The organism is Sphingomonas aerophila (assembly GCF_014199305.1).
GTDB lineage: Bacteria > Pseudomonadota > Alphaproteobacteria > Sphingomonadales > Sphingomonadaceae > Sphingomonas > Sphingomonas aerophila.
This window is the reverse complement of sequence record NZ_JACIJK010000004.1, coordinates 282,394-335,150: the sequence shown is the minus strand read 5'-3', so window position 1 is coordinate 335,150 and position 52,757 is coordinate 282,394. Positions and strand designations below refer to the sequence as shown.

General features: G+C 64.8%; 48 protein-coding genes and 1 pseudogene (1 of these 49 running past the window's edge). 33 read left to right on the top strand and 16 right to left on the bottom strand.

The window, feature by feature from the left end; all coding sequences use genetic code 11:
* Positions 1-824 precede the first annotated feature (824 nt).
* From FHS94_RS08260 to FHS94_RS08235, 6 genes are all read left to right on the top strand, one after another.
* On the top strand, positions 825-2,708 hold the full coding sequence (locus FHS94_RS08260) for a TadE/TadG family type IV pilus assembly protein (protein WP_184056542.1): 1,884 nt from the start codon (positions 825-827) through the stop codon (positions 2,706-2,708).
* Entirely contained in the window at positions 2,708-3,310 is a 603-nt protein-coding gene (locus FHS94_RS08255; protein ID WP_184056540.1) for a TadE/TadG family type IV pilus assembly protein, read from the top strand. Before FHS94_RS08260 ends, FHS94_RS08255 begins: the two co-directional genes overlap by 1 nt.
* Positions 3,307-4,071 (top strand): TadE/TadG family type IV pilus assembly protein, encoded by a 765-nt coding sequence (locus FHS94_RS08250; RefSeq protein WP_184056538.1) that lies wholly within the window; start codon positions 3,307-3,309, stop codon positions 4,069-4,071. The genes FHS94_RS08255 and FHS94_RS08250 overlap by 4 nt, the downstream gene beginning before the upstream one ends.
* A gap of 641 nt (positions 4,072-4,712) precedes the next feature.
* Complete coding sequence (locus FHS94_RS08245) at positions 4,713-6,848, top strand: FecR domain-containing protein (RefSeq protein ID WP_184056536.1); 2,136 nt, start codon at positions 4,713-4,715, stop codon at positions 6,846-6,848.
* 361 nt (positions 6,849-7,209) lie between these two features.
* Complete coding sequence (locus FHS94_RS08240) at positions 7,210-7,638, top strand: PilZ domain-containing protein (RefSeq protein WP_184056534.1); 429 nt, start codon at positions 7,210-7,212, stop codon at positions 7,636-7,638.
* Positions 7,639-7,712: 74 nt separating this feature from the next.
* Positions 7,713-8,855, top strand: a complete 1,143-nt coding sequence (locus FHS94_RS08235; protein ID WP_184056532.1) for an alpha/beta fold hydrolase — start codon at positions 7,713-7,715, stop codon at positions 8,853-8,855.
* 100 nt (positions 8,856-8,955) lie between these two features.
* Here FHS94_RS08235 and FHS94_RS08230 read toward each other — a convergent pair.
* Positions 8,956-9,279 (bottom strand): annotated as a pseudogene (locus FHS94_RS08230) (NADPH-dependent FMN reductase); the annotation flags it as partial.
* A 155-nt stretch (positions 9,280-9,434) separates the two neighbouring features.
* Here FHS94_RS08230 and FHS94_RS08225 point away from each other — a divergent pair.
* The 4 genes from FHS94_RS08225 to FHS94_RS08210 all read left to right on the top strand — a co-directional run bounded on the left by FHS94_RS08225 (position 9,435) and on the right by FHS94_RS08210 (position 12,185).
* Complete coding sequence (locus FHS94_RS08225) at positions 9,435-9,659, top strand: hypothetical protein (protein ID WP_221234632.1); 225 nt, start codon at positions 9,435-9,437, stop codon at positions 9,657-9,659.
* A gap of 252 nt (positions 9,660-9,911) precedes the next feature.
* Entirely contained in the window at positions 9,912-10,220 is a 309-nt protein-coding gene (locus FHS94_RS08220; protein ID WP_184056528.1) for a hypothetical protein, read from the top strand.
* 447 nt (positions 10,221-10,667) lie between these two features.
* Positions 10,668-10,889 carry a hypothetical protein gene (locus FHS94_RS08215; RefSeq protein WP_184056527.1) on the top strand — a complete coding sequence of 74 codons (222 nt, stop codon included), beginning with the start codon at positions 10,668-10,670 and terminating at the stop codon, positions 10,887-10,889.
* Positions 10,890-10,949: 60 nt separating this feature from the next.
* On the top strand, positions 10,950-12,185 hold the full coding sequence (locus tag FHS94_RS08210) for a DUF4238 domain-containing protein (protein WP_184056525.1): 1,236 nt from the start codon (positions 10,950-10,952) through the stop codon (positions 12,183-12,185).
* 12 nt (positions 12,186-12,197) lie between these two features.
* Here FHS94_RS08210 and FHS94_RS08205 read toward each other — a convergent pair whose 3' ends face one another.
* The 4 genes from FHS94_RS08205 to FHS94_RS08190 form a co-directional block, all read right to left on the bottom strand.
* On the bottom strand, positions 12,198-13,103 hold the full coding sequence (locus tag FHS94_RS08205; protein ID WP_184056523.1) for a DUF1259 domain-containing protein: 906 nt from the start codon (positions 13,101-13,103) through the stop codon (positions 12,198-12,200).
* 84 nt (positions 13,104-13,187) lie between these two features.
* The gene (locus FHS94_RS08200) at positions 13,188-14,528 is read right to left on the bottom strand and encodes an alginate export family protein (protein ID WP_184056521.1); all 1,341 of its coding nucleotides are present in this window, start codon (positions 14,526-14,528) and stop codon (positions 13,188-13,190) included.
* Positions 14,528-15,928: a chromate efflux transporter gene (gene chrA / locus FHS94_RS08195; protein WP_184056519.1), complete on the bottom strand. Its 1,401-nt coding sequence runs from the start codon at positions 15,926-15,928 to the stop codon at positions 14,528-14,530. Before chrA ends, FHS94_RS08200 begins: the two co-directional genes overlap by 1 nt.
* Positions 15,925-16,752, bottom strand: a complete 828-nt coding sequence (locus tag FHS94_RS08190; RefSeq protein ID WP_184056517.1) for a chromate resistance protein ChrB domain-containing protein — start codon at positions 16,750-16,752, stop codon at positions 15,925-15,927. Before FHS94_RS08190 ends, chrA begins: the two co-directional genes overlap by 4 nt.
* A gap of 158 nt (positions 16,753-16,910) precedes the next feature.
* On the opposite strand from FHS94_RS08190, the gene FHS94_RS08185 reads away from it, so the two are divergent.
* The 5 genes from FHS94_RS08185 (at position 16,911) to FHS94_RS08165 (ending at position 20,396) form a co-directional block, all read left to right on the top strand.
* Positions 16,911-17,186, top strand: a complete 276-nt coding sequence (locus FHS94_RS08185; RefSeq protein ID WP_184056515.1) for a metal/formaldehyde-sensitive transcriptional repressor — start codon at positions 16,911-16,913, stop codon at positions 17,184-17,186.
* An 8-nt stretch (positions 17,187-17,194) separates the two neighbouring features.
* Positions 17,195-18,151, top strand: coding sequence for a CDF family Co(II)/Ni(II) efflux transporter DmeF (dmeF, locus tag FHS94_RS08180; RefSeq protein ID WP_184056513.1), 957 nt, complete (start codon positions 17,195-17,197; stop codon positions 18,149-18,151).
* A 3-nt stretch (positions 18,152-18,154) separates the two neighbouring features.
* Complete coding sequence (locus tag FHS94_RS19655) at positions 18,155-18,313, top strand: DUF1289 domain-containing protein (protein ID WP_184056511.1); 159 nt, start codon at positions 18,155-18,157, stop codon at positions 18,311-18,313.
* 708 nt (positions 18,314-19,021) lie between these two features.
* Positions 19,022-19,354: a hypothetical protein gene (locus FHS94_RS08170; RefSeq protein ID WP_184056509.1), complete on the top strand. Its 333-nt coding sequence runs from the start codon at positions 19,022-19,024 to the stop codon at positions 19,352-19,354.
* Positions 19,320-20,396: a tyrosine-type recombinase/integrase gene (locus FHS94_RS08165; RefSeq protein ID WP_184056507.1), complete on the top strand. Its 1,077-nt coding sequence runs from the start codon at positions 19,320-19,322 to the stop codon at positions 20,394-20,396. The genes FHS94_RS08170 and FHS94_RS08165 overlap by 35 nt, the downstream gene beginning before the upstream one ends.
* Positions 20,397-20,846: 450 nt before the next feature.
* Here FHS94_RS08165 and FHS94_RS08160 read toward each other — a convergent pair whose 3' ends face one another.
* Together FHS94_RS08160 and FHS94_RS08155 are read right to left on the bottom strand one after the other, a co-directional pair.
* Positions 20,847-22,394 carry a sensor histidine kinase gene (locus FHS94_RS08160; protein ID WP_184056505.1) on the bottom strand — a complete coding sequence of 516 codons (1,548 nt, stop codon included), beginning with the start codon at positions 22,392-22,394 and terminating at the stop codon, positions 20,847-20,849.
* Complete coding sequence (locus FHS94_RS08155) at positions 22,385-23,257, bottom strand: response regulator transcription factor (protein WP_246348429.1); 873 nt, start codon at positions 23,255-23,257, stop codon at positions 22,385-22,387. The genes FHS94_RS08160 and FHS94_RS08155 overlap by 10 nt, the downstream gene beginning before the upstream one ends.
* Before the next feature lie 327 nt (positions 23,258-23,584).
* Here FHS94_RS08155 and FHS94_RS08150 point away from each other — a divergent pair, with 327 nt between their 5' ends.
* The 4 genes from FHS94_RS08150 (at position 23,585) to FHS94_RS08135 (ending at position 28,200) form a co-directional block, all read left to right on the top strand.
* Entirely contained in the window at positions 23,585-25,543 is a 1,959-nt protein-coding gene (locus FHS94_RS08150; RefSeq protein WP_184056503.1) for a CocE/NonD family hydrolase, read from the top strand.
* Positions 25,544-25,697: 154 nt separating this feature from the next.
* Positions 25,698-26,780 (top strand): L-glyceraldehyde 3-phosphate reductase, encoded by a 1,083-nt coding sequence (gene mgrA / locus FHS94_RS08145; RefSeq protein ID WP_184056501.1) that lies wholly within the window; start codon positions 25,698-25,700, stop codon positions 26,778-26,780.
* Entirely contained in the window at positions 26,777-27,814 is a 1,038-nt protein-coding gene (locus FHS94_RS08140) for an oxidoreductase (protein WP_184056499.1), read from the top strand. The genes mgrA and FHS94_RS08140 overlap by 4 nt, the downstream gene beginning before the upstream one ends.
* A 47-nt stretch (positions 27,815-27,861) precedes the next feature.
* Positions 27,862-28,200, top strand: coding sequence for a DUF6496 domain-containing protein (locus FHS94_RS08135; protein WP_184056498.1), 339 nt, complete (start codon positions 27,862-27,864; stop codon positions 28,198-28,200).
* A 306-nt stretch (positions 28,201-28,506) separates the two neighbouring features.
* Here FHS94_RS08135 and FHS94_RS08130 read toward each other — a convergent pair whose 3' ends face one another.
* The 5 genes from FHS94_RS08130 to FHS94_RS08110 form a co-directional block, all read right to left on the bottom strand.
* A complete protein-coding gene (locus tag FHS94_RS08130; RefSeq protein ID WP_184056496.1) occupies positions 28,507-29,439 on the bottom strand; it encodes an alpha/beta fold hydrolase in 933 nt (310 codons plus the stop codon).
* Positions 29,436-30,596 carry an alpha-hydroxy-acid oxidizing protein gene (locus FHS94_RS08125; protein WP_184056494.1) on the bottom strand — a complete coding sequence of 387 codons (1,161 nt, stop codon included), beginning with the start codon at positions 30,594-30,596 and terminating at the stop codon, positions 29,436-29,438. Before FHS94_RS08125 ends, FHS94_RS08130 begins: the two co-directional genes overlap by 4 nt.
* A gap of 43 nt (positions 30,597-30,639) precedes the next feature.
* Positions 30,640-31,035, bottom strand: coding sequence for a (R)-mandelonitrile lyase (locus FHS94_RS08120; protein ID WP_184056492.1), 396 nt, complete (start codon positions 31,033-31,035; stop codon positions 30,640-30,642).
* A gap of 25 nt (positions 31,036-31,060) precedes the next feature.
* Positions 31,061-32,050 carry a Gfo/Idh/MocA family protein gene (locus tag FHS94_RS08115; RefSeq protein ID WP_184056490.1) on the bottom strand — a complete coding sequence of 330 codons (990 nt, stop codon included), beginning with the start codon at positions 32,048-32,050 and terminating at the stop codon, positions 31,061-31,063.
* A gap of 89 nt (positions 32,051-32,139) precedes the next feature.
* Positions 32,140-33,102: an MDR/zinc-dependent alcohol dehydrogenase-like family protein gene (locus FHS94_RS08110; RefSeq protein WP_221234631.1), complete on the bottom strand. Its 963-nt coding sequence runs from the start codon at positions 33,100-33,102 to the stop codon at positions 32,140-32,142.
* A 108-nt stretch (positions 33,103-33,210) separates the two neighbouring features.
* Between FHS94_RS08110 and FHS94_RS08105 the strand changes: the two genes are divergently transcribed.
* Positions 33,211-35,094, top strand: coding sequence for an APC family permease (locus FHS94_RS08105; protein ID WP_184056488.1), 1,884 nt, complete (start codon positions 33,211-33,213; stop codon positions 35,092-35,094).
* A gap of 96 nt (positions 35,095-35,190) precedes the next feature.
* On the opposite strand, the gene FHS94_RS08100 is transcribed toward FHS94_RS08105, so the two are convergent.
* Genes FHS94_RS08100 through FHS94_RS19650 form a run of 3 tightly spaced genes read right to left on the bottom strand, consistent with a single transcriptional unit; the run spans position 35,191 to position 37,496 of the window.
* Positions 35,191-36,105, bottom strand: a complete 915-nt coding sequence (locus FHS94_RS08100) for a glycosyl hydrolase (protein ID WP_184056486.1) — start codon at positions 36,103-36,105, stop codon at positions 35,191-35,193.
* Positions 36,102-36,896: a TIGR04290 family methyltransferase gene (locus FHS94_RS08095; protein WP_184056484.1), complete on the bottom strand. Its 795-nt coding sequence runs from the start codon at positions 36,894-36,896 to the stop codon at positions 36,102-36,104. Before FHS94_RS08095 ends, FHS94_RS08100 begins: the two co-directional genes overlap by 4 nt.
* Positions 36,897-37,496: a histidine phosphatase family protein gene (locus FHS94_RS19650; RefSeq protein ID WP_221234630.1), complete on the bottom strand. Its 600-nt coding sequence runs from the start codon at positions 37,494-37,496 to the stop codon at positions 36,897-36,899.
* A gap of 208 nt (positions 37,497-37,704) precedes the next feature.
* Here FHS94_RS19650 and FHS94_RS08085 point away from each other — a divergent pair, with 208 nt between their 5' ends.
* The 13 genes from FHS94_RS08085 to FHS94_RS08025 all read left to right on the top strand — a co-directional run bounded on the left by FHS94_RS08085 (position 37,705) and on the right by FHS94_RS08025 (position 52,098).
* Positions 37,705-38,820 carry an SDR family NAD(P)-dependent oxidoreductase gene (locus tag FHS94_RS08085; RefSeq protein WP_184056480.1) on the top strand — a complete coding sequence of 372 codons (1,116 nt, stop codon included), beginning with the start codon at positions 37,705-37,707 and terminating at the stop codon, positions 38,818-38,820.
* Positions 38,817-39,926 (top strand): SDR family NAD(P)-dependent oxidoreductase, encoded by a 1,110-nt coding sequence (locus FHS94_RS08080; RefSeq protein ID WP_184056478.1) that lies wholly within the window; start codon positions 38,817-38,819, stop codon positions 39,924-39,926. The genes FHS94_RS08085 and FHS94_RS08080 overlap by 4 nt, the downstream gene beginning before the upstream one ends.
* Positions 39,923-40,996, top strand: coding sequence for a glycosyltransferase (locus FHS94_RS08075; protein WP_343055216.1), 1,074 nt, complete (start codon positions 39,923-39,925; stop codon positions 40,994-40,996). Before FHS94_RS08080 ends, FHS94_RS08075 begins: the two co-directional genes overlap by 4 nt.
* Complete coding sequence (locus FHS94_RS08070; RefSeq protein ID WP_184056476.1) at positions 40,993-42,099, top strand: CgeB family protein; 1,107 nt, start codon at positions 40,993-40,995, stop codon at positions 42,097-42,099. Before FHS94_RS08075 ends, FHS94_RS08070 begins: the two co-directional genes overlap by 4 nt.
* The gene (locus tag FHS94_RS08065) at positions 42,096-43,208 is read left to right on the top strand and encodes a CgeB family protein (protein ID WP_184056474.1); all 1,113 of its coding nucleotides are present in this window, start codon (positions 42,096-42,098) and stop codon (positions 43,206-43,208) included. Before FHS94_RS08070 ends, FHS94_RS08065 begins: the two co-directional genes overlap by 4 nt.
* Positions 43,205-44,275: a glycosyltransferase family protein gene (locus FHS94_RS19645; RefSeq protein WP_184056472.1), complete on the top strand. Its 1,071-nt coding sequence runs from the start codon at positions 43,205-43,207 to the stop codon at positions 44,273-44,275. The genes FHS94_RS08065 and FHS94_RS19645 overlap by 4 nt, the downstream gene beginning before the upstream one ends.
* Before the next feature lie 17 nt (positions 44,276-44,292).
* Entirely contained in the window at positions 44,293-45,282 is a 990-nt protein-coding gene (locus FHS94_RS08055; protein WP_184056470.1) for a UDP-glucuronic acid decarboxylase family protein, read from the top strand.
* A 66-nt stretch (positions 45,283-45,348) separates the two neighbouring features.
* Positions 45,349-46,518 (top strand): acyl-CoA dehydrogenase family protein, encoded by a 1,170-nt coding sequence (locus FHS94_RS08050; protein WP_184056468.1) that lies wholly within the window; start codon positions 45,349-45,351, stop codon positions 46,516-46,518.
* Positions 46,515-48,116: a carboxyl transferase domain-containing protein gene (locus FHS94_RS08045; RefSeq protein WP_184056466.1), complete on the top strand. Its 1,602-nt coding sequence runs from the start codon at positions 46,515-46,517 to the stop codon at positions 48,114-48,116. Before FHS94_RS08050 ends, FHS94_RS08045 begins: the two co-directional genes overlap by 4 nt.
* Positions 48,113-48,547 (top strand): hypothetical protein, encoded by a 435-nt coding sequence (locus tag FHS94_RS08040; protein WP_221234629.1) that lies wholly within the window; start codon positions 48,113-48,115, stop codon positions 48,545-48,547. The genes FHS94_RS08045 and FHS94_RS08040 overlap by 4 nt, the downstream gene beginning before the upstream one ends.
* Before the next feature lie 136 nt (positions 48,548-48,683).
* Positions 48,684-50,525, top strand: a complete 1,842-nt coding sequence (locus tag FHS94_RS08035) for an acetyl/propionyl/methylcrotonyl-CoA carboxylase subunit alpha (RefSeq protein ID WP_184056463.1) — start codon at positions 48,684-48,686, stop codon at positions 50,523-50,525.
* A complete protein-coding gene (locus FHS94_RS08030; RefSeq protein ID WP_184056461.1) occupies positions 50,525-50,986 on the top strand; it encodes a MaoC family dehydratase in 462 nt (153 codons plus the stop codon). The genes FHS94_RS08035 and FHS94_RS08030 overlap by 1 nt, the downstream gene beginning before the upstream one ends.
* Positions 50,983-52,098, top strand: coding sequence for a zinc-binding dehydrogenase (locus tag FHS94_RS08025; RefSeq protein ID WP_184056459.1), 1,116 nt, complete (start codon positions 50,983-50,985; stop codon positions 52,096-52,098). The genes FHS94_RS08030 and FHS94_RS08025 overlap by 4 nt, the downstream gene beginning before the upstream one ends.
* Here FHS94_RS08025 and FHS94_RS08020 read toward each other — a convergent pair.
* Positions 52,095-52,757 carry the 3' end of an NAD(+) synthase gene (locus tag FHS94_RS08020; RefSeq protein WP_184056457.1) on the bottom strand. It continues 1,392 nt past the right edge of the window, so only the last 663 of its 2,055 coding nucleotides appear in the window; its start codon lies beyond the right edge, outside the window; the stop codon is at positions 52,095-52,097. The two genes, FHS94_RS08025 and FHS94_RS08020, sit on opposite strands and share 4 nt — an antisense overlap.

Here is a 52,757-nt window from a genome sequence, read left to right as displayed (position 1 = left end):
TCGATAGATCCGGCGAGCATCGGTGGCCGAATGATGATTGACCGTGATCCCGTTTGTGGGACGCGGGATTTCACTCCGACGTCAAGCACAAAGGCCGCTTCTCTGCCCCTCACCGAGGTGTAACCAGGAAGCGGAACAGCGGCTGATGGTGGAACAGCCGTGGCGGGGGACTACGTTCCGAATCGACGACATCGGAAATCGGCTAGATGACTCGAGTTTCTGGCTCATGATGATGTGCGCAGGGAATGTCTGGAAATATGTTCCGATACGCGCGATCACGACGCATGCGGACATCGCAATTGCCGCGAGCGGGCTGGGCCTGAGCGTCTGGGTTTCCCGATCCTGCTTGTCCCGTCGCTGCTTCTCGTTGGCCAATTTTTCCTGAAGACATGCCCATCGATGATACCGGTGATGACGCGTGAACAGTCCTCGCGGACCGTCACGATTATTGGACTGACCGTGGCTTGATTGTCCATGTTCTTCGGTATCGCGGGCCTGTCGAGAGCTTACGGCGCAGTGTCCCAGGCGTTCTCGGTCATATCCGTCGTAATCCGAACCTCAGAGCCGGACCGGTACATCGTCAACCCGATCCACCAGATGCCGAGACTGAAACACCTAGGCCAAAACGGGCACTACCTCAGCCGGGCTGATTTGAGGCTAGTTCACGCTCCTGTAACGGACGACCGCGGCGCTCGCGGCCAAACACCTGAGTACGCAATCCTGACAGTCCTCGCCGCCGCCCTGCTCGTCAACTTGGAAGTAACCTTGGCCAGTTAGGCCATGGGCCGCGCAGTCCGGGGTGGGCATGCGTCGCGGAAGTGATCATGACCGACCAGAATTTGAAGCTGACTATCGCGCCAGGGTTTCTCACGCGGCTAGCGCGCGATCGTCGCGGCAACACGCTCGTCATGGTCGCCGCCTTCATGGTGCCGATCCTGGGCTTCGCGGGTTCCGCGGTCGACATGACCCGCCTATACGTCGTCAAGGTACGCCTGCAGCAGGCTTGCGACGCAGGTGCCCTCGCGGGCCGTAAGGGCATGACAGATACGACCACAAAGACGACCCTGGATGCGACGGCGTCGGCACAGGCGCAAATGTTCTTCACGAACAATTTTCGAAACGGATGGCTAGGGACTTCAAACACCGTCTTTACGCCGACTAAGGCGTCGGTAGGCTCAGGGGCGACCGTGGCGAATGCGGTGAACGGGACCGCCTCGGTAGCAGTTCCGATGACGGTTATGGCCATGTTCGGAGCTAAAACTACCACGGTCTCTGTCACCTGCCAGGCGATCTACGATCTCGCAGACACGGACGTGATGTTCGTGCTTGATACGACGGGTTCGATGTCCGGCGCGCCTACGGGCGGCGGCAACGGTAAAAAGCTCACATACACCCGCGACGACGGCATAAGCGCCTATTACAACGACGAACTAGCTGGATCGAAAGTCGAAGCGCTGCGCAAGGCCGTGCTCTTGTTCGATCAGACTATGACGGAAAACAAGCAGAGCGATACGATCGTTCGCTATGGTTTCGCGCCTTACTCCACCGTCGTTAATGTCGGCAAGCTGCTGCCCTCCTCGTCAGTATCGACTAATCTGGCCTATAACACACGCTGGGTCGACGGAGACTATCCGTCGATCAGCAACGTCGTGGGCGCATACCCGATCACGCAGGTTGACTGTCTGAATAATCGACGCACGCCGGGTTGGAGCAATAGCTACCGCTACCAAATCTCCGGTCAGAACTACGCCGTCGCACCCACGTACAGCTACGTTGGCTTCACCGGCACGACCAATTGGGCCGCGAACAACGGCGGAACTTGCACCGGCACGGGCGGCTCTGTGAGACGCCCCCTTTGGCGTTACGGCACGACGAGCCTCCCCGTGAACGACTACGCCCTCTTGAACACCGTCCCGACCCCGGGTCGCATTAATGGCGCGACCAGCAAATGGCGCGGGTGCGTGGAGATGACTGGCAAGTCTAACGCCAGCAGCTTCGACGCGAATAGTCTACCTTCTGACCTGGACCCAGATGTCATGCCACCTTGGCGTCCGATGTGGCCGGAGGTGGTCTGGTACCCGCAGGGGGCCAGTTCCGGCTATCCAGGTCTGGTTCGCGACCAAGACGTTAACGCGAACTACAACTACGGGGCACTTAGTGCGCAGGAGCAGGCCGACTCTGTCACTTGTCCGATGGAAGCGCAGACACTGAAAGCGATGTCTTCGAGCGAGGTGAACAATTATCTTTACGCGAACAACTTTAAGGCGGCGGGCAACACCTACCATGACTATGGAATGGCGTGGGGCTTGCGCATGCTGTCGCTCAAGGGTCCATTCGCAGCGACCGTAAAGGCGGTCGACGGTCGAAAGCAGCCTTCACAAAACATCGTGTTCATGACGGATGGCGATCCCGTTGCCGACCTCGACAATTACCAAATGTACGGGGTTGAAGGCCTCGACGGCAACATGGCCGACAAGAACGCGACGCAGGAGAAGACCAATCACCAAATGCGCCTCCGGGTGCTCTGCGATGCAGCAAAGCTGCGGGGCATTACAGTCTATATGATCGCATTCGGAACAGCGCTGACCGACGACATGAAATATTGCGCTTCGCCCGGCCAGTCTTTCACCGCCAGTAATAATGCCGCCCTGCAAGACGCGTTTGCAGCCATTGCCAAACGTATCGCGATGTTGCGGGTGAACCAGTGATGCGCCGTGTAGTGGCGCGCCTGCGGGGAGATCGACGCGGTGTAACGATCCTTGAGTTTGCGATCGTATGCCCGGTTCTGCTGATCCTGCTGATGGGCCTCGCCGACATCTGCTTTCAGGCGTACCTGCAGGCAGTCCTCACCGGCGCTGTTCAGAAGGCGGCGCGTGACTCGGCTCTGGAGGGCAATGGCACTGAAACGGCGACTACCGCGATTGATGACAAGGTCAAAGGTGCCGTCAACGGCATCATCAAGACTCTCGTGTGGGACAAGGCTAGCCGGCAGAGCTTCGCACACTTCGCCGACATTGGAGGCGAGTATTATTGGGATATGAATAAAAACAACAGCTACGACGCGGGCGAGTGTTTCGTGGACACGAACGGCAACAGTCGTTGGGATGCGGATCCGAGCACTGCCGGGCAGGGCTCCGCAAACGCGGTCGTGATCTATCGAATGGGCTTCAACTATCCGCGCCTATTCCCAGTAGCCAAGCTCATCGGCTGGTCTGACACTGTTCATCTGACCTCGCAGACCGTTCTGAAGAACCAGCCGTACAAATTTCAGAACACGGCCGACAATGTCAAGGTGTGTCCGAAACTATGACGCGCTTTGTTCGCCTGTATCGGCATCTTCGAAGTGAGACTGGCGGCTTAGCTCTGGTCGAATTTGCGCTGGGCGCGCCACTGGTGCTGCTTGCGGGCGGCTGGTGTACAGAGTTGTCCTACTATGGCCTATGTCAGCTGAACATAAGCCAGTACGCGCTTAGCCTGGCTGACAACGCGTCGCGCGTTGGACAGGTGGCGTCGAATGGCGTCAGCACGTTGCGAGAAACAGATTTGAATGACGTGTTGCAGGCAACCAAGGTGCAAGGCGACGGCCTGGACCTGACCACGAACGGGCGTATCATTCTGTCCAGCTTGGAGAACGTGACCCAGGACTACGATAACGCGCCCACGCAGCGGATTCATTGGCAACGCTGTATAGGTCTAAAACAGGGCGATGGTTACGACTCTAGCTATGGGGGCCCTACGAGCAAGAAGACGGCGGGAACGGCAGCACCAGCCGGGTATGTCGCAGGTACTGATGATCAATATGCGGGCGTCGCTGCCCCGACCGGCATGGGTGACGCTGGCGCGAAGGTCGTTGCGCCCAAAGACAGCGGGGTGATGTTCGTCGAGATCAACTATGAATACCAGCCGATCTTCGGCTCTATGTACATGAAGCCAACCCGGATACACTATATCGCGTCGTTCATGGTGCGCGACAATCGAGACTTCGAGAGGATTAGCAATCCAAACCCGACTGCGACTGCCTCCACGTGCGACCTGTACTCGCCGGGGCCAGTGACACTGAACAAGTTCTGAATCAGCGGCACGAAGTCCTGGAGCATACCGACTCCCTGAGCGGCTCAAAGTTGGGCTTTGTGGAAGCATAGTTGACGAGCTCTGAGTCATCAATAGTTCGATGATCACTCGGCTTGCAGACTCGCCCAGCGTGGCCCCGGCGGCCCCGATCGGTGTCGCTGTTCCCGACGTGAACCGTGCCTCCCCATCCAATAACGCCGGATCGGCTAGCATCCGACGGTTCACTAAGACGAGCTCGTCTCGTCAGGGGTGCTTGGCGTCCACAAGGCAGAACATGAGCGCGCCGAACGCGACCCAGCAAACCAGCGCGCGAGTGGCGATGTGTGATCTTTTACGATCACCACGATTTAGCTCCGACTTGGAGGTCATCTCCGTGACTGATGCACACGCCAGTCGCAGAGAGGTTGCGTATACGATGCTTCGTGACCCCAGCGTCAGGACCGTTCGATGCTTGTCATCACGAAGACACTTCGACGTGAAGATCTGTTCTGATCGGCGGAACGGGGCACGCCGGCGCGCTACCTAGCTCCGGTTAGCTCGAAACGACCGAGACGGACAAAGCGCCGCGCGTTCATGTTAACCGTTTTTGCCAACCGAATCTGAGCAACCGCTCTCACATGAGGCATCCAACAGGGGGACTCATGCTAAGATCATTCTCGGGCGCGCTGACTGCTGCGATCCTCGTATCGGCAAGCAGTGGCGCCATGGCGCAGGCGCTGACCTGGCGTTTGTCGGAGACGGTGGGCGCGGTAATGATCCAGCGCGGGGGCGTTTCGCGCCCAGCGACGCGCGGCGCGACGCTGGCGGAAGGCGACGTGGTGCAGACGGCCGGCGGCGGACGCGCGGTGCTGGTGCATGATCGCGACTTCGTGACGGTGGCGCCCAACAGCCGCGTGTCCGTGCCCGAGGCGGCGCAGGCGAGCGGCCTGACCAAGCTGATCCAGACCATCGGCAACGCGGTCTACAAGATCGAGAAGCTTGGCGTGCCACACTTCGGCGTTAACACCCCGTACCTGGCCGCGGTCGTGAAGGGCACGACCTTCTCCGTTACTGTCGATGCCAGCAGCAGTTCGCTCCAGGTGGTCGAGGGCGCCGTGGAAGTGGCGACGCTGGATGGCGGGGCGCGCGACCTGATCCGGCCGGGCGCGGTGGCGAGCATTGCAGCAAGCGACATGTACCGCCTGCGCGTGCAGGGCGATTCCGACCGGACCATCGACTCGCCCGCGCGCCCTGCGTCGAGCGCGCCAGCACCCGCGCCTGCGCCGACTTCATCCGCGCCTGCGCAAACGCCCCAGGCGGCTGTAACCGAGAACAAGGTCGTGGCGGTGCAATCGCCCGCCGATGTCGGCGGCGCGGTGATGGTTGGCCACAACTCGATCGACAACTCGCTGCCGGTGATCGTCGAGACAATCTCGTCCAAGCCGACCGATCTCGGCTCGGTGACGGGTGGACTGGTGACCGGCACTATTGCGCCGGTCATCGCATCGGTCGCGACCACGGTTGATCGCGTTGCCTTTGCGGCAGAGGTGAAGCAGCCTGCGCCTGGTGGACTGGCGCTTGTAACTGCCCCTTCGTCCGATCGCCCCGAACCGACCAAAGCCGCTCCGGCCATCGCCTCTCCAACGTTGACGAACGGTGCTGGGCTGGACGCGGCGATCGTAGGAGACGCCAAGGTCACCTACACGCCGGCTTCCCCTTCACCATCGGTCGGTGCGCCAAGTGCGCCGACCGACGCGGCTAAGGCGGCACCTGCCGACGTAGCTCCGTCACCTGCTGGGCAGGGCGGTCGCGATAAGCCTGTCGTGGCTGATCCGGGTACGAAGGCGACAGTGCCCGACGCTGGTCCAGTTCCGACCAGCCCGGCTGGAGACGACAAGCCTACCGCTCCCGCACCGCGTGACAAGCCGTCAGCACCCGACGCCGGTCCTGCGCCGGCCGGAGCGGGCGCTGGCGACAAGCCTGCCGCTCCCGCACCGGGTGACAAGCCGACTGCACCCGATGCTGGCCCCGCGCCGGCCGGACCAGGCGCTGGCGACAAGCCGGTCGCCCCCGGTGACAAGCGAACTGCGCCCGATGCTGGCCCCGCGCCGGCCGGATCAGGCGCTGGCGACAAGCTGGTCGCCCCCACACCGCGTGACAAGCCGTCAGCACCCGACGCCGGTCCTGCGCCGGCCGGAGCGGGCGCTGGCGACAAGCCTGCCGCTCCCGCACCCGGTGACAAGCCAACTGCACCCGATGCTGGCCCCGCGCCGGCCGGACCAGGCGCTGGCGACAAGCCTGCCGCTCCCGCACCCGGTGACAAGCCAACTGCGCCCGATGCTGGCCCCGTGCCGGCCGGACCAGGCGCTGGCGACAAGCCGGTCGCCCCCGCACCGGGCGACAAGCCATCAGCACCTGATGCCGGTCCTGCGCCGGCCGGACTGGGCGCTGGCGACAAGCCTGCCGCTCCCGCGCCCGGCGACAAGCCAACTGCACCCGATGCTGGCCCTGCGCCCGTTGGCCCGGGTGCTGGGGACGGGCCTCTAGCTCCCGCGCCCGGCGACAAGCCAACTGCACCCGATGCTGGCCCTGGTCCGATCGGACCGGGCGCTGGCGATGGACCTCTGGCTCCCGCGCCCGGCGACAGGCCAACCGCGCCTGATGCTGGCCCTGCGCCGATCGGACCGGACGCAGGCGACGGGCCCCTAGCGCCCGCACCCGGCGACAAGCCGACTGCGCCCGATGCTGGACCGGGGCCGACCGGACCAGGTCCTGGCGACAAGCCCACGGCGCCCTAAGCAGGAGGCGAGGGGTGGCTCTGACCTTCAAACAATATCTCCGAGTGCGGCCAGCAACGAAGAGCGATGTTGGGCAGCTTGTGTCTGCCATCCGGCGCGACCGCCGCCTCCGGCCGATCAGCGGCTGGACTGATCTGGAACGCTATTTGGTCCGCATCGCAGCCGAACCGGATACGCGGGCCACAGCTCGCCGGCTTTGGCTCGCTTATCAGGCCGCTATTCGAGCGTAAGTAGGCGCCATCGATTCCTGCCGGTGCCGATAGTGATGGGAGTTCGAAGACCGACCCGCTTCAAGGGAAGAGGGTCGACCTGGCAACGTGATCGGCGTAGGCCGTTGCTCGACTGACCTTCTGCAGCTGGTATGACCGACCCTGACGCCACCTCACCGGACGAGCTGCCGCTACCCGAGCCGACCGAGCGCGCACCGCGGGCTAATGTGCTGCTCAAGGCCATCATCGAACAGTTCGGCGGAGCAGGCATCAGCGCGCACAGGGTTCGCGACCTTTCCACGAGGGGCATGCGCATCGATCAGGTGGACGTCCTTCGGCAAGGCGCAACGGTTCTTGTCACAGTGGGAGCGCTGGAAGCGGTCGGGGCGACCGTGGTGTGGGTTGCGGATGGTTCGGCCGGGCTGGAATTCGCCACCGAGATCGACCCTGATCAGGCCCGTGCAAGGGTCGCTATTGCGCCAAAGACCGACGGAAGTCGCCACCAACCCGCGTCCAGCGGCTCGCTGCCTCCCGTAAAAGCCGGGTGGGTGCAGGATATGCAGAGCCCCTATCGGCGTTGATCCAGGTTACATAGTTTTTGCGGAACGCCCGCCTTCCTTGGCCCGTTCGCGATTGATCGCATCGGGAGAGGACCGTGGGAGCACAATCGATCTTACGGGCGCTGTTTGCGCTGTTGTCGCTGATCATCCTGGCAGCCGCTGGCTACCTGCTTTGGTCTTGGTATCACGGCGACCTCATCCGTGACGCCGATGGTGTGCTGCGCCATCGCGACAGTTGGCGACTGTGGACTGGACTGGCGCTGTTCGCCTGGTCCTTTCTGGGCCGGTCGCTTGTGCTGCCTCTGCTTGCCCGGCGGGATCAAGATCCCATGCGACTGGAGCGGGGCGACGGGCGGCTCATCGAGAGCACAACCGGTGCCAAGCTTTGGGTCGAGACCTATGGCCCAGAAGAGGCCCAGCCGCTGATCCTGACACACGGCTGGTCGCTGGACAGCCGCATTTGGCATTACGCAAAGCGTGATCTCGCCGGTCGCTTTCGGCTGATCGTGTGGGACCTCCCGGGCCTTGGTCGATCCAAGCGAGCTCGTGCCAAAGTGGACATGGCAGGGTTCGCCCAGGACCTCGCGACTGTGCTCGGTTTGGCAGGTGGTCGCCCTGCCGTGCTCGTCGGGCACAGCATTGGCGGCATGGTTATCCAAACGCTCGCCCGCGACAGGTCGGAACTGTTCGGCCGAGAGGTAAGCGGGGTCGTCCTGCTCGACACGACCTACACCAACCCACTCAAGACCATGATCCTGAGCGGCCTTGCCCAGGCGCTCCGCTGGCCGGTGATCGAGCCCATGATGAGGCTCAAAATCCTGCTGCAGCCCTTGTCGTGGCTAAGTTCATGGCAGAGCTATGTCAGCGGGTCCTCGCACATCGCAACCAGGCTCGGCTTCGGCCGCTATGTCACGCGTAGCCAACTCGACCGCACAACTCTGCTCATGACGATGCAGAAGCCGGCGGTGTCGGCCCATGGTGACCTTGCCATGTTCCGCTGGGACGCGAACGACGCCCTGCGCTCCTGCCAGGTGCCCGTTCTGGTGATCGGGGGCAGCAAGGACATTGTGACCAAGCCGGAAGCCTCCGACCATATCGCCCGTTCTGCGGGCACGGGACGGCTGCAGATCATCGAGGGCGTGAACCACATGGGACCAGTGGAGCGGGCGGACGCCTACCACGACGCCATCGCCGCATTCGCGGACACCGTCGTGCCGCGCGGCCCGGTCGCGGTCTGATGTTCTTCTTCTTCTCGCGCCGGCTTGGGTGTGCAGGCTCGCTAGCTCTTTCCTTGGGCCTCACCTTCCTGCTACTCCTCGCGTTCGGCTGGGTTCGCTTCTAGGCGGCCGGGTCACCAGAGCGCCTAATCGCAATAGCGGACAGGTCGGTTGCCGGGTTGACTGACCGGCCCGCTTGCTTGCGTTCGGAACAGCGATCGACAAGATGGGCTGCATGGGGTCGCAGCAGCACCGTAAAGCGCACCAGCTCCTCCATCACGTCCACAATGCGGTCATAGTAGCTGGACGGCTTCATGCGACCGGCTTCGTCGAATGCTTTTTACGCCATCGCGACCGATGACTGGTTCGGGGTCGTGATGATGCGCATCTAGCGTCCCAGCAGGCGCAAGGTGTTTACTGCGTTGAACGACTGCGACCCTCCTGATGACAGAGCCTCGGCTACCGAACTGATGCCGAGATCGCGAACGCGCTGAAATGCTGGGCGACCTGGACGGAGCGGCTCGGTTCCGCGAGACCGGCGTGCGCGGGCAGGGCATGGCCCAATTGCACAAGCTGCCGTGAAGCCATACTTCGCATGTGTTGGGCTACGTCGGCGAAAGCCGCTCGTCGGACTCGAAAGTAGCCATCATGCTCGCGGCTGACGCGGAGCTCGATGAAATGTTGGTCGGCACTCAGGTGAAGGTCACTTTGGACGCGTTCCAAGTCTGGGAGTATCCCGGGTTCAGTCCTCATAAGGTGCTGTTCGGTTTCCAGGGCCGGGACCAAGCTGGCGAAGAAGCTCAGGACCTCAGTTTGCGAGCGTGATCACGGTCAACAATGGGGATCGTGCAGCAATAAACAGAATGCCCATCTTCACTGGACTTACCGTTACTCGGGATGGACTTTCGCTCAAGGTCAAGACGGCCCGAATTGGCAGTGGCAGTGATCAGGCCCTCCTCGACGTGCTGGAAAGTTCGGCTTCAAGGAAGGCTTGAAGCTGATGAGCAAGCTTCAACCAGCGCTCCCGCAACTGGTCGCCTCGCCGGCGGCATCACCAAGAACATCCTCGGGCGGCTGATGAACCGCCAAATACAGGCCTTTGATCTCGGGCTGGACTTTGCCAAAAACCAGACCTCGATCCGCCTTCGACGCGGTTCCTATGTTGTCGTTCAGGTCCCCGGCAAGGCGATGTGGCGGTGGGAGGATTGGAGCTTCGACCGTAGCACCATGAGCGTCGTCGATGGCGAAGGTAACGCGGCACCCTACAACGTGATCGTCTTCGGAGTAGCGGAGAGCGGCGCGACGGCAGCGCGATCCGCAGCTCGAAAAGGCGGCCTTGCGGCTCTAGAAGCTTCTCGCCCGGCACGACAACCATCTTCGTCGTAATGTTGGTGGAGTTGCAATCTGGATGACGCTGGATCCTGCGCACTAAGCTGGCGCGGATTTGCAACCCGTCCTACAAGGATCGGATGAGCCTCGGCCGCACCGTACGCATTCGCCTTGGCCCTTCTTGGGGCGATGTTGATCGTGCGCATGGGGCCGATATGCGAAGCGATGGTACAGGCCCCTTCGGTGGCAGGGGTGCACGCCGCAATGGCCGTCTGCGACCGGGCACCGGTCAAAAAGGTGCCGTCGGTCTGCTGCCCGGGTTCGTGCGTCGCTACCACAATCGGATCCCATGCTCCGGCATCCGGGCAGCTTGCAGTGACGATGAAGCTGCCTCTCGGCCTCCATCGAGGCCTGGAGGGCCGCTCGTGTGGTCCAGCGCCGCCGCTTCCACGAACCATCTGAACAGACTGGATCTCAGCCTTTCAATCAATCCGAGGACATCACGTGAAGACCATCAAGTACATCGGCGCGGCCATCGCGCTCGCGCTCGTTCCCGCCACAGCCTTTGCTGCCGCTGACTGCTGCGCGGGCAAGGAGTGCTGCAAGGACGGCGCGGACTGCTGCAAGGAGAACGAGGGCGCGAGGAAGGACTGCTGCGCCGACAAGAAGGACACGAAGCACGGCGACCATGCCGGCCACGACATGTCAGGCATGCAGGAAGAGTGAGTTCAGCGGGAGCGTCGACTCGCGCTCCCGCATCGGTTTCGCTGTGAAACGGCCGTCGGCATGCCCAATAACAAGAACCAGCACTACGTCCCGCGCTGTCACCTGAAGCCGTTCACCCGCGATGGCGAGGGTCTGGCCATCAATCTGCTTAATCATGCGAGCGGGCGGGTGGTGCTAGGTGCGCCGGTCAAGAACCAGTGCTCGCGCAGCTACTTCTACGGCGAGGATCTCGTGCTGGAAACGCTGCTGCAGGATGAGGAAGGCAAGTATGCGGCGATCGTGCGTGCGATCACCGCTGGCGAGACCGTCGATCTGGCCCAGCATCGGTTTCTACGTGACTTCGCCTATCTGCAGGTGAGCCGAACGGCCGCAGCAATGGAACGTCGGCGCGCTGCGCTGGTGGAGATGGACCACGTCGCTCACCAGGGCTTCGAGGACGTGCGCAACGAGCGGCCGGATACCTCGCACCCTCAGATCATGCTCTCGACGATGAAGACCTGGGCGGAAACCGCGAAGCATATCCATGATCTGGAAGTGCTGCTCGTCCGCAACGAGACGTCGCGCGACTTCTTCACGTCCGACGATCCCGCTGCGCTTACCAACCGGGTGTACCTGCAGCGCATGAAGGACCACAGCTTCGGTCTAATCACGGTGGGCACGCAGATAGTGATGCCGCTGACGCCCCGCGTCGCGATGATCTCCTTCGACCCCGGCGCATATGTGCCGAAGGGAGCGTCGAAGGGCTGGATCGTCACGGATCGTGTCGGCGACGTCCACGCCATCAACGAGTTCCAGCTGCTCAACTCGGTCGCCAACCTCTACTTTGCCGATGCTGACGATGCGGGAAGGATTGGCGTGGCGTTCGCCGCGGCTGCCCTGCGGCGGCCAGCCGAGCGGTTCCGCAACTGGGTGGGCGTCCAGATCGACGATGATGGGGACTTCGAGCGCTACCGGCGTGCGACTCCGGAGGAGCTGCAGACCAGGGCTACACGTGTCACGACCTACTCGCCGGTCTATCCGGTGCCCTCCCGCTGGTTTTCCAAGCTGCCATTCCGGCTGCCGCTGTCCGGCGCCACCAATGGGTCGGGAGTCGGCTTCGTGCGGCCCGCCCACATGAAGCCTGGCATACGATACAGGACCGAGCCGATCCCGACACGGCCGCTGCCCGGACACGGTGCCGATGGTCCGAACGTCGCGTACATCCGCAAAGAGGCACTCCGCGATCCGGCACCGCGGCCCATGCGCGGGGCGGATCTGAATGCCCTTGTCCGGTCGGCAGGCCGACACCTTCGCTGACCGGCAGCTCGCCTACGGCTTCTGGATGTTCATCTCGTTGAGTGCCGTACGAAGCCCGCGCGCCAGCTTGCTCGCGTCTTGATTGGCCCAGAAATGCATAAAGAACAGCCGAGGCTCGTCATCCAGCATGTGGTTGTGAAGCGCGGTCACTTCGATCCCGTTGGCGCGTAGCGCCCGCATCACCGGGTCAACCTCACGTGCCACCATGACGAAGTCGCCCGTGATCGCGGCCTTGCCGCCTCCGGTGGGCTGGAAGTTGATCGCCGTCGCCATGCCCATCGTTGCTGGAGCCGGCATCCCGCCGGCCATCAGCTTTTCCGCGCGCGGGAAGCTGAATTGATAAACTCCACCGTTGGCCTTGCCCTTGGCGCCCATCGCTTGATCGAGACCGGACGTATCTAGGTCGAGCGGCGGGCTTGATCCCGCCCCGGCCGCCGGAGGCTGCGAATCTCTGGAAGGCGCGGCAAGAGGCGTGCCGCTTACAGCCAGCGCACCATGAAGGGCCTGGGCGATCTTCACGGGATCACCATGGGCTCCGATATGAAGATACATCGTCGCAGGCGACGAGCGCAGCAGATGGTTGTGAAGCGCGGTGATGGTGAAGCCGCTCGCGAGCAGGCGGCTCATGACGGGATTGACCTCCTCCTGCGTCAGCACGAGATCACCCATGACCATCACGTCGTCGCCCATCGGCTGGAAGGCGGCCCAGGAGCCGAGCGCTAGCGCAGGCTTGATCGCCACCCCGTCCAGGGTGACCTTGAGATCCGAGCGCGGGAAGCCATAACGGTGAACGCCGCCCGGCTGCTCAGTGCCGGGCCGGCCGAGCGCCTGATCGACCGCCGTCCAGTTCGGTGCTGCCCAGGCAGGGGCAGCTGACGACGCGGCGAGAGCGCTGGCTATGAGTAGCTTTTTTAACATTCTTGATCTCCTGATCCAGGGCCGACCACCGCCATTAATCCGAGCGATGCGACCCTCGAATTGACCCGACTGACTGGCCATCGGCTAAAAGCTCGCCGTTGCGTTCAGCGACAGATACTTGGTCCAGCGCCCGGGCGGAGCGTTCGGGGCGGTGCGTAGGAAGTGTCCCTTGGCGAGCAGCACCGCATCGACTTCCAGGCGCAGCCACGAAAAGGGCTGATGCCGAACGCGCCCGTCGAGCTGCGTGCCAGCGAAGCTCCCTGATCGTCCGGTCACGTCCCGGACGCCGGTCGACGAAAAGCTGTCTTCGCGCGCTGCGAGCCACATCGGCCGCAGAGTCGCCAGGAGGTCGGTGCGCTTGCTCGGCACGGTTTCGATCCTCAATCCCGGGCTGATCATGTTGCTGCGGAGGATCGCGTTGTAGAGGCCCGCCGGCGCGAGATCGGCCCGCCGCATGCCGAACAGCGTGTCGAAGCGCCCGTAGGCCCCGCCAGGTCCGTCGCCGCTCGCGAGATCGTACTCCGCCGACACTCGGGTCTTCCATGCGTCGCCGAAGGAGTAGCCGCCGTCGGCATGGACGAACCAGGCGCGAACCTGCTGCGTAGGCGCACCCGGCGCCAGGCTGGTCGAGATATGGCCGCGCTGCACGATGCCCTCGACTTCACCATCGAAGCGGTGCGGCGCAGGATCGCGAATGACGCGCAAGCTGGCCGTGTTGAGGGATCGGTCGCGGGTCGGCCGCCCGACCGTGTCATGCTCGCCAAGATGGAAGAACGAGACGTCGACGTTCGCAGGGCCGATCGCGTGAGCGCGGCTGACTAGGCCACCCCACAGCACCTGGTCAAAGCCCTCGTGGTCGAACTCGACAGCGTTGCGACGTATGCTGGGGAGATCGTCGGGGCGGCGTTGCTGCGGCAGAACGTAGATCAGCGTCGCCTTCCATGCTGACACGCCGAGATCCGCGCGCACGCCGGTGAAGCCGTTGGTCGTGTTGCGATAGTCATCATTGGCGACGAGGCGGCGCGACCCGAGGTCCAGGAGGAAGCGGCCGGCCTGAACGGTCGTGGACGTGCCTGCTCCCAATATCCCCGGCAACTTGACCGCCACATAGGCCTGGACCAGCTCGACCGCGTTGACCTCGCCGGTGCTGACCGGCGTGCCTCGATCGTCGGCATTGACGCGGCTGTCCCACAGCTCCGCCGCGACCTGGACAGGTCCGTCCTGATACTGCGCACGGACGGTCGTACGGAGGTTCACCAGATCGTCGGACTCGTTGAAGCCCGCCCGCGCCTGTCCGTCGATCGCTTCGGAGCGCAGCCGTGCTGTGCCCGAGAGCGACCAACCCTCCTTGGGCGCCTCTTGCGCCGCGGCAGGGGCGACATAGCACAGACCGCCTAGCGCTGCTGCCCACCAGCTCCGCCGCATCAGGCGACCAGCCCGAGGAGATGGAGCACGATGCCCGCAGCCGAGGTGGCGAGCAGCGTCGTGATCACGCCTGCGCGCAGCAGGAAGATGGCCGCCATCGCGCCCAGGGAGAGGAGCAGCGCCCAAGGGGCAATGCTTCCCAGCACCGGTGCGTCAAAGCGGAAAGGGCCGAACGCGACCGGGGATGTGGCGCGGAACAACGTGTGGAGCGCGAACCAGACGGCAAGGTTGAGGACCACACCGACGACAGCTGCCGTGATCGCGGACAGCGCGCCGGCCACCGCAGCATTCCCGCGTAGCCGCTCGATGAAGGGCGCGCCGAGGAAGATCCACAGGAAGCATGGCACGAAGGTCACCCAGGTAGCGAGCAGCCCGCCCAGCGTCCCCGCCAGAAGCGGAGAGAGCCCGCCCGGGTCTCGGTAGGCGCCGAGAAAGCCGACGAACTGGAGCACCATGATCAGCGGTCCAGGGGTGGTCTCAGCCATGCCGAGCCCGTCGAGCATTTCGCGGGGCTGCAGCCAGCCATAGTTCTCCACCGCCTGCTGGGCGACATAGGCGAGGACGGCATAGGCACCCCCGAACGTCACCATTGCCATGGTCGAGAAGAAGGTCGCGATGCGGCTGAACACGTCGTCCGGGCCGAGCGCACTGAGGAGCGCTGCGACCGGCACCAGCCACAACGCTAGCCAGACGACAGCGGTACGGAGCGTTTCGCGCCAGGTCGGCCGCGCATGGTCGGGCAGTTCCTCGCCCAGAAGCGTGTCCGCGTCGGCGACGATCGCGCCCTTGCCGGCGCCGTGACCACCGTTGCCCTTGAACGCGGTCGATCCCTGGCGGCTCACCCACCAGCCGATGAGCCCAGCACCGAGTACGATGAGGGGGAACGGCGCGTTGAGGAAGAAGATCAGCACGAAGGCGAGCGCCGCGAGAGCCCGTGCAGCGCCGGTCTTGAGTGCGCGGCTGCCGATCCGAACCACCGCCTGGAGGACAACGGCCAGCACCGCTGCCTTCAACCCGAAGAACAAGGCCGAGACGATACCCACCCGGCCGTAGAGGACGTAGATCCAGCTCAGCGCCATGATCGCGATCGCGCCGGGCACGACGAACAGCACGCCGGCGATGATCCCGCCCCGCGTCTTGTGCAGCAGCCAGCCGATATAGGTGGCGAGTTGCTGCGCCTCGGGACCAGGCAGAAGCATGCAGTAGTTGAGCGCGTGCAGGAAGCGATGCTCCCCGATCCATCGTTTCTCTTCGACTAGGATGCGGTGCATCACCGCGATCTGGCCGGCCGGGCCGCCGAACGAGAGCATCGCGATCCGCAGCCAGACCCAGAAGGCTTCACCAAGCGTGACCGATTGAGGACGGGCCACCGAGGGCGCCTGCAGCGTCGTGGCATTCATGCCGATACCTCCGCGGACTTGGCCTTTGTTGGTTGGTGCGACGACCAGTTGTGCTTCTCACCCCGTGCATCGCGGCACCAGCGGTACAGCGCGTCGTAGATCGCCATTCCTGCCTCGAGCTGTTTGTGATCGTCGCCGTGACTGCGCGACAGGCCGAGTGAGATCGCGAGCAGGCCAGCCGCTTCGGGCGCGACGTCCAATCGATCCGTGTCGGCACCGCGGACGATCGCTGCCAGCCGCATTAGCGGCTCGTGGGTGCCGAGACCAAATGCCTCGACCATGATATCGAAGGTGCAGCGCTCGCCGCGGTGGCTCCAGAACACCCGCTCGTCCGAGACGTCGAAAGGCTCGGCCTGCTCATGGGCCGCCACGCCCAATACGTCGCCGGTCCCGACGAACAGGAATCGGGCGTGAGGATCGACGAAGCGGCGGATCAGCCAAGGGCAGGCGATCCGATCGACCTTCGGCCGGGCGCGTGTCACCCACCAAGTGCGCCCGTCCGGATGGCGGGGCGGAAGATGGGCGAGCGAGACGGTCGGCAGCCCTGCATCACGCCACGTGCTGAAGCCCCCTTCCAGTATCTCGGCCGGAACACCGTCGCTGCGGAGGATCGCCGCTTCCGCTGCTGCGGCACTCGACCCGTCGTCGTCCACGACGACGACCGGTTCGTCGATAGCCGCTTCCACTCCGTCGGCCGCCAAGGCGAAGACTGAGCCAGGGATGACCACCGCTGGATCGATACGCAGATCTAGAATCCGCGGAGATCCGGCTAGTGCAATCAAGCGGACGAGCTTGTCGGATGAGATGGAGTTGGGCGCAGGCATGGCGTGTCCTCGTCGAAATCTGGGACACGATTCTTCAGCTGACGCCTCGTGGGGAGATCGCGATCCCCATGACGGCCAATGAGCCACAGGTGCGCCGCTCTGTCAACGCGAAGATCAGGCCTGTTTACCCAACAACGATAGTGGTAGGGGGTATACCTATGTCTCACTTGAAGGAAAGCAGTGGCGACCTCGTTGCGCGCGTCCGTCGGATCGCGGGACAGGTCTCAGCCGTCGAGCGCGAGTTGGTCGCGGACGCGTCCTGCACAAAGGTGCTCCACTTGGTCGCGGCGATTCGTGGGGCGGTGAATGGCCTGATGGACGAGATCATCGCCGACCACGTCGAAGCCCAAGTCGCGCGTCCCGGTCTCACCGACGAGGAACGTGCTGAAGGTGCTGACGAGCTGCTTGCCGTCATCCGCCGCTATTCGAAGTAGGATTGGTGATGGCAACGCTTCCCGACATCGGGCCCTATTCGCACGACCATGTGTTCCTAGGGGCATCGCATGACGAGAATGCCCGGCGCACTCGCTGGGTCGTCGCGCTGACCGCGGTGATGATGGTCGGCGAGATCTTCGCCGGTTATTTCACCGGCTCCATGGCGCTGCTCGCCGACGGCTTTCACATGGCGACGCACGCGGGGGCGCTCAGTGTTGCTGCGGCCGCCTACGCCTATGCCAAGCGTCATGCTCGCAACCCTGCCTACAGCTTCGGGACAGGCAAGGTCGGCGACCTCGCCGGATTCGCCTCGGCAATGGTGCTGGGCCTCATCTCGCTTGGGATCGGTGTCGAGTCCGTGGCCCGTCTATTCGAGCCGATCACTGTCGCCTTCGGTGAAGCCACCTGGATCGCGGCAGTCGGTCTGCTGGTGAACATCGCGTCCGCCTTCCTCCTGTCGGGCGGCCATGACCACGGTCATGGTCATTATCACGACCACGATCATCATGGCCATGGCCATGGGCATCACCATGGTCACGGGCACGCCCATGCCGGCGATAACAACCTCCGCTCTGCCTACGTGCACGTTCTCGCCGATGCCCTCACCTCGGTGCTGGCGATCGCTACGCTGATCGCTGGCCGCTATCTGGGCTGGGTCTGGATGGACCCGGTGATGGGCATTGTCGGCGCGATCGTCATCGCGCGGTGGTCGTGGAGCCTGATGCGCGACACAGCAGCTGTTCTCCTCGACCGAACCAATGCCAATGTCGCCGACGAGATCCGCGAACTGGTCGAGACGCCAGGCGACGCCCGCATCACGGACCTTCATGTCTGGCGGATCGGCCCAGAGGCTCACGCGGCCATTATCAGCGTGGTCGGTCTCCCGGGCATCACCCGCGACATCCTTCGGGGCCGCCTCAAGCCGGTACACGAGGTCGCGCATCTCACGATCGAGTGCTGCTGAGCCATGAAGTCGCCCTGCGTCGAATTGTGCGGGTTCGATGGCCGCAGCGGCTGGTGCCGAGGCTGTGGTCGGTCCCGCGAGGAGGTGCGGCGCTGGCGTAACCTCGGGCCCGGCGAAGCGCGTCGGGGGAAGGACCGAATCGGTCATCAATCGTGGAGGTGATTCGCGACGCCATGCGCATGGCAGCGACCGTTGCCGGCCAGTATCGGCAATTCTCGGCGTTCTAAAAAAATATTACGGCAGGATGTTCAGCAACTCTCGAAGCTAAAATTCCATCCTGAAAGTAACCGCACGACCAATGGCGATCTACGTGGCCGCCCATGTGCTTGACTGGATGATATGCTGCTCGAAAAGATCTGTAGATCCACTCATTGAAGCGCTTTTCTGACCTGATCCATCCTGAAACCTACCTGTCTGGTCAGGACTTAGGTCAGGAGAAGGTGTTGACGGCTGGCGTCATTCTCGGAATCAAGTGTTGGTGATCGGCGATGGGCCGATCGTTACCAGGTCCGGATTGAGGGCCAGCGATGACGCGCCATGGAGTTGGTGGGCGGCCCGTTAACGGCGAGCCGCCTCACCTGATGGGATGCGTCGTCTCACCACGGAGAGAAGACGATGCATGTCACTTAGACCCTGAACGCAACGCTCCGGACCGTCATGACGCCGTCTGAATCGCACGATCGAATCGGGCGGTCAAGCGTCGATCGGCACGGCCGCGCACTTTCTCTGCAGACGTCAAGAGTTTTCTGGATGGTTTAGCGACTTCCGGAACTGGACTCCTTTTGTTCTGTTTGTAGCGGACTCGGCGATCCTTCGAACACCCGGGCGACCGGAGTCGGGCGGTCGCAGCGACGGCACGAGGAGCATGTCATGTCGGATCTTGACGACGGAACCGCCGACCATGCGGTCGAGCGGGATGGGGGACGCGTGCGTCTGCCGAACTGGCCGCGATTGATGGGTGTGTCCCTGGCCGCGGCCTACTTCGGCATCTGCCCGGCGCGGTTCCGCTCGATCGGCATCCGGCCCGTGAGAATCGGCCGCCGCGTCCTTTGGGATCGCAACAGTCTCGATCGCTTCATCGACGCCATGACGGGATCCCCCGTCACGCCCCGTAATACGGGGGCATTGGCGACGGCGATGGAACGGCGGTTCTTCGAAAGGTTGAAGAATGAAGCGGAAAAAGAAGGGCGTCGCAAAGCCTAGATACACCTACGTCGCGAGGGGCACCTACTGGCGGTTCAGGTACCAGAGGTTCGATGCGCCGTTGCCGGGCAGCCCGGGAGAGCCGGCATTCGAGGAAAAGTACGAGCAGCTGATCGCGCTGGTGATCAAGCCCGAGCCGCCGATCGTCATGGTGGGAGAGGGCACCTTTCGTTGGGTGTTGGACCGGTACTTCCGTGACGTCGTGTTCCGGTCGTTGGCCGAAGGTACCCAGCGAACTTATAGGCACATGAGTAAGACGATCTACCGTCTCCTGGGTGACTGCGACATGGTGGCCACCACGCCGGCGATGATTGCCGGAGTCAGAGACGCGGTGACGATTGGCGGTGCAAACAATATGCGCGCCTTCATTAGCCGCCTGTACAGCTACGCTTCCTCGATGGGGTGGATCGAGTCTCACATCAATCGCGCCCGTGACCTGAAAGTGATCAAGCGGAAGGTGCCGGGGCACGTGCCCTGGTCCGATGACGAGCTCGCTCTGTTGCTGCGGCATGCCGAAGGCGAGACGAGAACCCTCATCATCCTAGCGATCTGCACGGCCCAGCGTGCCATCGACCTGGTGACCACGGACTGGTCTCAGGTGCTTGGTGAGAACATCCGTGTCCGGCAGAAGAAGACGAATATGCTGATCGACATTCCGATGCATCCGCTGTTGCAGGAGGAGCTGCGGAGGCTGAGGTCCCTCCGGCCGGTATCCGGTCGCATCGTTCGACATGCCAACGGCGATGACATCGGCAATAAGGGGTTCAACGAACGGCTGACCAAGCTCATCGCTAAGATCCCGAACATGCCGCACCGCACCCCACATGGGGCGCGATACGCTGCGGCCGCGATGATGGAGGAGGCGGGATGCACAGTGTTCCAGATCCAGGCCATCCTCGGGCACAGCACCTACCAGCAGGCGATGGCGTACATCATCAGGCGCCGGGAGAGCCGGGCCGGAATGGATAAGCTGGTGTCGCACGCCCAGGCGGAGGCCCGGCGCAAGTGGCAGAACCTGGGCGGCCTGAGGGTGGTCAGCTGAGGCAGTGGATCCGGGACCGCGTGCTCGGGCCCACCGCATGACGAGGGGCCGGCGCCATACGCGTCGGCCCCTTTTTCCTAAGTCCTTTCCGGCGCTCGGATCGACGCGCGCCGGCCTGAAGCGACCTTTCCCAAATTTGCGAACTTTTTGCGAAAAAGTACGCAAAACCGCCGCAAATGCCCCCGCGACGACGGCCACAAATTAGGTTGGCGGGGCAGAAATCCGCCATTGTTCGCACTGTACTCTGATACATCCTGAAATTAGGGATCATCAGGGTCCGCAAAGCGGGGCTATCGCGAACGCCCACGAGGGGTTTCAGGATGGTTCTACTTGCATGTGACGAGTTCCTGTCTAGGGTCGCCGTCGATCCGCCGGATTGTCGCGCTTTCAGCAGAAACCGTAAGAGTGGCTCAGGGTGTGTTGTCTTCCTGCCGCCCCAGCCAGCGCGAGCTAGATAGCGGTAGCTGGCAAGCACAGGTCGAAGATCGCGCCGCGGTCACTACCCGCGAGGGACAGGGTCCCCCCGCTCGCTGCAAGAAGCGAGCGAGCGATGGGGAGGCCTAGGCCAGTGCCGCCGGCGCTTCGCCTGCCGGTAAAGAACGGGTCGAAGATACGGCTCCGGTCGCCGGGCTGTACCCCGGGGCCATCGTCCGCCACCCGGCAGGTTACCTGATTACCCATCACCCCGAAGGTGAGAACAATTGAGGTCGCGCCGGCTTGGCGACTGTTGTCGATCAGGACGGTGAGGGCGGTCGCCAGCGTGTCGGCGGAGATCGCGACGGCTGGCAAGACCTTTTCCGCCCTGATCGCGACGTCGCCAGCCCCGAGTGCGAGTTCGCGGGCGACGGCAACAGCATCGCAGGAGCCGCTGGCAATTGTCATATCGGCGCGCGCTAGATCGAGAAGCCTGCCGACCAATCGCGCCAGCCGCTCGGCATCTGAATCGGCATTTCGCAGGAAACGACGGCGATCGGCCTCGCTCATGTCGTGCTCCGCCAGCAACTCGAGAGCGCCACGGATGCCGGCGAGCGGTGTCTTGAATTCGTGGCTGACTGCGGCGGCGAAGTCGCGCAGGTATCGGGCACGGGCCTCGATCCGCTCTGCCATGGTAGCGAAATTGGCGAACAACTCGCGTATCTCGATAGCCGCCGTGACGGGCGCGTCGGGGATGACGAGGCGCCCGCGAGCCACCTCATCCGAGGCGTTGGCCAGGGCGCGGATCGGGCGGGAGATGCTGCGCGACAGGAGCCCGGCCAGCACCATCAGCACCAGAAAGATTCCGAACACGCCGAGGGCTATCTTGCCGCGATCCTGATAGATGCCGAGGAACAGGCCACGCGGTGACCGCGACAGCATCACCGCGCCTACGACGCTGCCGCCGACGATCACCGGGCGAACGTGATGGACGCGCAGGTTTACCGCACGGCTGAGCCACTCAAGCGGTGAGTGGGTCTGGTCGGCGCGGCCGACACGTTGGCGCAAGATAGTGTTGGGGCGGCCGGTCAGCGCGCGCTGGACCTCGGGCAGCGCTGCATAGCTGCGTCCGGCGTCTCCGTTCCCCGCGACCACGACGCCGTTTCGGTCGAGCAGGCGGGTTGCCGCAAGCGTGACCGCGCTCGCATCCTCCACCAGCGGGGCGATCTGGCGTGCGGCCCTGGCGGCGTGCGGATCGGGAGCACCGATTACCGTGGGCGCTTGTGGCGCGGGCAGTACGGGGTCGACCCGCAGGTCGATACGTGGCGGCTCAGGCGCGAGGGGTCGACGACCCTGGGTCCCATCGCCCCATGCAGAACGATAGGCCGCGGCGACAACCGCCCCTTCCGCAATCAACTCGGCCTCGGTCTGTTGGACCAAAGTATTCTCGTACACTCGAAGCCCGACAGCTCCGACGCCAGGTAGTGCGGCCACGACAACAAAGGTCAGCAGCAGCACCGTCCGAATCGACAGCGCAGGCCAGTGGCGCTTCGCAAGATCCTTGAGCGCCTGGATCAGCCGCATCGGCCAAGGCGGTAACCGACCCCTGCGCGCGTTTCGATCAGGTCGGAAAGGCCGGCCTTGGCGAACTTTGCACGAAGGTTGCGGATATGGCTGTCCACGGTGCGGTCTGTGATCGCGAAGCCTGGGCCGTGGAGCCGGTCGATGATGGCATCGCGGCTGAATACCTTGGACGGCATCGCGGCCAGTGTCGCCAGCAATTGAAATTCGGTCGCGGTGGTGGGCACGGGCTCGCCGTCGATGCTGGCCTCCCATGCATCCGTATCGAGCGTCAGGCGGGCGTGACGGATCATCGTGCCGGGCAGGGGCGGTGGCGCAGGCACGCCACGTTTCAGGATCGCGCCGACGCGGGCCACCACCTCACGCGGGGAGAAGGGCTTGGTGACGTAATCGTCCCCGCCGATCTCGATCCCCACAATGCGGTCCACCTCGTCGGCACGCGAAGAAAGAAACAACATCGGCAGGCGCGCTGCCGGGCCAGGGGTGGCGCGCAGGCGGCGGCACAGCTCAAGCCCGTCGAGCCGGGGCATCGTGACATCGAGGACCAGCAGGTCGGGCATGCAGGCCTCGATAGCCGCCAGGGCTGCTTCGCCGTCGGCGGCCTCGGTCACGGCCATGCCGGCCTTGCCAAGCGCGAAGCAAAGTACGTCCCGGATATGAGGGTCGTCATCGACGACGAGAATGCGATGCGCCATCGCGTACAATGCTGACGAAGCAGGGTGGCTCACGTCAACCATTCTCGCGAGGGATGCCGCGGCAAGGTCTGGAGCGGGAGGGCTGTCGAACGCTTGTCCGACCGAAACAAAGGGCAACGAAACCGGGACGGCGCCGGCGTTGGACGGATCATAATATTGAACACGGGCCATCGGGCATGCTCCCAGGACGATGGGACAATCACTGACCCACTCTGATCGGCCGCTGATCGAGGCTGGATGGAGCGTTGATGCCGAGACGGTGCAGATTTGGTGCAGGCACCACCCCGCCGCGATTGTCTTCCGGGATCAGCGTAATGCGGCAGGCGACCTAGATGACGACGTCGATGTAATCGCGCTCTGAGATGCCGGTCGTGAATGCCACGTCGCGCACGTACTTTCCTCCCGCAAGCGGGCGGAGTGAGTCACGGTTCCTCCCGCGCTTGCGTTCGGCGGGGCCGCCCGCCACGATGCAGCATCATCGCCTGTCAGGGATCACCCATGCTCCGATTGCTCGCCACCGTTTCTGCCGCTGCCCTGATCCTTTCCCCCGCGCTCGCTCAGCAGGAGCCCAGCTCCAAGCCGAAGGACGGTACGGCACAGGCAGGGGCGCCCGGCGACATCCCGCAGAAGTTCACGCCGCCGACCGCTGGCCAGGACTATACCAAGCGCGTGGTCATGGTGCCGATGCGTGACGGGACCAAGCTGTATACGGTGATCGTCGCGCCAAAGGGCGCCACGAACGCGCCCATCGTGCTGACGCGGACGCCCTACAACGCGGCGGGCCGGGCCGAGCGTGCGGACAGCCCATCGATGCTGGCGACCCTCCCGCTGGCAGACGAAATCTTCGTGAAGAACGGCTATATCCGCGTGTATCAGGACGTCCGCGGTAAGTATGGGTCCGAGGGGGACTATGTGGTCACCCGCCCGGTGATCGGCCCGCTGAACCGCACCAATGTCGACCATGTCACCGATGCGTACGACACGATTGCCTGGCTGGTGAACAAGGCGAACCTGCCCGAATCCAATGGCCGGGTGGGGATGATCGGATCGTCCTATGAAGGCTTTACCGTCGTCAATGCCTTGCTGAATCCGCATCCCGCGCTGAAGGTCGCAGCGCCAGAAAGCCCGATGATCGACGGCTGGATGGGCGACGACTGGTTCCACTATGGCGCATTCCGGCTCGCCAACATCGCGTGGCTTGGATCGCAGACGGGCTACAAGGGGCCGGGCGAAGCACCGCCGACCGGTGGCTGGGACGATTACGACAACTTCCGGGAGGTCGGCTCTGCCGGCGAATGGGCCAGGCGGTCGGGTTATGACCAGCTGCCATTCTGGCAGCGCATGGTCGCGCACCCTTCTTATGACGCGTTCTGGCAGGGCCAGGCGCTCGACAAGATGCTTGCTGCCAACCCCTCCAACGTGCCCACCATCTGGGAACAGGGACTGTGGGACCAGGAGGACATGTACGGCGCGATCACCAGCTGGGAGGCGCTGAAGGCAAAGGGAAAGACGGGCAATAACTTTCTGGTCATGGGCCCATGGCGCCACAGCCAGATCAACCGGGTCGGCTATGAACTCGGGCCGTTCAAGTGGAACGGTGACACTGCCGCGCAATTCCGCGAGCAGATGGTGCTGCCCCTGTTCAACCAGTATCTGAAGGACGGGCCGGCAGTGACGTTGCCCGCCGCCACCATCTACAACACGGGCGAGAACCATTGGGATCGCTTCACGACCTGGCCGCTTGCCTGCCAGACCGGATGCGCCAGCCCACTCATCCCCTTCTTCCTTGGTGCCGAGGGTACGGCTGGGTTCGACCGGCAGCAGTCCGGCGCCGACAGCTACGTGTCCGATCCCGCCAAGCCCGTGCCGCACCTGCCGCGGCCGGTGAATTTCGAGGATGGCCGCTGGGGCGACTATCTCGTGCAGGACCAGCGCTTTGCGGACGGGCGGCCGGACGTCTTGACCTATTCCTCCACCGTGCTGACCCAGGCGACGCGCGTGTCTGGCGCGCCGATCGCCGACCTGTTCGCGCGGACAACGGGCACGGATGGCGACTTCGTGGTCAAGGTCATCGACCAGTTCCCGGCAGAGAACGCGACCGATCCCAAGATGGGCGGGTACCAGTTGGCGATCAGCATGGACATCTTCCGGGGCCGTTACCGCAACGGCGTGTCCACGCCGTCGGCAATCCCCGCGAACAAGGTGCAGGAATACAAGTTCCGCCTGCCGACCGTGAACCATGTCTTCCAGCCTGGTCACCGCATCGTCGTGCAGGTGCAGTCTTCGCTGTTCCCGGTCTATGACCGAAATCCGCAGCGCTATGTGCCCAACATCTTCCTCGCCAAGAAATCGGATTATCAGAAGGCGACGGTGACGATCGAGCGTGGCGGGACGAACGGCAGCCGTGTCTGGCTGCCAGTGGTGCCGGTCGACCAGTCGGCCGTCATGGTTCGCTGAGCAATCGTCAGGGTCGCCGTAAGAGCGGCGACTCCGGTTGCGCCATGGCCGAAATGTAAAGATCGCGTCCGGATTTGACCCCGATTGGCGCGCGCGGCGTTTGTAGCCGCAAGGGCGCCCGGTTCGAGTCCGGGCGCCACTTCAGGAGTGTTTGATGCCTTTCCCGACCCCGTACACCGCTGACCAGGATCGCTACGACGGACGCATGCCCTATCGCGGCTGCGGACGAAGCGGAGTGAAGCTTCCCGCGATCAGCCTGGGGCTATGGCAGAACTTCGGCGGGAACGATGTATTCGAAACTGCGCGCGCCATGCTACGCCGGGCGTTCGACCGCGGCGTGACGCACTTCGATCTCGCGAACAATTACGGCCCGCCATATGGTTCGGCCGAAGAGAATTTTGGCCGTGTGCTCGCGACCGATTTCGCCTCCCACCGCGACGAGCTGCTGATTTCCACCAAGGCGGGGTGGGATATGTGGCCCGGACCCTATGGCGACATTGGCTCGTCCAAGAAGTATCTGATCGCCAGCTGCGAACAGTCGCTGCGCCGGATGGGGCTCGACTATGTCGACGTCTTCTATTCTCACCGCGTCGATCCGACGACGCCGCTGGAAGAGACGATGGGGGCACTGGTCCAGCTGCACCGCCAGGGCAAGGCGCTGTATGTCGGCATCTCCTCCTACGAACCGGGGCTGACTGCGCGCGCCGCTGCGATCCTGGCCGAAGAAAAGGTGCCGCTTTTCATTCATCAGCCGAGCTATTCGCTGCTCAATCGCTGGATCGAGAAGGAGCTTCTCGATACGCTTGGCCAACTCGGCACTGGTTGCATCGCCTTTTCGCCGCTCGCCCAGGGCATGCTGACCAACAAGTATCTGGGCGGGGTACCGCAGGATGCGCGGGCGGCGCGTGGCGGGTCGCTGTCGCAGGGGCTGCTGAGCGAACAGAACATCGCCACCATCCGCAAGCTCGGCGACATCGCGCGGGAGCGTGGCCAGAGCCTGGCACAAATGGCGATCGCCTGGGTGCTGCGCGACCCGCGCGTCACCTCTGCCCTGATCGGCGCGCGAACTGTGGAGCAGCTCGACGACTCGCTCGATGCGGCGAAGAACCTGTCCTTCAGCGACGACGAGCTCGCCCGGATCGAGGCGGCGACTGCAGAAGGCGACATCAACATCTGGTCGGGTTCGTCGGACATCACCGAGCTTCCGGCGGCGCAAGGCAAGCCGGCGGCGAAATGATCCAGCGGCCGATCGGCGTCGGCCTGGTCGGCTTTGGCCTCGCGGGCGCGCGGCTGCACGCGCCTGTGATCGCGGCGACGGGTGAGTTCCGGATCGCCGCGATCATGACGTCACGGCGGGAGGAAGCGCACGCGGCCTGGCCCGACGCCGCGGTGGTCGGCGATGTGGACGCGCTGATCGGCAGGCCGGAGGTGGACCTGGTCATCGTCGTCAGCCCTAACCCGACCCACGCACCGGTCGCGCGGGCGGCGCTGGCGGCGGGCAAGCATGTGGTGGTCGACAAGCCCTTCGTCACCGACATTGCCGATGGAGAGGCGCTGATCGAGCAAGCGCGTTCGGCCGGGCTGGTTTTGTCGGTGTATCACAACCGCCGTTGGGACGCGGACTTCCTGACCGTCCGCGACCTGCTGCAATCGGGCGCGCTTGGCGAGGTGATGCTCGCCGAGCTATGCTGGGACCGGCACCGCGCCGCGATCAAGCGCGGCTGGCGGGAAGAGGCGCAGGACGGGAGTGGGTTGCTCTCCGATTTGGGGCCGCATCTGGTGGACCAGATGCTGCAGCTGTTCGGTCACCCAGACGCGGTCTGGGCCGACATCGTGACCCAGCGCGCGGGCGCGGCGGTGGACGATTATTTCGACCTCCGGTTCCACTATGGCGAGCTGCGGGTTCGGCTTGCCTCGTCGACGCTGGTGGCGGCGGCGCGATCCCGGTTTGCGCTGCACGGCACGCGGGCCAGCTTCGTGAAGCACGGTATCGATCCGCAGGAGGCGGTTCTGCGGGCGGGCGGCTCCCCTGACCAGCCAGGCTATGGCGTTGAAGACGCTCGCGATCGGGGAATGTTGACGCTGGCAGATGGAAAAGGCCACACCGTGCCAACTGTGCGTGGAGACTGGCGCGTCTTCTACCGCGGCGTCGCGAACGCGATCACGAACGGCGCGCCGGCCCCAGTTGACCCGGCGGATGCGCTTGCCGGCCTGCGCCTGATCGGACGCGCTCGGGAAGCGGCGGCGGCAGGGCGGCTCGTTATGCTTTAGCGGGGCACACCGGCTTCATTCGGGCGTTGAACCGGCCGGAGGCAGTTATGGCCAAGCAGAGCAAGGACCAGAAGCAGACCGTCGAGCGCGTGATGCACGAGTTCAAGCATCATGAACTCAAGAACGCGGCGGGCGATCCGGTGACCGACCGGCAACAAGCGATCGCCATCGGATTGTCGGAAGCAGGCGAGTCATACGAGAAGAGCCCTGCCGAAAACCGTCATAACCGCGCGCGTACCCGCCGCAATGTAGTCGCTGGCCAGACCGGCAAGGACGAGGCGGAGGGCAATCGCACAAAGGCGGAACTGTACGATGCGGCGAAAAGGCAGGACGTGCCGGGCCGCTCAAAGATGAGCAAGGCCGAGTTGCAAAAGGCGATCAGCTAGGCCGATGGGTATTCAGTGGCGGGACCGATTATGCCTCGGCACGCCGGCGCTGCAGTAGCTCCACCATGGGCGGAAATGACTTCCCGGCATTTAGCCTAGGTCACACCCAGGGGAGGCGAGAAACGGTCTCGGAAGGTTTCGCGCCAGATCCGGAACGCTCAGCCGCAAAACTCTCTCTCACGCCTCTCCATAGGTGATTGTGGATCAGGCAGCGCGAGGAGCGAACCGTGACCCGCCGCCCGTGGCAGCGGAGTCTGCCAGCATCTCGACGCGCAGGAGCCGCATCGACAGCGCGGCCGGTCGAGATTAGCCCGCTGCGGCTGCGATGAAGCGCGTGACCAACTCCGGCTGGGTTACGGGGAGCATGTGCCCGCCCTCCACCAATTCGCAGCGGCCGTTGGTGATCGAAGCGGCCGTTTTCTCGCCATGCTCGGCTGGATCAAGCAGCTTGTCACCACGAGCGAACAGGATGGAGACGGGCAGGGCAAGCGTTCGGTAGCGACCGGCAAGCTCGGTCAGCTCCGTCCTCGCGTTCGCGATGTCTCCTGCAACGGCCGCGATTGCCCCGGGCCGTCGTGACAGCGCGCCGCCGCCGCGGGTCTTGAAGTCGGGCGCGACAGGTTCGGGCGCGAAGACCTGCGCCAGCACCCGGTTTCGGTTCAATTGGCTGAACGGGGACCCGACCGCGGCCGCAAACGCCAGCCTCGCTGGAAAGGGCGCGTGAGTGATCGCGGCGATGGCAGCCGGCAGGGCAGGAATGGGCTGGGTCAAGGGCGCGATCAGCGCAAGCCCGCGAACCAGGCCGGGATCGTTCAGCGCCAACGCCATCGATACCGCACCACCATAGGAGTGGCCGACCAGCATCGGCTGATCGAGTCCCAGTGTTTCGATGAGCGCCGCGACCAGTGCTGCCTGCCGAGAGATGCCCGCGTCGCCTTCCACGATCGGGGGTGAATAGCCCGAACCTGGCCGGTCGATTACCACCACCCGGTGCCGCTCGGCGAGCGCATCGACGACACCATAGTTGAAGTTGCGCATCTGACCGCCAAGCCCGTGCACCATCACGATCGCGGGTCCCTCTCCCCGGTCGATCAGGTGGATCGGGTGACCATCCACGTTGACCAACCGGCCGTCGGGCGGAACCAGTTTCTCCGATCGACGCGCGAGCACGGTCGAGAACAATGATAGTCCCGCAAGGGTCGCGCCGGCAGCGATGCCGACCTTGGCTGCCGTCCTCACCCGCGCGTCGCTCCCGCGGCTCGCACGTCCGCGATCGTTGGATACCCGTTCACAGCCATCAGCAAGTCCGCCTCCGCCAGAATGCAACGCAACACATGAGCCGCGCCATCGGCTCCGTCGAGCGCTAACCCATAGGCAAAAGGCCGCCCGATCCCGACTATTCGCGCGCCGAGTGCCAGCGCCTTCACCACGTCGGTGCCGGACCGCACGCCCGAGTCGAACAGGACGGGCGTGTCGCCCGCCGCCTCTACGACGGCCGGCAGCATGTCGATGGCTGCGATCCCGCCATTTGCTTGGCGCCCGCCATGGTTGGAGCAAAAGATTGCGTCCGCTCCGGCGTCCACTGCGCGGCGGGCATCGTCCGGGTGACAGATCCCTTTCAGCACGATCGGAAGACGCGTGAGCGACCTCAGCCACGGCAGGTCGTCCCAGGTCAGTACTCGCCCGAATAGCCGCACCCATAACATGATCGCCTCCTGCGGGTGCTCCTCCGGCGGCTTGCCGAGCAGGCGCCGGAAAACCGGATCGGTGAAATAGTTCTGCAGCACCGCGCCGCGAAGCTGCGGAAAATTGCCAGTGTTGAGGTCCCGCGGGCGCCAGCCGGTAACCCAGGTATCGAGCGTCACCACGATCGCCCGATAGCCCGCCGCCTCTGCCCGGCTGACCAGGCTTGCAACTAGTTCCTCATCGCGAGGCGTATAGAGCTGGAAAAAGCCGGGCGTGTCGCCCAGTTCGGCTGAAACAGCCTCCAGTGGATCATTGCCCAGCGTCGAAACGCACATGGGCACGCCCGTCGTCGCAGCAGCCCTCGCTGCGTGGAGATCGCCATGGCCGTCCGCGGTGCAGATGCCGGTTACGCCGATGGGGCTCATCAGCAGCGGTGTGGGGTAGCGATGGCCGAAGAGTTCGACCGACAGGTCGCGCTCGTTCGTGTCGACCATCATCCGCGGCACCATTCCCCAGCGGCCGAATGCCTCGACATTCGCCCTCTGTGTCCATTCGTCGCCGCATCCGCCCTGCACATAGTCGCGAACCGACGGGGGCATCGCCTCTATCGCGCGCGCCTCCAGCGTCGCCGCATCGACCGGAAGCTTGGGAACGGCCCCGCTCAGCCCGGCGAAATAGATTGCGTTCTGAAAATCGCCAAACTGCGCCAACGACCTCTCCTTGCCCCTCCGAGCGGCCGCGTGTTCGTGGCCATTAGCCAGCGTACTGCGCGTCCGACACCTTCTCCAGCCATTCCACCGCCTTGCCGTCCAGTTGTTCCTGGATCGCGATGTGGGTCATCGCGACGGACGGGGATGCGCCGTGCCAGTGTTTCTCGTTCGGCGCGAACCACACAGTATCGCCAGGCCGGATCTCCTCGATCGGACATCCTTCGCGCTGAATGCGGCCAACACCTGCGGTCACGATCAGCGTTTGACCGAGTGGGTGGGTATGCCAGGCTGTACGGGCGCCAGGCTCGAACGTAACCGCCGCGCCCGCCACCCGCGCCGGGGCGGGGGCGCTGAACAACGGGTCGATCCGGACGGTGCCGGTGAACCAGTCCGCGGGGCCGGGCTGGGAGGCTTGGCTGCCTGCGCGCTTGATATCCATGGTGCCCGAACGCTCAGGCCGGGCTTCAAGCTCCGGCGTAGATGGCGTCCAGAGCGGCGGAAGTGCGCACGAGTTGCTCCGCGTCCGCGCCGAACCGTTCGCCCGCGGCAAGGCGCCGTGCCCAGTCCGCCGCGGCGCGCCCGCCCCAAGCGTCCGGTGGGCCGACCAACCGGGACCGGGTGGTCCCATGATAGCGGTCCGCCTCGAAATCGTAGAAGGATCCGCCGACGTTGCGCATCGCCGCCGCGCCCGCTGTCCCGTAGAAGCTCGCCTCGATCTGCGCCTCCTGCCCAGCCTGAAGCCGCCAGGAGCAGGCAAGCCGCACGATCATGCCACCACCCAGCCGCAGTGTAGCAACGGCGTAGTCCTCAACCCGCGGGTCGCCTGCGCGCAGCGATTCGCCGCCTGACGACAGGGCGGAATGGACCTGTTCGACCTTTGGAAACCCGAGCGTCCAGAGCGCCAGGTCGACGAGGTGCACTCCCAAATCCATGACGCATCCACCGCCCGACAGCGCACGGTCGTAGAACCACGGCTTGTCCGGCCCGTATGCGTTGTGGAACACGAGGTCGACGGCGTGGATGCGGCCGAGATCACCGGAGCGAACCAGCGGTGCGATCGCGCCCATCGCTTCGGTGAAGCGGTAGGACAGGTCGACCGTCAAAAGCCGATCCGCCGCCTGCGCTGCGTCCACCACTGCGCGTGCTTCGTCCGCTGAACGGCCGAGCGGCTTTTGGCAGAACACCGCAGCGCCGGCCTGAAGCGCCCGGATCGATTGTTGGGCATGCAGCGCGCTAGGCGTGGCGATGACGATGCCGTCCAGGTTCATCGACAGCAGCTCGTCATAGCTTCCGACCCGCACGGCGCCAGGGGCGGAGGCGACGGCGGAGTCGGCCATCTCGTCGCTCGGTTCGACGATCGCGGTGGCCTCGACCAGACCGGTTTCGATCATCGCCTCCATGCGGTTGCGGCCAATCCAGCCGACGCCGAGAAATCCTATTTTGGGCTTCGTCATCTGTTTCTCCACGCCGGCAAAGGGCTTGGTTCAGCCGGGACGCGCGTTGGGCGTCTTCCAGCCGCTTTCAGGATTGCGGTCTCGACGGCTCAGTATTCGATCAGCGCTTTGACGAAGCCATCCGGCTTGTCGCGTGTCGCCTCCAGCGCTTCGCCGAGCTGATCGAGCTTGTAGCGATGCGAGTAGAGTGGCGCCGGGTCGAACCGGCCACTTGCCACGGCATCCACCGCTTCCTGCAATCCGCGCAGGTTCACCGCTGGATTACGCTCATGCGCGTTGATCACGTCGATGCCCTTCCAGTTCCATTCCTGCATGTTGACCTGTCGCGGTCCGTCCTGGTGGTAGCCGGCGACGACGAGCTTGCCGCCGAACCCCACGATCGCGGTGGCGAGGTCGAGCGGCCACTGCTTTCCCACTGCCTCGATCACCCGCTCGCACATCTGCCCGTCGGTCAGTTCCTTGACGCGCTCGATGATCGCCCAGTGGTCGTGCATCGGCACCGTCTCCGCCGCGCCATAACGGCGGGCGAGGTCGAGCGTGAACTCGCGGCGGGAGATGGCGATCACGCGCGCGCCGGCATCGGTCGCCAGATTGGTCAGCACCGCGCCTAGGAAGCCGATGCCGATGATCGCCACAGTTTGCCCGGCCCTGATGTCCGCGCGACGAAAGATGTTGAACGCACAGCCGAGCGGCTCACCCGGAAAAGGGTGGCCCGCGAGTTCGGCCGGCAGCTTCACCGTTTGGTCAGCGCGCGCCACGTCGTATTCCGCGAAGCTCTTGCCCGACAGCGCCGCTACGCGGTCGCCGACGCTGAACTGGGTGACACCCTCGCCAACCGCGTCCACCACGCCCCAGCCTTCATGCCCCATGGCCCCAGGTTCCGTGGGGAAGGTCGACCAAGGCTGCCCTTCATAGGGTTCGACGTTGGACGCGCAGACGCCGCAGCCTTCCAGCCGGATCCGGATCTCTCCAGGACCAGCAGTCGGCAATGGCGCATCGCTGGTCGTCATCGTTCCGGGCGCGGTCAACACCGCTGCCTGCATCGTCGTCATCCGTCCTCCGGGGTGTGATTGGGTGCGGCGATGCCCGCACGGGCGCCGCAGGTCCAGATGATTGCAACGCCCGCGGCACGAAAAGGTCGCGGGCTCGTTCATCCAGAGATGAAGATGATCGATGTGCTGCTCGGGCGGCGGCTCGCCAATCGCGAGCAAGGGGAGCAGAAGATCGGCTGGGCCGCGGGCGTCCCCGCGATGGGCCTCGATGGCCTCGGCTCCTCATCCTATGGCCCCGAAGCGGCTCTGACGATCCTGATCCCCTTGGGGGCGATCAGCCTTGCATGGATTGGCTGGGTGATCGCGCCGATCGTGGCGCTGCTGGTGATCCTGTATTTCTCCTATCGCCAGACGATCCTCGCCTATCCGTCCAACGGGGGCGCCTACACCGTTGCTAAGGAGAACCTTGGTCCCATGGCGTCGCTGCTGGCCGCGGCGGCGCTGATGATCGATTACGTGCTGAACGTGGCAGTGGGCATATCGGCGGGGGTTGGCGCGCTCACTTCTTCCGTGCCGTCGCTTCAGCCATGGACGCTTGAATTGTGCCTGGGCATCCTCGTCGTGGTCGCTGCCGCCAACCTGCGCGGCACTCGCGAGGCGGGATGGCTATTCGCGCTGCCGACCTATCTATTCCTGGCGAGCTTCTTGGGGCTCATTGCCTGGGGCGTGTTCCAGATCATTTCCACTGCGGGGCATCCCCCACCGTTAGTCGCGCCGCCACCGCTAAAACCTGCGGCAGAAGCAGTGAGCCTGTGGCTGCTGATGCGCGCGTTTGCTGCCGGCTGTACCGCGATGACCGGAGTGGAGGCGGTTTCCAACGGCGTTGGCGCGTTCCGGGAGCCTGTGGTGAAGGAGGCGCACTGGACTCTGACCGTCATCTGCGCGGCTCTCGGCCTATTGCTCGCCGGCATTGCGACGGTGGCCCACTTTTACGGCCTGGGCGCGATGGACCAGACCCAGCCCGGCTATCAGAGCGTGTTGTCGCAGCTGGTCGGCGCGATCGCAGGCAGGGGCGTAGTCTACTACGTCGCGATGGGGAGCGTGCTGACGATCCTGTGCCTGTCGGCCAACACCAGTTTCGTCGGTTTTCCCCGTATCTGCCGGCTCGTCGCGCTAGATGACTACTTGCCGCGCGCTTTTGCCGTTGCGGACAGGCGGCTAGTGTTTTCCGTCGGCGTCACGTTCCTGACGATCACGGCGGGCTGCTTGCTGGTCGTGTTCGGCGGCATCACCGATCACCTGATCCCGCTGTTTGCGATCGGCGCCTTCCTGACCTTCACCGTCAGCCAGGTCGGCATGGTGGTGCATTGGCGGCGGCGGGGCGGCCGCAACACGGCCCGGCTGGCGATAAACGCCGTTGGAGCGGCAACCACCATCGTGGGGCTGCTGGTGATCGCGGCCGCGAAGTTCATGGAGGGCGCCTGGATCGTGATCGTCGCGGTGCCGGCGACCATTGCGGTGCTGTTGGCGATCCGGCGCTATTACGATCGGCTCGGCCGGGACCTCTCGCCGGCAAGCGGCTTCACGCTGGAGGACGTTGACCGCCCTACGGTGCTGGTCGCCTATGACGAGCGCAATCGCATGACCGATCGCGCGATCAGTTTTGCCCTGACGCTAAGCCCCGATGTGGTCGCGGTTCACCTTCTGCGCCTAACCAGCCCCGAACAGGAGGAGGACCTTGCCGCTAGGCGCGACGCCTTCGAGCGGGACATCGCCGGACCTGTTGCCGCACGCGGGCTGGTCCCGCCGCGGCTGGTGCAGATACCCGCGCCGTATCGCGAGATCGAAGGACCAGTGCTCGACCTGGTAGAGCGGATTGATGAAGCAACACCAGGACGCGCGGTCGCGATCCTGATCCCGGAACTGGCGCTGGACCGCTGGTGGGAACGATTGCTGCACAGCCGCCGCGCGCAGCGGCTGCGTGCGGCGCTGGTGGCGCATGGCGGGACAAGGCTGATGGTGATTACCGCGCCATGGCAGCGGGGGCTCTAGCAGCAGCGCCGAAGCGGCTTGCGTCGCTCGACCTTTCGACGGAATTCATCCGCCCGCGATTGGCGGCAGCGCGGGTGATGCCGCGCCGCCGTCCGCTTATGCTGTGACTGCGGCCTTCTTCACCGCTGGCGCATAGCGATCGATCGCCCAGGCGCAGAAGTCCGCGAACTGCTGTGGGTCGCGCGGGGGACTGGTGTGATGCTGTCCGTCACCCAGATGCTCGGGCGTGAAGCAGAAGGTCACGGTTACGTCGAAGTCGGCCAGCGCGTCCATCTGCCGGTCAAACCAGTCGGTCGCGTTGGGGCGAAAGCTGTCGGCCCAGGACAGGCCTGTGCGAAGCTGCTTGGTGCCGAGCTGCTTCATCCATTTGACCGCATCGTCCAGCCGCGGGTCCTGGTAGTGGAACCACTGCATCAGCCCCATCTCGCCCGCGACCTTCGCATAGTTGTCCAGTGCGGGCTTGGGCGTCCCGTCCGCACGGATCAGGCCCATGTAGAAGTGGCGATAATAGCTGGACCCCTCCGCCTCGCGATGGCGAGTGGTGGCACCCCATTCCTGCGGCAGGTCGAACAGCGAATACCAGAAGACGCGGGGCACGCGGCCGACCAGCAGTTCCGCCGTACGGCTGACGCCGAACACCTGAACCTCTTCGGCGCCAAAAGAGCCAACACCGACCTCTGTCACCCAGACAGGCTTGTCGGTCACGGCCTCGATCTCCGCGATCTTCTCGGGCCAGGCGTGGATCGGCCACAGGTTCCAGTCGAGCGGGAAGCCATGAACGGCGACGACGTCGATCTCCGACAGACCGCCATGCCCCTCCATCCGCTGGATCCACAACGGGTCGATCGGGCTCATGCCGCCCAGGACACGGGTCAGGTCGGGGTTCACGGCGCGGATCGCGGCGCCGGTGCGGGTCACCATGTCGGCGAACCGGGACCAGTCGGGATCGAGCTCCGGGTCCCAATGGGACTTGTTGTTGGGCTCGTTCCAGATCATCGCCGCTTCAATCACTTGCTGCCCTCCTTGGCGGGATACACAGCCGCCGGTCCCCACTGGCTGTAGGGCACGTCCGCGACGCGGCAAAGATAAACGTCGTCCTGCGGATGCGCCTCGATCGTGAAGCCTGCCGCACGCAGCATCGCCTCCGATCCAGCCCGGTTGGGCGCCCACCAATTTGTCCAGTCCCCGGAGAAACGCTGCTCGATAAAGTGCATCTTGGGATAGGCGGGATCGTCGAAATAGGCGGGCGGGTCAAAGGTGCCCGGCACGTAGAAGGGATGGTCCTCGGGAACATCGATCGTGTTCTTGGACCCCTGCTGCAGCGTCTGGAACAGCATCATGTCACGGGCGACATGCTCGCGGATCAGGTCAAGCGCCAGCAAGGGGTGGCGTAGGTGGTACAGCACGCCCATGAAGATTACGAGGTCGAACTTCTCGCCCAGCGCGCCGACATCGTAGACGCTCAGGTTGCGGAACTCGACGCCTGAAAAGCCCAGCGCCTGGCTGGCAAGACGTGCTTGAGCCAGGTAGCGTTCGTCCGCGTCGATGCCGAGAACGCGATCGGCGCCGCGCTTCTTCATTTCTACGGAATAGAACCCGGCGTTGCAGCCGATGTCGAGCACGCTTTTGCCGGTCAGATCCTCAGGGATGACTTGCGCGAACTGCTTGTACTTGAACCGGGGATAGTCTCCCAGAAAGTGATCGGGGGCAGTTTCGATCCCGTCACCCAGGTCGATGTTGTGAAACCAGGGGGCAAGCTGCGCCACCTCTTCGCCCAAGCTGACTTTTGGCTGCGTCGCCATTCAGTAAACCCCCTCATTCAACGTCATTACTTTGCTGCCCCAATCGCCGATCACAATACGGCTGACAGAAGCTGGCTCGATATCAAAGCGGCTCATCCCGTCCAGCGACAGTCCGAGCGCGTGGCAGATCGCTGCCTTTATCATGTCGGAATGGCTGACGATCGCGACCGTCTCCCCGTCATGCTCCCGCAGCGCGCGTTCCATGATCGAGACGATGCGCGATTGCGCTTCGGCCATCGACTCACCGCCTGGAATACGGGCGGTCGCCCGCTGTTCGTTCCAGGCGCGCCAGTCGGGATCGTCGCCGAACGTGCCGAACGCACGTCCGGTCCAATCGCCCATGTCGATCTCGACCAAGTCATAAACGACCCTTGGCTCAGGCAGGCCACAGTGCGTCGCGATCGCCTCTGCCGTAGCCACCGTGCGATCCAGCGGACTTGTCCAGAGGTGCTGCACCCCCGCATCGGCCAGTCGATGACCCAACGCGGCCGCCTGTTCGCGTCCCTCGCCGCTCAACGGCACACCCGGCATGCGACCGGACAGTTGGCGATTGAAGTGGATGTGCGCCGCGTGCCTGATGAGAAGAAGCGTCGCCGCCACCTGTTGCCGTTCGCCTTTCCTGTGTCGCCTCGATTGCTTGGCCGGACGACATTCGGAACCAAATGCTTGATCCTGATGGCGGTTCCGCCACAAGGAACAAAGAAGAAGAAGCTTTGTTACGCTTCCGACAAGGCCGGACCATAAGGGGGGACACGGACCGAATGCAACAAAGGTATGTAGAAGAAGCTGGCCGTCGGGAGCACCTGGCGTGAGCGAGACGGTTCTGATCACCGGCGGTGCCGGTTTCATCGGGCGTTCGGTCGTGGAAGAGCTGCTGGCCCGCGGTAACAAGGTCCGCGTGCTCGATGCGCTGATCGAGCAGGTTCACGGTGACGTCGACGGTTCGAAGATGCTCAATCCCGAGGCGGAGCTGATCCGCGCGGATGTACGCGACGCCGACGCGGTGCGGCGGGCAATCGAGGGCGTTGATTCCGTCATCCACCTTGCCGCAGAGGTGGGCGTCGGCCAATCGATGTATGAGGTGGAGCGCTACACCTCCACCAACGACGTCGGCACGGCCGTGCTGTTCGAGAAGCTGATTGACCGGCCCGTCCGGCGTGTCGTCACTGCCTCCTCGATGTCCATCTATGGCGAGGGCCTGTACCGCGACGCGGACAACAGGCTGGTGGAGAATGCCGAGCGGCACGGGCTGAAGGACGGCCTTTCCAACTGGGAGCCCGTGGACGCGGAGGGCCGGCCGCTGTCGCCGGTCGCCACACCCGAGTGGAAGCGACCCAATCTGTCGTCGATCTATGCGCTCAACAAGTTCGTGCAGGAGCGTACGACCCACATCATGGGCGCGCCATACGGCATGGAAAGCGTGTGCCTGCGCCTGTTCAACGTTTATGGCCCGGGTCAGGCGCTGTCGAATCCGTACACCGGCGTGCTGGCGATCTTCGCCTCGCGCCTGCTGAACGGGCAGCAGCCGATGATCTTCGAGGATGGCGAGCAGCGGCGTGACTTCGTGCACGTATCGGACGTCGCGCGTGCCTTTGCCGATGCGCTAACGCTGCCTGAAGCCGCTGGCGGCACGTTCAACATCGGGTCAGGGCATGACCGGTCCGTGACCGAAGTTGCGACCGAACTTGCCCGTGCCATGAACAAGAACGACATCACGCCGCAGATCGTCGGCAAGGCGCGGATCGGCGACATCCGCCATTGCTTCTGCGATACCACGCTCAGCCGGGACAAGCTTGGCTTTGAAGCTCGCCAGGACTTCGGCGAAGGGCTTGCCCGGCTTGCCGAATGGGTTGCGGAGCAGACCGCGGTTGATCGTGCCGAACAGATGCGGGCCGAGCTCGATGCTCGGGGTCTGGTCGCTTGAGCGGCGATCGCACCGACCCCGGCGCCGATCCGCGGCCGGTGCTGGTCACGGGCGGGGCGGGCTTTATCGGTTCCAACCTTGCGGACAGGCTGGCCGGGGAAGGGCACCGGGTCCGCATCTTTGACCGGCTGAGCCGGGCGGGCGTCGAGCGCAACCTGCGCTGGCTGCAGGAGCGGCATGGTGACAGGATCGAGGCGATCGTTGGGGACGTGCGCGACGGCGCGGCGCTGACCGCAGCAGTGACAGGCGTGAAGGCGGTGTTCCACCTTGCCGCCCAGGTTGCCGTGACGACATCTATGGCTGACCCGCGCGAAGACCACGACATCAACATTGGCGGCACCTTCAACCTGCTAGAAGCCTTGCGCGCGAGTGGGGAGGCGACGCCGCTGGTTTTTGCGTCGACCAATAAGGTCTATGGCGACCTGTCCGACCTGGAGTTCGTGCGCGAAGGGGAGGCCTATGTGCCGGCGGACCCGGACGTGCGTGCGCATGGCATCTCCGAAGCGCGCCCGCTCGACTTCCATACACCCTATGGCGTGTCGAAGGGCGCGGCGGACCAGTATGTGCTCGATTACGCGCGCAGCTTTGGCATCCCAACCGCTGTCCTGAGGATGAGCTGCATCTATGGCCGGCGCCAGATGGGGACGGAGGACCAGGGCTGGGTCGCGCACTTCCTGATCCGCGCATTGGATGGTGAGACGATCACCTTGTACGGCGATGGGTATCAGGTTCGCGACGTTCTCGACGTGTCCGACGCGGTGAACGCGTATGTGCAGGCGTGGCGGCAGATCGACGAAGTATCGGGTCACGCGTTCAACCTGGGCGGTGGACCGGACAACGCCGTGTCGCTGCGCGAATTGCTGGCGCACATGGGCTCGCTGATCGGGCGCGAAGTCAAGACGGAGTATTCCGACTGGCGCGCAGGCGACCAGCGCTACTTCGTTGCCGACGCGCGTGCGGCACAGCAGGCGCTGAACCTTGGGCCGCGCGTGCCGTGGCGGGACGGTGTCGCGAAGCTTGCCGCGTGGCTGGCAGAAGAGCGTCGCGTCAACTTTCCCGTCGGTCGGCAGGATACGACGCCGGCGTCGCAGGCGATGGCGTCGTGACGCGACTGTTAATGACGTGCGACGCGGTTGGCGGGGTGTGGCAATACGCCAGCGACCTGGCCGCTGCGCTGGTGCCGCTGGACGTGGAAACTGTGCTTGCGGTGCTCGGGCCGGTATCGGATGACGCCGCAAGCCCGGCTGGTATCCGGCTGATCGAGACGGGGTTGCAGCTCGACTGGCTGGCGGACGGCCCGGCTCCCGTGCTGGAATCTGGCGAGGCGATTGCGAGTTTGGCGCGAGAGGTTGGGGCCGATCTGGTTCAGCTTAATTCGCCGACGCTGGCGGCGCAGGCCCGGTTCGACGTGCCGGTTGTGGCGGTTGCGCATGGTTGCGTTTCGACATGGTGGCAGGCGGCGCGCCCAGATCCGCTCGACCCGGCCTTTGCCTGGCACGCGCAGCTGAGCCGGCGTGGGCTGCTCGCGGCAGATGCCGTGGTCGTGCCCAGCGCGGCTTATGCAGCGACGATCGCGGACACCTACTCTCTGCCGCAACGTCCGATTGCGGTTCACAATGGGCGACCCGCGCCAGGGCCTGTGCTGGGTTCGGTGACGGGGCATGCCTTCACCGCGGGCCGGCTATGGGATGCGGCGAAGGGCACCGAGATCCTCGACCGCGCCGCGGCTCGCCTGGCAGCGCCGATCCGAGCTGCGGGTCCGCTAATCGCTCCTCATGGCGAGGAGGTCACAGTTACTCACCTCCAGCCGCTCGGCACGCTTGACGCATCGGGGGTCGCTGCCGAACTCGCCTGCCGGCCGGTGTATGTATCGTCGGCTACGTTCGAGCCGTTCGGCCTGGCGGTGCTGGAGGCTGCCGGGGCAGGGTGTCCGCTCGTCCTGTCCGACATCCCGACCTTCCGCGAGTTGTGGGACGGGGTCGCGACCTTCGTTGATCCGACCGATGAGGAAGGTTTCGCAACCGAGATTGCGCGGCTGATCGCCGACCCGGTGCTGGCCGATCGTCTCGGCCGGGCCGCCGCGGCGCGCGCTGGCCGGTATACGCCTGACAAGACGGCAGCCGCCATGGCCGCGATCTATGCAAAGCTCACCGACAACAGGGCCCGAGCGGCATGAGGATCGTCTATTTCACCCACTCGCTCGCCTCATGCTGGAACCATGGCAACGCGCACTTCCTGCGTGGCGTGCTGCGGGAATTGATCGCGCGTGGTCATGACGTTCGCGTGCTCGAGCCGGAAAACAGCTGGAGCTTGCAGAATCTTCTGGCGGACGCAGGCCAAGCGGGGCTGGAGCCCTATCGGACCGCTTACCCGGAGCTCAGCTCGGCCGAGTTCGCGGCGAGTGCTGACCCCGCGACGCTGGTCGGTGATGCCGACCTGGTGATCGTGCATGAGTGGAACGAGCCTTCTCTGGTCGCCGCCATAGGCAAGCTGCGGGCAGGCGGTGGTGACTTCCGCCTGCTATTCCACGACACGCATCATCGCGTGGTCAGCGCGCCGCATGAAATGCAGGCGTTCGACCTGTCCGGCTATGACGGCGTGCTCGCTTTCGGCAACACGGTTGCGCAGGTCTATCGTGACTGGGGCTGGCACAACGTCTGGACCTGGCACGAGGCCGCCGACACGCGCCTTTTCCACCCGCCTTTGCTCGAACGCGAACGTGAAGGGCTGGTCTGGATCGGTAACTGGGGCGATGGCGAGCGCACGGCGGAGCTGGAGGAGTTCCTGTTCCGTCCGGCGGCTGACGCGGGCTTGTCACTCGACATCTACGGCGTTCGCTATCCGGACGAAGCCCGGGCGATGCTGGCGCGGCACGGAGCGCGGTATCATGGCTGGGCGCCCAATGCGCGTGCGCCGGAGATCTTCGCGGGCGCGCTGGCGACGGTGCATGTGCCGCGCCGCTTCTACAGCACCATCCTGCCCGGCATTCCCACGATCCGCGTTTTCGAAGCGCTTGCCTGCGGGATCCCGCTGGTGTCGGCGCCCTGGGATGACGCGGAGGGGCTGTTCCGGCCTGGCGAGGACTACCTCGTCGCCCGGAACGGTGCCGAGATGACCGAACACCTTCGTGCCCTGCGCGACGACCCGGCATTGCGCGCCCGGTTGGTCGCGTCGGGACTAGAGACCATTCGCGCGCGCCACAGCTGTGCGCACAGGGTCGATGAGTTGCTGGCCGTCGCCGCCGAACTCGACACCCCAACCCTTCGGAGTGCCGCATGAATTCCTCCACGAGCTCAGGCCGGCGGATCGCCTTCTACGGATCGAGCCTGGTGTCATCCTATTGGAACGGCGCCGCGACCTATTACCGCGGTATCCTGCGTGCGCTGGCGAGCCATGGCTACGACATCACCTTTTACGAACCCGACGCGTTCAGCCGCCAGCAGCACCGCGATATCGACCCGCCCGCCTATGCGAAAAGCGTGGTGTATCCCGCCACGACCGAGGCACTGAACGGCGTTCTGGCCGAGGCGGCAAAGGCTGATATCGTCATCAAGGCGAGCGGCGTCGGCGTGTTCGACGCCGAACTGATCGAGGGGATCACGCGCCACGCAAGGCCCGGTGCGCTCAAGATCTTCTGGGACGTGGACGCCGCTGCCACGCTGGACGAGATGCGCGGTGATGCCTCGCATCCCGTACTGCGGGCGCTGCCAAACCTGGACATGGTGCTGACCTATGGCGGCGGGCCGCCGGTGGTGGACGCCTATACGGGCTTTGGCGCGGCCGAGTGCGTGCCCGTGTACAATGCGCTGGACCCCGACACCCACCATCCCGTTGAGCCTGACGAGCGTTTCGGGTGCGACCTCGCCTTCCTCGGCAATCGCCTGCCCGATCGCGAGGCGCGCGTGGAGGAGTTCTTCCTGAAGCCCGCTTCCTTGCTGCCTGAGCGGCAGTTCCTGATCGGTGGCAATGGCTGGGAGACGAAGGGTATGCCCGGCAACGTCCGGCATCGCGGCCACGTGTACACGGCAGAGCACAACGCGTTCAACTGCACGCCCAAGGCGGTGCTGAACGTCGCGCGCGATTCGATGGCGAACATCGGTTTCTCTCCCGCGACCCGCGTGTTTGAAGCGGCTGGCGCGGCGGCGTGCCTGATCACCGATGCTTGGGAGGGCATCGAGCAGTTCCTCCAGCCCGATACGGAAGTGCTGGTCGCCCGTGATGGGCAGGACGTGGCCGACCACATGGCGGCGTTGACCCCTGAACGGGCCAAGGCGATCGGTCAGGCGGCGCTGGCCCGCGTGCTGGCCGAGCATACCTATGCATTGCGGGGTACGCAGGTTCACGCGCTGTGGACCGACCGCCTTGCCCGTGAGCGAGCGGCAGCGTGAAGCTCGTCGTTCTTGGCCTTTCGCTTAGTTCATCCTGGGGCAATGGCCACGCCACCACGTTTCGCGCGCTGCTGAAAGCATTCGCGGCGCGCGGGCATGACGTGCTGTTTCTGGAACGGGACGTGCCCTGGTATGCCAGCCATCGCGACCTGCCAGATCCCGATTTCTGCCGCCTGCGGTTCTACAGTGACCTGAATGACTTGGCGCGCTTCTCTCCGGAGATCGCGGAGGCTGATGCGGTCATGGTCGGCTCCTATGTGCCCGACGGTGTTGCGGTCGCGCATCTGGTTCAGGAGCTGAACGAGGCGAGCGCGTTCTATGACATCGACACGCCGGTAACGCTCGCTAAGCTGGCCCGCGGCGACTTCGAGTATCTCTCGCCCGAGGTGATCCCGGGCTATGCCGTGTACCTGTCCTTCACCGGCGGGCCGACGCTCGACACGGTCGAGCGTCGCTATGGTTCTCCTGCGGCGCGCGCGCTCTATTGTTCGGTCGACACGGAGGCGTACCGCCCGCTCCCCGAGCCGAAGCGCTGGGACCTGTCCTACCTCGGCACCTATAGCGACGACCGGCAGCCCACGCTGGAGCGGCTGCTGATCGAGCCGGCGAGGGCGCTGCCCGATGCCCGCTTCGTGGTGGCGGGGCCGCAGTACCCGGATACGATCGACTGGCCGACGAATGTGGAGCGGATCGAGCATCTGCCGCCTTCCAAGCATGCGGCCTTCTACTCGGCATCGCGGTTCACGCTGAACGTGACGCGGGCGGATATGATTGCGGCCGGCTGGTCCCCGTCGGTCCGACTGTTTGAGGCGGCTGCGTGTGCCTGCCCGATCATGTCCGATCGCTGGGATGGGCTGAACACCTTGTTCACTTCGCCCGGCGAGATATTGCTGGCTGACGGCGCCGGTGACGTCATCGCCGCCCTGGGCGAGGCGGACGCGTCAGCGATCGGGTTGGCTGGGCAGGCGCGGGTGCTTGCCGAGCATAGTGCGGCGCATCGTGCGGCCGAACTGGAAAATCACCTGACCCAGGCCGCGCGGCATCCGCGACTTGCCGGGGCTGCATAACTAAAAGGGAGAGCGACATGGCAGCAACCATCAAGCCGCTGGCGCTGGTAGCAGGGGGCGCAGGCTTCATCGGATCGCATCTGTGCCTGGCGCTGCTCGCCCAGGGCTATGACGTGATCTGCCTCGACAGCCTTCAGACGGCGCGGCCATCGAACCTGGGGTCATTGGAAGGCCGCCCGGGCTTTCGTTTCGTCCAGCATGACATCGTGGAAGCGCTGCCCGCGACAGTGACCGATGAGGCGGGGCGATTAAAGCGGATCTACAATCTTGCCTGTGCTGCCTCTCCCCCGCAGTATCAGGCCGACCCGGAGCACACGATGCTGACCAACGTGGTCGGCACTAGCAACCTGTTGCGCCTGGCCGAAAAGAGCGGCGCGAGGCTGCTGCTAACCTCAACAAGCGAGGTGTATGGTGATCCGGAAGTGCACCCACAGCGTGAGGATTATCGCGGCTGGACGAGCTGCATCGGGCCGCGCGCTTGTTATGATGAGGGGAAGCGCGCTGCCGAGGCATTGTGCTTCGACTTTCAGCGCATGAAGCGTGCCGAGGTCCGCGTGGCGCGCATTTTCAACACCTATGGCCCGCAGATGGACCCAGAAGACGGGCGGGTGGTATCCAATCTGATTTGCCAGGCGCTCTCGGGTGAGGACATCACCATCTATGGCGATGGCAGCCAGACGCGGAGCTTTTGCTACGTGTCCGACATGGTCGACGGCCTGATCGCACTGATGGAAAGCGACGCACAGGAGCCGGTTAATCTCGGCAACCCTGACGAATTCACGATCCTGGAGCTGCTGGAGCACATCCTTGCCATCGTGCCCACGAACGCGCGGGTTGTTCACCAGCCGCTGCCCCAGGACGACCCGCGGCGGCGGCGGCCCGATATCGGCCGTGCCAAGGCGCTGCTGGGCTGGGAGCCGAAGGTAAAGCTTGACCAGGGGCTGCCGCTGGCGGCGTCGTGGTTCGCCGCAGAACTGGGGATCACGCGCGCCGCTGCTGCTGCCTGAGGCGCCTCCTGACAAGGCGGATCGGACCTGCTAGCGCCTGCTCAACAACATAGCAGGAGAGGGTGGGTGACCCCCGATTTCGATTTCGCGCTGGGCGAAACCGCGGACATGATTCGCGAGTCGACCCGGCGTTTCGCCGCCGACCGGATTGCGCCACTTGCCGCGCGCATCGATGCCGAGGATTGGTTTCCGCGCGACGAGTTGTGGCCCGCGATGGGCGAGCTCGGCCTGCATGGGATTACGGTTGAAGAGGCGTATGGCGGGCTTGGTCTCGGCTACCTCGACCATGTGATCGCGTGCGAGGAAGTGAGCCGGGCTTCCGCCTCCATCGGCTTGTCCTATGGCGCGCATTCCAACCTCTGCGTCAACCAGATCCGCCGCTGGGGGAATGACGAGCAGAAGGCGAAGTACCTGCCCAAGCTGGTCAGCGGAGAGCATGTCGGCGCGCTGGCCATGTCGGAAGTCAGCGCTGGATCGGACGTGGTCTCCATGAAGCTGAAGGCGCGTGAGACAGACAACGGCTATGTCCTGAACGGCACCAAGTTCTGGATCACCAACGCGGCCTATGCCGATACCCTGGTGGTGTACGCGAAGACGGGCGAGGGCAGCCGCGGGATCACCGCCTTCCTGATCGAGAAGGATATGCCGGGCTTCACGATCGGTCAGAAGATCGACAAGGTCGGGATGCGCGGTTCGCCCACGGCCGAGCTGGTCTTCAACGACTGCGAGGTCCCGCGTGAGAACGTGATGGGTCCGCTGAACGGCGGCGTCGGCGTGCTGATGAGCGGGCTCGATTACGAGCGCGCGGTGCTGGCGGGGATCCAGCTTGGTATCATGCAGGCCTGCCTCGACGTGGTTGTGCCTTACGTTCGTGAGCGCAAGCAGTTCGGCCAGCCGATCGGAAGCTTCCAGCTGATGCAGGCCAAGATCGCGGACATGTACGTCGCGCTCAATTCCGCGCGGGCGTATGTTTATGCTGTGGCGCGTTCCTGCGACGCGGGGCGAACCACGCGCTTCGATGCGGCTGGCGCAATCCTGTTCGCCAGCGAAAACGCGGTAAAGGTCGCGAACGAGGCGGTGCAAGCGTTGGGTGGCGCGGGCTACACCAAGGATTGGCCGGTCGAGCGATATATGCGCGACGCCAAGCTGCTCGACATCGGCGCCGGCACCAATGAGATACGACGGATGCTGATTGGACGCGAGCTGATCGGCCATAACGCGCCGGTGGCGCAGTGAGCGCACCCCTTCTCGACACCAAGCTGAGTGTCGACGACGAGCAGTTTCGCGCCAATGCCGAGCATAACCGGGCGCTGGCCGAGGAATTGCGCGAGCAAGTGGCGGAAGCGGCGCTGGGCGGGTCGCACAAGGCGCGCGAGCGGCATACGTCGCGGGGCAAATTGCTGCCCCGCGATCGGGTCGAGCGGTTGCTGGATCCGGGCTCACCATTCCTGGAGATCGGCCAACTCGCGGCGAACCGGCTGTATCACGGTGAGGTGCCTGGCGCGGGCATGATCGCCGGCATCGGTCGCGTGTCGGGCCGGCAGGTGATGATCGTCTGCAACGACGCGACGGTGAAAGGCGGGACCTACTATCCGTTGACGGTCAAGAAGCACCTTCGGGCGCAGGAGATCGCGCAGGAGAACCGGCTGCCCTGCATTTATCTGGTCGACTCAGGCGGGGCGAATCTGCCGCATCAGGCAGAGGTGTTTCCGGACCGCGACCACTTTGGCCGCATCTTTTTCAACCAGGCCACCATGTCGTCACTGGGCATCCCGCAGATCGCCTGCGTGATGGGCAGCTGCACCGCCGGCGGCGCTTATGTCCCCGCGATGAGTGACGAAACGGTAATCGTGCGCGGGCAGGGCACGATCTTCCTCGCCGGCCCGCCATTGGTGAAGGCGGCGACAGGCGAGGTTATCAGCGCCGAGGAGTTGGGCGGCGCGGACACGCATGGCCGCCGATCGGGCGTGGTGGATCATGTTGCCGAGGATGACGAGCACGCGCTGACGATTGTGCGGGATATCGTGGCGACCCTGCCGCCGCAGTTCGATGCCGATGTGAACTTGTCGACGCCGAAGCCGCCGCGTTACCCGGCCGAGGACCTGTACGGCATTATCCCGACTGACGTCCGCGCGCCGTACGATGTGCATGAGGTAATCGCGCGGCTGGTGGACGGCTCCGAGTTCCACGAGTTCAAGGCGCTGTACGGCACCTCGCTGGTCTGTGGATTCGCGCACATCTGGGGCCAGCCGGTTGCGGTCCTTGCCAACAACGGCGTACTGTTCAGTGAGTCCGCGCAGAAGGGCGCGCACTTTATCGAGCTCGCCTGCCAGCGCCGCGTGCCGCTGCTGTTCCTCCAGAACATTTCGGGTTTCATGGTCGGTGGGCGCTATGAGGCAGAGGGGATTGCGAAGCACGGCGCCAAGCTTGTCACCGCGGTCGCGACCGCAAGCGTGCCCAAGATCACCGTCCTGATTGGCGGCAGCTTTGGTGCGGGCAATTACGGCATGTGCGGGCGGGCCTATTCACCGCGCTTCCTGTTCACCTGGCCCAATAGCCGCATCAGCGTGATGGGCGGGGAGCAGGCGGCGTCCGTGCTCGCCACCGTGCACCGCGATGCGGAGAGCTGGACGGAGGAGCAGGCCGAGGCGTTCAAGGCGCCAGTTCGGCAGAAGTACGAGGATGAGGGTAACCCCTATTATGCCACGGCGCGGTTGTGGGATGATGGGGTGATCGACCCGGCGCAGACCCGCGACGTGCTTGGCCTGGCGCTGGCGGCGTGCCTGAATGCCCCCATTCCCGAACAGCCGCGCTTTGGCGTGTTCCGGATGTGAGCGGGCCGGCGATGCTGACCCGCGCCGTCCTGTTCATCGCGGGTGCCGCGATAGGCGGGGTGGCTGTGGCCGGGGTACCGGCGCGGCTGTTGCTGCCCCTGAGCGACGCGGATGAGACCGCCGGCACCGAGACGGGGTGCACCGCCGCGTTTCGGGCTGGCCGGTCCGACTATGTTCAGCTGATCGGGGTCGAGCTGACGATCCGCACCGCAGCGGGGCTGCACCTGTGCCGTTTGTCGGGGCGGACTGCCGATGCCGTGCTGGCCGGCCAAGCGGGCGCGTCCTGCGGAGGCTATCGCGTGGCCGTGCGCCAGACCGGCCGCACCAAGACATATCCCGCGAGTGACAGCAGCAGCACGCCCGCGGTGCTGACCGTCGGCGAGGGGCATGCGGCCACCACGTTGCGCGGTGACTGGGGTGTTGCATGCTAGGCCGTGTTTTTCTGTCCTACACGGCGATGCAGCGTTACGCCGGCTCCATGATGATCGATCGCGCCCTGCTGAGCTGCCGCCCATGCAATCGGGTCAAAAGGACCAGTCAAGTGCCGTTTTGCTGGGATTACTGCGCATGATCGGCTCGCTCCTGATTGCGAATCGTGGAGAAATCGCCTGCCGCGTGATCCGCACCGCGAGGCGGCTCGGCATCCGGACTGTCGCGATCTTTTCGGATGCCGATGCGGACGCCCTGCATGTTCGTGAAGCTGATGAGGCGATGCATATCGGGCCCTCGCCAGCGCGCGAAAGCTATCTTGTGGGCGAGCGCATCATCGCTGCCGCGCACGCAAGCGGCGCGGAGGCGATCCACCCTGGCTATGGCTTCCTGTCGGAGAATGCCGATTTTGCAAAGGCCGTGCAGGCGGCGGGGTTGGTCTGGGTTGGGCCGAACCCTTCGTCCATCCGCGCCATGGGACTGAAGGACGCGGCCAAGAAGCGGATGGCGGAAGCCGGCGTTCCGACCACGCCAGGCTATCTTGGCGATGACCAGAGTCCCGAGCGGCTTCAGGCGGAGGCCGACGCGATCGGCTATCCCGTGCTGATCAAGGCTGTGGCGGGCGGTGGCGGCAAAGGGATGCGCCAGGTCACGGACGCGAGCGCCTTTCGCGATGCGCTGGACAGTTGCAGGCGCGAAGCGGCGTCGTCCTTCGGCGATGACCGCGTGCTGCTGGAAAAGTACATCACCTCACCACGGCATATCGAGGTGCAGGTATTCGGGGATAGCCAGGGCAACGTCGTGCACCTGTTCGAGCGGGACTGTTCGCTCCAGCGCCGGCACCAGAAGGTGATCGAGGAAGCACCTGCACCGGGCATGGACCCGGCCACCCGCGCCGCCGTTTGCGCCGCCGCCGTCCAGGCTGCGCGTGCGGTGGATTATGTGGGCGCGGGGACGATCGAGTTCATCGCCGATGCGTCCGAGGGGCTGAAGGCGGACCGCATCTGGTTCATGGAGATGAACACGCGGCTGCAGGTCGAGCACCCGGTGACCGAGGCGATCACAGGGCAGGACCTGGTCGAATGGCAGCTTCGCGTGGCGAGCGGGGAGCCGCTGCCCTGCACGCAGGACGAGCTGGCGATCCATGGTTGGGCGATGGAAGCACGGCTGTATGCGGAGGACCCGGCGCGCGGGTTCCTGCCCTCCATCGGCACGCTGGAAGCGTTCGACCTTGGCGACAGCGTCCGCGTGGACACGGGGGTTGAGCAGGGCGCGAGCGTATCACCGTTCTACGATCCCATGATCGCCAAGCTGATCGCGCATGGCGCCGACCGGGAGGAGGCGCGGGAAGCGCTGGCGGACGCACTGGACGAGGCAGTAGTCTGGCCGCTGCGGACCAATGCCGGATTCCTGGTCGAACTGCTCGACCACCCGGACGTCGCGGCCGGCCGGGTCGACACCGGCCTGATCGCGCGCGAGGGCGAGGCGTTGATGCCGCCGCGCCTGCCGAGCGAAGAAGCGCTGATCGACGCCGCCGCTGCTCTGACCGCGCCAGGGCCACTCGCCGGCTTTCGCCTGAACGCGCCCATGCGCCAGGCCGGTCGCTTCCTGGTCGGGGGCGAGCCGGTCGATATCGACGTCACCGACGCTGGCGAGGCGGACGTGACGCCCGACCGGCTGCTGGTGACCGAAGGCGGCCAGACCTGGCTGGCCGAGCCTTATCGCGCAACCGGCGTCGCGGCGGGCGGCGCGGCGGACGGCGCGATACTGGCTCCTATGCCCGGCCGCTTGATCGCGGTGGACGTCGCGGCGGGGCAGTCCGTGAGCAAGGGCCAGCGGCTCGTCACGCTGGAGGCGATGAAGATGGAGCACAGTCTGACCGCGCCCTTCGACGGAACGGTGGCGGAGCTGAACGCAATAGCCGGCGGGCAGGTGACCGAGGGTGCGGTGCTGGTCCGGATCGAGCAGGGTGACGCCTGATGGCTGGGCGCTTCTTCGATGAATGGCAGGTCGGCGACCGGGTCGAGCACGAGATCCGTCGCACGGTGACGGAAACCGACAACCTGCTTTTTTCCACCATGACGCATAATCCGCAGCCGCTGCACATCGACGCGGAGGCGGCAGCCGCGTCGGAGTTCGGACGTATCCTGGTCAACGGGACCTTCACCTTCGCGCTGATGGTGGGGTTGTCGGTAGGTGACACCACGCTCGGTACGCTGGTTGCGAACCTCGGCTATGACAAGCTCGTGATGCCCAAGCCGGTGTTCATAGGCGATACCTGCCGTGCGACGAGTGAGGTGGTCGATCTGCGCGACAGCAGGTCGAGGCCCGAGGCGGGGCTGGTTACCTTCCGCCATGAACTGATCAACCAGCGCGGGGAGGTGGTGTGCCAGTGCTTGCGCATCGCGCTGCTCCGCCGCCGACCGGAGGCCATTGCATGACCGACATTCCCGCCACTCACCTGCGGCTGCTGACGACCGCGAGCGAGGATCGCATCACGTTGACGCTCGCCAGCGAGCCAGTTCCGCAGCCTGGCGAGGGAGAGGTGCTGGTCCGGATGGAAGCGGCGCCGATCAACCCGTCCGACCTGGGGCTGCTGCTCGGTCCCGCTGACCCGGCGACGTTGCGTCGGGAGGGCGAGGCAACGGTGGCCGACATACCGCCCCAGCTTTCGCGGGCGGTAGGCGCGCGACTGGGCCAGGCCCTGCCCGCCGGAAACGAGGGTGCGGGAACGGTGGTTGCGGCAGGCGCCGGTGCGGAAGCACTGGTGGGGCGTACCGTCGCGATCGCGGGCGGGCAGATGTACGCGCAGTACCGCGTCGCCAAGGCGCGCGAGTGCCTGCCGTTGCCAGAGGGCACGCCGGCGGAGGCTGGGGCGTCGAGCTTCGTCAACCCGATGACCGCGCTTGCCATGCTCGGCACCATGCGGCGGGAAGAATATGAGGCGCTGGTCCATACTGCCGCCGCGTCGAACCTCGGCCAGATGCTGGTGAAGCTGTGCGCGGCAGAGGGCGTGCCGCTGGTGAACATCGTGCGAAGCGCTGAGCAGGCGGCCTTGTTGCGGGGGATCGGCGCAACGCACGTCGTGAACTCGGGCGACCCTGACTTCCGCAAACAGCTGACGGCCGCGATAACCGAAACGGGTGCTTTCCTGGCCTTTGACGCGATTGGCGGCGGTAAGCTCGCCAACCAGATCCTGCAGGCGATGGAAGCGGCCGCACAGGCGCGCTCGCCGGGCTTCAGCGTCTATGGTTCGACCCAGATGAAGCAGGTTTACCTGTACGGGGCGCTCGACACGAGCCCGACGGAGATCACGCGGGGCGCTGGCATGGCCTGGGGCGTGGGGGGCTGGCTGCTGACCCCTTACCTGCAGCGTGCGGGCGCGGAGGAGGTCGGGCGGATGCGGACCAAGGTGGCGGAGAACCTGACCACCATCTTCGCCAGCCATTATACCTCCCGCATCACGCTCGCCGAAGCGCTCGAACCCGAAACGGTGCGCGCCTATGCGCGGCGCGCGACCCGGGAAAAATACCTGCTGCTGCCGAACGGCTAGTCCGCGGGCACGTTGGCGGCGAGCTCTTCCAGCCAGCTCTTTGCAGTGCCGTCGGACGGTGCGCGCCAATCACCGCGGGGCGACAGGGCGCCGCCGGCGGACACCTTGGGCCCGTTCGGGATAGCTGAGCGCTTGAACTGGCTGAGGCGGAAGAAGCGGTGCAGGAAGCGTTCAAGCCAGTGCCGGATCGTTGGCAGGTCGTAGGCGACCCGCCCGTCTTCCGGAAAGTCGGCCGGCCACTTGCCCGCCCCGGCATTGCGCCAGGCATGCCAGGCGAGGAACGCGATCTTGGACGGCGCCAGCCCGTGGCGGATCACGTAATGGGCGAAGAAGTCGTTGAGCGCATAGGGGCCAATCGCGTCCTCCGTGCTTTGCATCGCGCCGGTGTCGGCGTCGGCGGGCACCAGTTCGGGGCTGATCTCCTGTGACAGGATCGCGTCGAGCACGGCGTCTGTCGCCTCGTCATATTGGTGCGTCCGGATGCACCAGCGGATCAGGAACTGGATCAGCGTCTTGGGGACGCCGGCGTTTACCGCATAATGGCTCATCTGGTCGCCAACGCCATAGGTGCACCAGCCAAGCGCCAGTTCGGACAGGTCGCCGGTGCCGAGCACCATGCCTGCGCGCTGGTTGGCGAGGCGGAACAGATAGTCGGTGCG

Excerpts from the sequence above, each read along its gene's own strand:
- FHS94_RS08070 (WP_184056476.1), top strand. The coding sequence starts at position 40,993 with ATGAGGATCGTCTATTTCACCCACTCGCTCGCCTCATGCTGGAACCAT.
- dmeF (WP_184056513.1), top strand. The coding sequence starts at position 17,195 with ATGGCAACGCTTCCCGACATCGGGCCCTATTCGCACGACCATGTGTTC.
- chrA (WP_184056519.1), bottom strand. The coding sequence starts at position 15,928 with ATGAATGCCACGACGCTGCAGGCGCCCTCGGTGGCCCGTCCTCAATCG.
- FHS94_RS08185 (WP_184056515.1), top strand. The coding sequence starts at position 16,911 with ATGTCTCACTTGAAGGAAAGCAGTGGCGACCTCGTTGCGCGCGTCCGT.
- FHS94_RS08030 (WP_184056461.1), top strand. The coding sequence starts at position 50,525 with ATGGCTGGGCGCTTCTTCGATGAATGGCAGGTCGGCGACCGGGTCGAG.
- FHS94_RS08095 (WP_184056484.1), bottom strand. The coding sequence starts at position 36,896 with ATGGCGACGCAGCCAAAAGTCAGCTTGGGCGAAGAGGTGGCGCAGCTT.
- FHS94_RS08220 (WP_184056528.1), top strand. The coding sequence starts at position 9,912 with ATGAACCGCCAAATACAGGCCTTTGATCTCGGGCTGGACTTTGCCAAA.
- FHS94_RS08160 (WP_184056505.1), bottom strand. The coding sequence starts at position 22,394 with ATGCGGCTGATCCAGGCGCTCAAGGATCTTGCGAAGCGCCACTGGCCT.
- FHS94_RS08055 (WP_184056470.1), top strand. The coding sequence starts at position 44,293 with ATGGCAGCAACCATCAAGCCGCTGGCGCTGGTAGCAGGGGGCGCAGGC.
- FHS94_RS08255 (WP_184056540.1), top strand. The coding sequence starts at position 2,708 with ATGCGCCGTGTAGTGGCGCGCCTGCGGGGAGATCGACGCGGTGTAACG.
- FHS94_RS08165 (WP_184056507.1), top strand. The coding sequence starts at position 19,320 with ATGAAGCGGAAAAAGAAGGGCGTCGCAAAGCCTAGATACACCTACGTC.
- mgrA (WP_184056501.1), top strand. The coding sequence starts at position 25,698 with ATGCCTTTCCCGACCCCGTACACCGCTGACCAGGATCGCTACGACGGA.
- FHS94_RS08140 (WP_184056499.1), top strand. The coding sequence starts at position 26,777 with ATGATCCAGCGGCCGATCGGCGTCGGCCTGGTCGGCTTTGGCCTCGCG.
- FHS94_RS08190 (WP_184056517.1), bottom strand. The coding sequence starts at position 16,752 with ATGCCTGCGCCCAACTCCATCTCATCCGACAAGCTCGTCCGCTTGATT.
- FHS94_RS08135 (WP_184056498.1), top strand. The coding sequence starts at position 27,862 with ATGGCCAAGCAGAGCAAGGACCAGAAGCAGACCGTCGAGCGCGTGATG.
- FHS94_RS08205 (WP_184056523.1), bottom strand. The coding sequence starts at position 13,103 with ATGTTAAAAAAGCTACTCATAGCCAGCGCTCTCGCCGCGTCGTCAGCT.
- FHS94_RS08115 (WP_184056490.1), bottom strand. The coding sequence starts at position 32,050 with ATGACGAAGCCCAAAATAGGATTTCTCGGCGTCGGCTGGATTGGCCGC.
- FHS94_RS08155 (WP_246348429.1), bottom strand. The coding sequence starts at position 23,257 with ATGGCCCGTGTTCAATATTATGATCCGTCCAACGCCGGCGCCGTCCCG.
- FHS94_RS08210 (WP_184056525.1), top strand. The coding sequence starts at position 10,950 with ATGCCCAATAACAAGAACCAGCACTACGTCCCGCGCTGTCACCTGAAG.
- FHS94_RS19655 (WP_184056511.1), top strand. The coding sequence starts at position 18,155 with ATGAAGTCGCCCTGCGTCGAATTGTGCGGGTTCGATGGCCGCAGCGGC.
- FHS94_RS08120 (WP_184056492.1), bottom strand. The coding sequence starts at position 31,035 with ATGGATATCAAGCGCGCAGGCAGCCAAGCCTCCCAGCCCGGCCCCGCG.
- FHS94_RS08035 (WP_184056463.1), top strand. The coding sequence starts at position 48,684 with ATGATCGGCTCGCTCCTGATTGCGAATCGTGGAGAAATCGCCTGCCGC.
- FHS94_RS08245 (WP_184056536.1), top strand. The coding sequence starts at position 4,713 with ATGCTAAGATCATTCTCGGGCGCGCTGACTGCTGCGATCCTCGTATCG.
- FHS94_RS08105 (WP_184056488.1), top strand. The coding sequence starts at position 33,211 with ATGAAGATGATCGATGTGCTGCTCGGGCGGCGGCTCGCCAATCGCGAG.
- FHS94_RS08260 (WP_184056542.1), top strand. The coding sequence starts at position 825 with ATGACCGACCAGAATTTGAAGCTGACTATCGCGCCAGGGTTTCTCACG.
- FHS94_RS08170 (WP_184056509.1), top strand. The coding sequence starts at position 19,022 with ATGTCGGATCTTGACGACGGAACCGCCGACCATGCGGTCGAGCGGGAT.
- FHS94_RS08200 (WP_184056521.1), bottom strand. The coding sequence starts at position 14,528 with ATGCGGCGGAGCTGGTGGGCAGCAGCGCTAGGCGGTCTGTGCTATGTC.
- FHS94_RS08065 (WP_184056474.1), top strand. The coding sequence starts at position 42,096 with ATGAATTCCTCCACGAGCTCAGGCCGGCGGATCGCCTTCTACGGATCG.
- FHS94_RS08025 (WP_184056459.1), top strand. The coding sequence starts at position 50,983 with ATGACCGACATTCCCGCCACTCACCTGCGGCTGCTGACGACCGCGAGC.
- FHS94_RS08250 (WP_184056538.1), top strand. The coding sequence starts at position 3,307 with ATGACGCGCTTTGTTCGCCTGTATCGGCATCTTCGAAGTGAGACTGGC.
- FHS94_RS08240 (WP_184056534.1), top strand. The coding sequence starts at position 7,210 with ATGACCGACCCTGACGCCACCTCACCGGACGAGCTGCCGCTACCCGAG.
- FHS94_RS08110 (WP_221234631.1), bottom strand. The coding sequence starts at position 33,102 with ATGACGACGATGCAGGCAGCGGTGTTGACCGCGCCCGGAACGATGACG.
- FHS94_RS08150 (WP_184056503.1), top strand. The coding sequence starts at position 23,585 with ATGCTCCGATTGCTCGCCACCGTTTCTGCCGCTGCCCTGATCCTTTCC.